The sequence below is a fragment of the Bacillus sp. 11C genome (assembly GCF_055486375.1).
The window spans coordinates 1-55389 of record NZ_JBUPVZ010000018.1 but is presented as its reverse complement, the minus strand read 5'-3'; the positions used below and the strand labels follow the sequence as shown (position 1 = coordinate 55389).

At 42.7% G+C, this 55389-nt stretch carries 59 protein-coding genes, 2 tRNA genes and 2 rRNA genes; 62 read left to right on the top strand and 1 reads right to left on the bottom strand.

Annotated elements, in window-relative coordinates:
* From rrf to rsmI, 14 genes are all read left to right on the top strand, one after another.
* Positions 1-86, top strand: a 5S ribosomal RNA gene (rrf, locus tag ACY3LV_RS18910); the annotation flags it as partial.
* A gap of 180 nt (positions 87-266) precedes the next feature.
* A complete protein-coding gene (gene csfB, locus ACY3LV_RS18905; protein WP_148964443.1) occupies positions 267-461 on the top strand; it encodes an anti-sigma-G factor in 195 nt (64 codons plus the stop codon).
* A 133-nt stretch (positions 462-594) separates the two neighbouring features.
* A complete protein-coding gene (locus tag ACY3LV_RS18900; RefSeq protein WP_148964444.1) occupies positions 595-1209 on the top strand; it encodes a 5-bromo-4-chloroindolyl phosphate hydrolysis family protein in 615 nt (204 codons plus the stop codon).
* An 18-nt stretch (positions 1210-1227) separates the two neighbouring features.
* Positions 1228-2376, top strand: coding sequence for a toxic anion resistance protein (locus tag ACY3LV_RS18895; RefSeq protein WP_464864300.1), 1149 nt, complete (start codon positions 1228-1230; stop codon positions 2374-2376).
* Between the two features lie 82 nt (positions 2377-2458).
* On the top strand, positions 2459-3898 hold the full coding sequence (locus tag ACY3LV_RS18890) for an aminotransferase class I/II-fold pyridoxal phosphate-dependent enzyme (protein WP_464864299.1): 1440 nt from the start codon (positions 2459-2461) through the stop codon (positions 3896-3898).
* Entirely contained in the window at positions 3895-4533 is a 639-nt protein-coding gene (gene tmk / locus ACY3LV_RS18885; RefSeq protein WP_148964447.1) for a dTMP kinase, read from the top strand. Before ACY3LV_RS18890 ends, tmk begins: the two co-directional genes overlap by 4 nt.
* 74 nt (positions 4534-4607) lie before the next feature.
* Positions 4608-4937, top strand: coding sequence for a cyclic di-AMP receptor DarA (darA, locus tag ACY3LV_RS18880; RefSeq protein WP_148964448.1), 330 nt, complete (start codon positions 4608-4610; stop codon positions 4935-4937).
* A 12-nt stretch (positions 4938-4949) separates the two neighbouring features.
* Complete coding sequence (locus ACY3LV_RS18875; protein ID WP_087993952.1) at positions 4950-5390, top strand: YaaR family protein; 441 nt, start codon at positions 4950-4952, stop codon at positions 5388-5390.
* Positions 5391-5401: 11 nt separating this feature from the next.
* A complete protein-coding gene (holB, locus tag ACY3LV_RS18870; protein WP_087993953.1) occupies positions 5402-6391 on the top strand; it encodes a DNA polymerase III subunit delta' in 990 nt (329 codons plus the stop codon).
* A 2-nt stretch (positions 6392-6393) separates the two neighbouring features.
* Positions 6394-7221 (top strand): competence/sporulation regulator complex protein RicT, encoded by an 828-nt coding sequence (gene ricT / locus ACY3LV_RS18865; RefSeq protein ID WP_060397760.1) that lies wholly within the window; start codon positions 6394-6396, stop codon positions 7219-7221.
* A gap of 14 nt (positions 7222-7235) precedes the next feature.
* Positions 7236-7595 (top strand): replication initiation-control protein YabA, encoded by a 360-nt coding sequence (gene yabA / locus ACY3LV_RS18860; RefSeq protein ID WP_087993954.1) that lies wholly within the window; start codon positions 7236-7238, stop codon positions 7593-7595.
* 58 nt (positions 7596-7653) lie between these two features.
* Positions 7654-8397 carry a tRNA1(Val) (adenine(37)-N6)-methyltransferase gene (locus ACY3LV_RS18855; RefSeq protein ID WP_333562283.1) on the top strand — a complete coding sequence of 248 codons (744 nt, stop codon included), beginning with the start codon at positions 7654-7656 and terminating at the stop codon, positions 8395-8397.
* Positions 8384-8683, top strand: coding sequence for a GIY-YIG nuclease family protein (locus tag ACY3LV_RS18850; RefSeq protein WP_148964450.1), 300 nt, complete (start codon positions 8384-8386; stop codon positions 8681-8683). Before ACY3LV_RS18855 ends, ACY3LV_RS18850 begins: the two co-directional genes overlap by 14 nt.
* The gene (gene rsmI / locus ACY3LV_RS18845; RefSeq protein WP_464864298.1) at positions 8658-9536 is read left to right on the top strand and encodes a 16S rRNA (cytidine(1402)-2'-O)-methyltransferase; all 879 of its coding nucleotides are present in this window, start codon (positions 8658-8660) and stop codon (positions 9534-9536) included. Before ACY3LV_RS18850 ends, rsmI begins: the two co-directional genes overlap by 26 nt.
* Positions 9537-9582: 46 nt before the next feature.
* Here the strand turns inward: rsmI and abrB are convergent, their stop codons facing one another.
* Positions 9583-9867: a transition state genes transcriptional regulator AbrB gene (gene abrB, locus ACY3LV_RS18840; protein WP_087993958.1), complete on the bottom strand. Its 285-nt coding sequence runs from the start codon at positions 9865-9867 to the stop codon at positions 9583-9585.
* Positions 9868-10367: 500 nt separating this feature from the next.
* Between abrB and metG the strand changes: the two genes are divergently transcribed.
* From metG to ACY3LV_RS18600, 48 genes are all read left to right on the top strand, one after another.
* Entirely contained in the window at positions 10368-12362 is a 1995-nt protein-coding gene (metG, locus tag ACY3LV_RS18835; protein WP_464864297.1) for a methionine--tRNA ligase, read from the top strand.
* A 78-nt stretch (positions 12363-12440) separates the two neighbouring features.
* Entirely contained in the window at positions 12441-13208 is a 768-nt protein-coding gene (locus tag ACY3LV_RS18830; RefSeq protein ID WP_148964453.1) for a TatD family hydrolase, read from the top strand.
* A 155-nt stretch (positions 13209-13363) separates the two neighbouring features.
* Positions 13364-14677: a ubiquitin-like domain-containing protein gene (locus ACY3LV_RS18825; protein ID WP_148964454.1), complete on the top strand. Its 1314-nt coding sequence runs from the start codon at positions 13364-13366 to the stop codon at positions 14675-14677.
* A 145-nt stretch (positions 14678-14822) separates the two neighbouring features.
* Positions 14823-15383, top strand: coding sequence for a ribonuclease M5 (rnmV, locus tag ACY3LV_RS18820; protein ID WP_148964455.1), 561 nt, complete (start codon positions 14823-14825; stop codon positions 15381-15383).
* Positions 15376-16254, top strand: coding sequence for a 16S rRNA (adenine(1518)-N(6)/adenine(1519)-N(6))-dimethyltransferase RsmA (gene rsmA, locus ACY3LV_RS18815; RefSeq protein WP_087991881.1), 879 nt, complete (start codon positions 15376-15378; stop codon positions 16252-16254). Before rnmV ends, rsmA begins: the two co-directional genes overlap by 8 nt.
* Positions 16255-16414: 160 nt before the next feature.
* Positions 16415-17287, top strand: a complete 873-nt coding sequence (gene prtG / locus ACY3LV_RS18810; protein ID WP_087991880.1) for a sporulation-specific protease PrtG — start codon at positions 16415-16417, stop codon at positions 17285-17287.
* 203 nt (positions 17288-17490) lie between these two features.
* Positions 17491-17751: a biofilm formation stimulator Veg gene (gene veg / locus ACY3LV_RS18805; protein ID WP_003218330.1), complete on the top strand. Its 261-nt coding sequence runs from the start codon at positions 17491-17493 to the stop codon at positions 17749-17751.
* A 161-nt stretch (positions 17752-17912) separates the two neighbouring features.
* Entirely contained in the window at positions 17913-18098 is a 186-nt protein-coding gene (locus ACY3LV_RS18800; RefSeq protein WP_003218333.1) for a small, acid-soluble spore protein, alpha/beta type, read from the top strand.
* A 146-nt stretch (positions 18099-18244) separates the two neighbouring features.
* A complete protein-coding gene (ispE, locus tag ACY3LV_RS18795) occupies positions 18245-19114 on the top strand; it encodes a 4-(cytidine 5'-diphospho)-2-C-methyl-D-erythritol kinase (protein ID WP_464864301.1) in 870 nt (289 codons plus the stop codon).
* Positions 19115-19169: 55 nt separating this feature from the next.
* The gene (purR, locus tag ACY3LV_RS18790; RefSeq protein ID WP_087991878.1) at positions 19170-20027 is read left to right on the top strand and encodes a pur operon repressor; all 858 of its coding nucleotides are present in this window, start codon (positions 19170-19172) and stop codon (positions 20025-20027) included.
* Positions 20024-20401, top strand: coding sequence for a 2-iminobutanoate/2-iminopropanoate deaminase (ridA, locus tag ACY3LV_RS18785; protein WP_003218344.1), 378 nt, complete (start codon positions 20024-20026; stop codon positions 20399-20401). The genes purR and ridA overlap by 4 nt, the downstream gene beginning before the upstream one ends.
* Before the next feature lie 198 nt (positions 20402-20599).
* A complete protein-coding gene (gene spoVG, locus ACY3LV_RS18780; RefSeq protein ID WP_087991877.1) occupies positions 20600-20893 on the top strand; it encodes a septation regulator SpoVG in 294 nt (97 codons plus the stop codon).
* Positions 20894-21084: 191 nt separating this feature from the next.
* Positions 21085-22455 carry a bifunctional UDP-N-acetylglucosamine diphosphorylase/glucosamine-1-phosphate N-acetyltransferase GlmU gene (gene glmU, locus ACY3LV_RS18775; protein ID WP_148964457.1) on the top strand — a complete coding sequence of 457 codons (1371 nt, stop codon included), beginning with the start codon at positions 21085-21087 and terminating at the stop codon, positions 22453-22455.
* A gap of 22 nt (positions 22456-22477) precedes the next feature.
* A complete protein-coding gene (locus ACY3LV_RS18770) occupies positions 22478-23431 on the top strand; it encodes a ribose-phosphate diphosphokinase (protein ID WP_064814082.1) in 954 nt (317 codons plus the stop codon).
* Between the two features lie 83 nt (positions 23432-23514).
* The gene (locus tag ACY3LV_RS18765; RefSeq protein ID WP_464864296.1) at positions 23515-24132 is read left to right on the top strand and encodes a 50S ribosomal protein L25/general stress protein Ctc; all 618 of its coding nucleotides are present in this window, start codon (positions 23515-23517) and stop codon (positions 24130-24132) included.
* A gap of 106 nt (positions 24133-24238) precedes the next feature.
* Positions 24239-24805, top strand: a complete 567-nt coding sequence (gene pth / locus ACY3LV_RS18760) for an aminoacyl-tRNA hydrolase (RefSeq protein WP_148964459.1) — start codon at positions 24239-24241, stop codon at positions 24803-24805.
* Between the two features lie 59 nt (positions 24806-24864).
* Positions 24865-25095 carry an anti-sigma-F factor Fin gene (gene fin / locus ACY3LV_RS18755; protein ID WP_087991873.1) on the top strand — a complete coding sequence of 77 codons (231 nt, stop codon included), beginning with the start codon at positions 24865-24867 and terminating at the stop codon, positions 25093-25095.
* Between the two features lie 69 nt (positions 25096-25164).
* A complete protein-coding gene (gene mfd, locus ACY3LV_RS18750; RefSeq protein ID WP_464864295.1) occupies positions 25165-28698 on the top strand; it encodes a transcription-repair coupling factor in 3534 nt (1177 codons plus the stop codon).
* 135 nt (positions 28699-28833) lie between these two features.
* Positions 28834-29370 (top strand): stage V sporulation protein T, encoded by a 537-nt coding sequence (gene spoVT / locus ACY3LV_RS18745; RefSeq protein WP_148964461.1) that lies wholly within the window; start codon positions 28834-28836, stop codon positions 29368-29370.
* A 188-nt stretch (positions 29371-29558) separates the two neighbouring features.
* On the top strand, positions 29559-31157 hold the full coding sequence (locus ACY3LV_RS18740) for a putative polysaccharide biosynthesis protein (RefSeq protein WP_464864294.1): 1599 nt from the start codon (positions 29559-29561) through the stop codon (positions 31155-31157).
* On the top strand, positions 31147-32616 hold the full coding sequence (gene yabN / locus ACY3LV_RS18735; RefSeq protein WP_464864293.1) for a bifunctional methyltransferase/pyrophosphohydrolase YabN: 1470 nt from the start codon (positions 31147-31149) through the stop codon (positions 32614-32616). The genes ACY3LV_RS18740 and yabN overlap by 11 nt, the downstream gene beginning before the upstream one ends.
* Before the next feature lie 2 nt (positions 32617-32618).
* A complete protein-coding gene (locus tag ACY3LV_RS18730; RefSeq protein WP_087991869.1) occupies positions 32619-32879 on the top strand; it encodes an RNA-binding S4 domain-containing protein in 261 nt (86 codons plus the stop codon).
* A 78-nt stretch (positions 32880-32957) separates the two neighbouring features.
* A complete protein-coding gene (gene yabP / locus ACY3LV_RS18725; protein ID WP_087991868.1) occupies positions 32958-33260 on the top strand; it encodes a sporulation protein YabP in 303 nt (100 codons plus the stop codon).
* Positions 33257-33892, top strand: coding sequence for a spore cortex biosynthesis protein YabQ (gene yabQ, locus ACY3LV_RS18720; RefSeq protein WP_464864292.1), 636 nt, complete (start codon positions 33257-33259; stop codon positions 33890-33892). Before yabP ends, yabQ begins: the two co-directional genes overlap by 4 nt.
* A gap of 17 nt (positions 33893-33909) precedes the next feature.
* Positions 33910-34287, top strand: a complete 378-nt coding sequence (gene divIC, locus ACY3LV_RS18715) for a cell division protein DivIC (protein WP_087991866.1) — start codon at positions 33910-33912, stop codon at positions 34285-34287.
* Positions 34288-34367: 80 nt separating this feature from the next.
* A complete protein-coding gene (locus ACY3LV_RS18710) occupies positions 34368-34754 on the top strand; it encodes a S1 domain-containing RNA-binding protein (protein ID WP_003218379.1) in 387 nt (128 codons plus the stop codon).
* Between the two features lie 167 nt (positions 34755-34921).
* Positions 34922-34998 (top strand) — tRNA-Met (locus tag ACY3LV_RS18705).
* A gap of 9 nt (positions 34999-35007) precedes the next feature.
* A tRNA-Glu gene (locus ACY3LV_RS18700) sits at positions 35008-35079 on the top strand.
* 200 nt (positions 35080-35279) lie between these two features.
* Positions 35280-37763 carry a stage II sporulation protein E gene (gene spoIIE, locus ACY3LV_RS18695; RefSeq protein WP_464864291.1) on the top strand — a complete coding sequence of 828 codons (2484 nt, stop codon included), beginning with the start codon at positions 35280-35282 and terminating at the stop codon, positions 37761-37763.
* 84 nt (positions 37764-37847) lie between these two features.
* A complete protein-coding gene (locus ACY3LV_RS18690) occupies positions 37848-38585 on the top strand; it encodes a VWA domain-containing protein (protein WP_333562272.1) in 738 nt (245 codons plus the stop codon).
* Positions 38551-39567, top strand: a complete 1017-nt coding sequence (gene prkT, locus ACY3LV_RS18685) for a serine/threonine protein kinase PrkT (RefSeq protein WP_148964467.1) — start codon at positions 38551-38553, stop codon at positions 39565-39567. Before ACY3LV_RS18690 ends, prkT begins: the two co-directional genes overlap by 35 nt.
* A 103-nt stretch (positions 39568-39670) precedes the next feature.
* Complete coding sequence (gene tilS / locus ACY3LV_RS18680) at positions 39671-41089, top strand: tRNA lysidine(34) synthetase TilS (RefSeq protein WP_464864290.1); 1419 nt, start codon at positions 39671-39673, stop codon at positions 41087-41089.
* Positions 41086-41628 (top strand): hypoxanthine phosphoribosyltransferase, encoded by a 543-nt coding sequence (hpt, locus tag ACY3LV_RS18675; RefSeq protein WP_464864289.1) that lies wholly within the window; start codon positions 41086-41088, stop codon positions 41626-41628. Before tilS ends, hpt begins: the two co-directional genes overlap by 4 nt.
* 97 nt (positions 41629-41725) lie before the next feature.
* Positions 41726-43639 (top strand): ATP-dependent zinc metalloprotease FtsH, encoded by a 1914-nt coding sequence (gene ftsH / locus ACY3LV_RS18670; RefSeq protein ID WP_148964469.1) that lies wholly within the window; start codon positions 41726-41728, stop codon positions 43637-43639.
* A gap of 190 nt (positions 43640-43829) precedes the next feature.
* A complete protein-coding gene (locus ACY3LV_RS18665) occupies positions 43830-44606 on the top strand; it encodes a type III pantothenate kinase (protein WP_148964470.1) in 777 nt (258 codons plus the stop codon).
* Between the two features lie 11 nt (positions 44607-44617).
* Complete coding sequence (gene hslO / locus ACY3LV_RS18660; protein ID WP_148964471.1) at positions 44618-45493, top strand: redox-regulated molecular chaperone HslO; 876 nt, start codon at positions 44618-44620, stop codon at positions 45491-45493.
* Between the two features lie 48 nt (positions 45494-45541).
* Positions 45542-46435 carry a peptidyl-prolyl cis-trans isomerase gene (locus ACY3LV_RS18655; protein WP_464864288.1) on the top strand — a complete coding sequence of 298 codons (894 nt, stop codon included), beginning with the start codon at positions 45542-45544 and terminating at the stop codon, positions 46433-46435.
* Between the two features lie 75 nt (positions 46436-46510).
* Positions 46511-47437 carry a cysteine synthase A gene (gene cysK, locus ACY3LV_RS18650; RefSeq protein ID WP_148964473.1) on the top strand — a complete coding sequence of 309 codons (927 nt, stop codon included), beginning with the start codon at positions 46511-46513 and terminating at the stop codon, positions 47435-47437.
* A gap of 163 nt (positions 47438-47600) precedes the next feature.
* A complete protein-coding gene (locus tag ACY3LV_RS18645) occupies positions 47601-49013 on the top strand; it encodes an anthranilate synthase component I family protein (RefSeq protein ID WP_464864287.1) in 1413 nt (470 codons plus the stop codon).
* Between the two features lie 13 nt (positions 49014-49026).
* Positions 49027-49611: an aminodeoxychorismate/anthranilate synthase component II gene (gene pabA, locus ACY3LV_RS18640; protein WP_148964475.1), complete on the top strand. Its 585-nt coding sequence runs from the start codon at positions 49027-49029 to the stop codon at positions 49609-49611.
* Entirely contained in the window at positions 49611-50492 is an 882-nt protein-coding gene (pabC, locus tag ACY3LV_RS18635) for an aminodeoxychorismate lyase (protein WP_148964482.1), read from the top strand. The genes pabA and pabC overlap by 1 nt, the downstream gene beginning before the upstream one ends.
* Positions 50474-51331, top strand: a complete 858-nt coding sequence (folP, locus tag ACY3LV_RS18630; RefSeq protein WP_464864286.1) for a dihydropteroate synthase — start codon at positions 50474-50476, stop codon at positions 51329-51331. Before pabC ends, folP begins: the two co-directional genes overlap by 19 nt.
* A complete protein-coding gene (gene folB / locus ACY3LV_RS18625; protein WP_148964477.1) occupies positions 51324-51686 on the top strand; it encodes a dihydroneopterin aldolase in 363 nt (120 codons plus the stop codon). The genes folP and folB overlap by 8 nt, the downstream gene beginning before the upstream one ends.
* Positions 51683-52186: a 2-amino-4-hydroxy-6-hydroxymethyldihydropteridine diphosphokinase gene (gene folK, locus ACY3LV_RS18620; protein WP_148964478.1), complete on the top strand. Its 504-nt coding sequence runs from the start codon at positions 51683-51685 to the stop codon at positions 52184-52186. Before folB ends, folK begins: the two co-directional genes overlap by 4 nt.
* Entirely contained in the window at positions 52138-52356 is a 219-nt protein-coding gene (locus ACY3LV_RS18615; protein WP_014112324.1) for a helix-turn-helix domain-containing protein, read from the top strand. Before folK ends, ACY3LV_RS18615 begins: the two co-directional genes overlap by 49 nt.
* A gap of 13 nt (positions 52357-52369) precedes the next feature.
* Entirely contained in the window at positions 52370-53371 is a 1002-nt protein-coding gene (gene dusB / locus ACY3LV_RS18610; RefSeq protein WP_464864285.1) for a tRNA dihydrouridine synthase DusB, read from the top strand.
* A gap of 91 nt (positions 53372-53462) precedes the next feature.
* Entirely contained in the window at positions 53463-54962 is a 1500-nt protein-coding gene (gene lysS / locus ACY3LV_RS18605) for a lysine--tRNA ligase (RefSeq protein ID WP_333519487.1), read from the top strand.
* A gap of 368 nt (positions 54963-55330) precedes the next feature.
* Positions 55331-55389, top strand: a 16S ribosomal RNA gene (locus ACY3LV_RS18600); the annotation flags it as partial.

The window sequence follows — 55389 nt, the reverse complement described above, 5'->3', positions numbered from 1 at the left end:
GTTCCCATGCCGAACACGGAAGTTAAGCTCTTCAGCGCCGATGGTAGTCGGGGGTTTCCCCCTGTGAGAGTAGGACGTCGCCAAGCAAGGTAAAACCCAGCTCATTGAGCTGGGTTTTTTTGTTTATTTAAGAGTGATAAAATCAAACAAATACAAACACCGACAGCTTATATAGCCCATATACTGATTTCAAGTTTCAAAAAGATCTAAATAGTGTATACAATATACGATTTAAGGGAAGGCTAATTGTACGGAGGTGGGAACGATTGGACGAAACACGTAAACCTAATCATACATGTGTGATTTGTGATCAAGAGAAGAATAGAGGCATTCATCTTTATACGAAATTCATATGCTTAGATTGTGAGAGAAAAGTAATTTCTACTTCAACTTCCGATCCTGACTATGCCTTTTATGTAAAAAAACTAAAGAGCATTCATACACCGCCATTATATTCTTAAGACCTGAAAAGGTCTTTTTTTATACTCTTTCATAAAGATATTGGTAATAAAGAGAAGATGAAACTTGTTTAGGGATTGAACGTAGTAGATAATAATATTAAAACTGAGAATATACACAGGAGTCGATGATCTCATGCAGAGATTTTTTCACTTTTTAATATGGAGTTTAACGAGCAGTGCGACTTTTGTTTTCATAGGGATATTGAGCTTTTTCGGTTTAAATCAGCCGCTTTTTTTATCTTTTGTTTATGGGTTCGCTTCAGGAGCAGTCGTATATACAGCTGGCATTTGGAATTCGAGACGGTTGTTTCTTAAAAAGCATGCGCTGACAGGAAGAGAATATGCCTATATTAAGAAAAACCTAGAGGAAGCAAGGCAGAAAATCATACGCCTTCGAAAAGCTTTATTTCAAGCAAAAAGCATTCAAATGTTTAAACAAAATGCAGAAATACTGAGGCTTGTCAGAAGGATTTATATCCTCACCAACAAAGAGCCGAAGCGGTTTTATCAGGCTGAGCGATTTTTTTACCAAACGCTCGATTCAGTTGTTGAACTGACAGAGAAGTATGCCTTTTTATCATCTCATCCCAAAAAAAGCAAAGAGCTGTCGATGTCACTGAGTGAGGCGCGTATCACACTTGCTGAATTGACAAAGCGTTTAGAGGAAGATTTAACTCAATTAATGGGTGATGATATTGACGAACTGCAATTTGAATTAGATGCGGCGAAACATTCATTAAAGAAATAATGGAAGAGGGTAAGAGCGATGAACAGAGATCAGAGCGACCTTCATATCGATGAGTTGTTGGCGGACCCTTTTGGAGAAATAGAGGCGGAGCCTGTAAAAGCAGAGAAGCAGCAAGTACGCCTTGTTGATGTTCTACCTGAGGAAAACAAAGAAAAAGCAATTCAGCTCGCTGAACAGATTGATCATAAAAATATGCAGAGCATTGTCTTATACGGTTCACAAGCTCAGTCGAAACTGCTAAATTTTTCTCACACTATGATTGATCATGTTCAAAAGAAGGATGTCGGGGAGATTGGCGAAATACTTGGAGAGCTGATGAAAAAGCTGGAGCAAGTAAATCCTGATGATCTTCAGTCTAGGAAAAAGGGTTTTTTGGCGCGTGTGTTTGGAAGAGTATCGAATTCTCTTCAGGAGGTGCTTTCTAAATATCAAAAGACCAGCGTACAGATAGACAGAATCAGTTTGAAGCTGGAACACTCTAAAAATGCTTTAATCAGTGACAATAAGCTGTTAGAGCAGCTATACGAAAAAAATAAAGAGTATTTCACCGCGCTGAATGTTTATATTGCTGCAGGGGAACTGAAGCTGGAGAAATTAAAAACAAAAACAATCCCTGAACTGAAGCAACAGGCTGAATCAGAGGAGCACAATCAAATGGCTGTTCAAGAAGTAAACGATTTGGTTCAATTTGCTGACCGTTTAGATAAAAGGGTGCACGATTTGCTGCTGAGCAGGCAAATTACAATTCAAAGTGCTCCGCAAATCAGGCTAATTCAGAATACAAACCAAGCGTTAGCTGAAAAAATCCAGTCATCCATTGTGACAGCAATTCCGCTTTGGAAAAACCAAGTTGCGATTGCGCTGACGCTTTTAAGGCAGCGCAATGCAGTGGATGCCCAACAGAAAGTATCTGATACAACCAACGAGCTTTTACTGAAAAATGCGGAGCTTTTGAAGACCAATACAATTGAAACTGTGCGGGCGAATGAACGAGGCCTAGTTGATATCGATACTTTAAAAAAGGTGCAGGAAAGTTTAATCAGCACGCTTGAAGAAACGCTGACCATACAAGAAGAAGGACGAGACAAACGCCGTCAAGCAGAAGAAGAACTCATGGTGATGGAAGACGATCTGAAGCACAAGCTGCTTACGATGAAGGAAAGGTAGTTACCAGCAAGTCTTATCTTTAAGTTCTGTCAGAGGAACGATATAATAAAGTGTAAGAAAACATATTCAAAGGATTGTTTTAATGAACACACCTTTATATACAGCATTGATTCAGCACGCGAGAAGAAATTCTCATTCATTTCATGTTCCGGGACATCACAATGGAGATGTCTTTTTTGATGACGCTAAGTCGATATTCAATCCGCTGCTCACTATTGATGTAACTGAACTGACAGGGCTGGATGACCTCCATCATCCTTCTGGGGTGATTAAGGAAGCACAAGAACTTGTCAGTCAATTATATGGATCGGCGGAAAGTTTTTTCTTGGTGAATGGAACAACTGTCGGAAACTTAGCGATGATTTTATCTGTTTGTGAACCGGGTGATATAATTCTGATTCAAAGAAACTGCCATAAATCTGTCTTTCATGCTGTTGATATGGCTGGTGCTGAATCGGTTTATCTCGCACCTGACATTGATGCAGCGATGCATGTGCCTACGCATGTTCCGCTAAATACAATTAAAGAAGCCTTGGCAGCGTATCCAGATGCGAAAGGCTTGGTGCTGACCAATCCGACATATTACGGGCATAGTGCTGATTTGACCGAAGTCATTTCAGAAGCTCATCATTACGGGATTCCTGTTTTAGTGGATGAAGCCCATGGCGCACATTTTGTTTTAGGGGAGCCTTTTCCGCCCTCAGCTTTAAAAATGGGGGCAGATATCGTTGTTCAGTCGGCTCATAAAACGCTGCCTGCCATGACGATGGGCTCTTATTTGCACCTTAACAGCAGCAGAGTTGACCGGAATCGGGTGGCAGAGTATTTAAATCGATTACAAAGCAGCAGTCCGTCTTATCCGATCATGGCTTCATTAGACATTGCCCGCGCTTATGTACAGCGTATGATAGAAGAACATAAGCTTTCTGACATTCTGCAACGCATACAATCACTTAAACAAACGTTTGATTCACTTAGAAATGCAGAAGCTGTCAAACCGGCAGATCCACGTACGATAACGGATCCGCTGAAACTCACAATTCGTTCAAAGCGGGGGCATTCTGGGTATACGCTGCAAAACATATTAGAGCGTGCTAACATATTCACTGAGCTTGCGGATGAAAATCAAGTCTTGCTCGTTCTTCCATTGGGAGGAAATCGCAGAATAAACGCTGAAATAATGAAAACCATTGATGCAGAGGTTGAAAACACGCCTCCAGATCAGAGGTTTGCCTCTGCAGAATGGGGATTGCGGCCTGTTACTGTCTTGCCTTATCAAAAAAAGGTCTTACAAACGTTTACGAAAGAATATGTGGACTTTAATGAAGCGGCAGGCCGGCTGAACGCTGAGGATATCATACCTTATCCTCCGGGTATACCGATGATCATGGCGGGAGAAAGAATAACGAAAGAAAGTGTGCAAAAGCTCAGACGCTTGATCAGCATGAAAACGCATGTTCAAGGGAATACGAAAATCAAAGAGAAACAACTACTTGTTTATATAGAAGAGGAGAAATCATGAGCGGTTTATTTATTACATTCGAAGGTCCTGAAGGTGCGGGGAAAACGACTGTTCTGCAGGAAATCAAAAACATACTGACAGCAGAAGGCCTTCAAGTTACAGCAACTCGAGAGCCGGGCGGTATAGATATTGCAGAACAAATTCGAGAGGTTATTCTGAATGAGAACAACACATTAATGGACCCAAAAACAGAAGCTCTCTTATATGCGGCTGCAAGACGCCAGCATTTAGTTGAAAAAGTAAAACCAGCATTAGAACAAGGGCAGGTTGTTCTTTGTGACAGATTCATAGACAGTTCGCTCGCGTACCAAGGATACGCAAGAGGACTTGGGATTGATGAGGTCCTGTCAATTAATGAGTTTGCCATCGGCGATATGATGCCCCATGTAACGGTTTATTTTTCAATTGATCCGGAAGAAGGGCTGAAGCGCATTCATGCAAACGGCTTGCGGGAGAAAAACAGGCTTGATTTAGAAAAATTAAGCTTCCATACAAAGGTACAGGAAGGTTATCAAGAGCTGATGAAGCGATTCTCGGAAAGATTTTACTCAGTTGATGCCAGCCAATCCAAAGACCTCGTTGTTCAGGACGTCATGAAGGTAATCAATGAAGCGTTGAAAAAAATTCAATTGTGACCTGTTTCCCGATAGTTGATATAATAATGTAAACGAGATCATTGTTGTTTCCAATCTAAAGGAGGCCTTCACAGATGAAATTGATAGTGGCAGTTGTACAAGATCAGGATAGCAACCGGCTTTTGAAAACCTTAACGGATCACAACTTTAGAGTTACAAAGCTTGCAACGACGGGAGGATTTCTTAAATCAGGCAATACAACGTTTATGATTGGTGTCGAGGATATACGCGTCGATAAAGCATTGAGTCTCATTAAGGAAAACGGACAGAAACGTGATCAGATGATTGCCCCTGTATCTCCGATGGGCGGGAATGCTGATTCATATGTCCCTTATCCAGTCGAAGTTGAAGTTGGCGGAGCGACAGTATTTGTCCTTCCAGTCGATGAATTTTATCAATTTTAAGGATTTGAAACTGTGAAAATTAATAAAGATATACGTACATTTATAGATAATAAGCAGCTTCCTTCTGTGAAAACATCTGAGATCACAGCGTCGTTTAAAACATCAATGGAAAATCAAAGCAGCAAATTGAAATTTGATCAGCTCACCAGGCTGTTATCGGATATAGAGGCGTTTGGAAAAAGGCTGACAAAATCCCGGAATTTTAAAGACTTAGCGAGATTCAAAGGACTTGTGAAACGTTTTGTCAAAGAAGCCGTAGACAGCGGTCTTTCACATGAAACGTCGCAAAGTTTTGACCTGTACGGAAACAGCAGAACGCTGGGACTTGTAAAAGAAATAGATGACAAATTGATACAGCTTACGGAAGAGATGATGGATCAGGAAAAACCGGCAATTGATTTGCTGGAGCGTATTGGCGAAATAAAAGGTTTATTGATTAACCTTTACACATAGAGAGTGATACAATGGCAATATCTTGGAACGAAATGAACGAGCTTCAGCCCAGAGTGATGAAGCTTTTATATAATAGTATTGAGAAGGACAGACTATCACACGCTTATTTGTTTGAGGGAAAAAAAGGAACAGGAAAGCTTGATGCCGCGCTGCTTCTTGCGAAAAGCTTTTTTTGCCTGGAGGACGGCGCGGAGCCTTGTGAGAGCTGCCGAAATTGTAAACGGATAGAGTCAGGGAACCACCCTGATCTCCATCTTGTTCAGCCTGATGGTTTATCGATCAAAAAGGCACAAATTCAAGCGTTGCAAGAAGAGTTTTCTAAGACAGGGCTTGAATCGCATAAAAAGCTTTATATTATTTCGCACGCAGATCAAATGACAGCGAATGCGGCGAACAGTCTGCTGAAATTTTTAGAAGAACCGAATAAAGATACAATGGCCATCCTCATCACTGAGCAGCCCCAAAGGTTATTGGATACCATCATCTCAAGATGCCAAACCCTTCCTTTTCAGCCTTTGCAGCCCAAAGCAATTGAAGATAGACTAATCGAACAGGAAGTCTCGCCTCATATGGCAAGGCTTCTCGCCAACATGACCAACAATGTAGCAGAAGCAGTCGAATTAAGTCGAAATGATGAGTTTGCAGAGTCTAGAGCGAAAGTGATAAAATTGTATGAAGTCCTACACCAGCGGAAAGGACATGCTTTTTTCTTTATTCAAGATCAATGGATGCCCTTTTTCAAAGAAAAAACCCATCAAGAAATGGGTCTTGATATGCTCTTATTGATATATCGCGATGTGTTGTCCATCCAAATAGGAAATGAAGATAAATTGATTTATCAAGACTTATTCCAATCAATAAAACAGCATGCGCTACAATCAACACAACAAAGCGTTACGAATCAGATTCTTGCTGTTTTAGAAGCAAAGAAACGGCTTCATTCCAATGTGAATGTACAAGGATTAATGGAGCACTTGGTGTTAATGTTGCAGGAGGGATAAGCTTGTACAATGTAATTGGAGTCCGCTTTAAGAAAGCGGGTAAAATATATTATTTTGATCCGAATGGATTTCATATAGAACATGACAGCTGCGTAATTGTAGAAACTGTCAGAGGCGTTGAGTACGGCCAGGTCGTGATTGCAAATAAACAGGTGGATGAGCATGATGTCGTGCTGCCCCTTCGAAAAGTGATACGTGTGGCTGACGAGCGCGACCTTCTCATCGTAGAAGAAAATAAACAGGAAGCTTTATCAGCATTTGACATCTGCCAAAAGAAAGTGGTTGAACATGGCTTGGATATGAAGCTGGTTGATGTTGAATTCACGTTTGATCGCAATAAAGTCATTTTTTACTTCACTGCTGACGGCCGAGTAGATTTTAGAGAGCTTGTAAAAGATTTGGCTTCTATCTTTAAAACAAGAATTGAGCTGCGCCAAATCGGAGTAAGGGATGAGGCGAAAATGCTTGGAGGAATCGGTCCTTGCGGAAGAATGCTTTGCTGTTCAACGTTCCTTGGAGATTTTGAACCTGTTTCCATTAAAATGGCCAAGGATCAGAACTTATCTTTAAATCCTACGAAGATTTCAGGTCTTTGCGGACGCTTGATGTGCTGTCTAAAATACGAGAATGATGAATATGAGACGGCAAAAGAGCAGCTTCCTGATATAGGAGAAATGATTACGACAGCAAACGGCCCTGCGAAGGTCGTCGGACTTAATATTCTGGAACGGGTGCTTCAGGTGGAACTGATAAACCGTGAAAAAGTGATAGAATATACTTGGGAAGAGCTCTTGGAAGAGGGCGTCGTATCCGCACAAACCACAGATTAACGAGGTGTGGAACCTTGGATAAAAAAGAGTTATTTGATACCGTCATTAACTTAGAAGAACAAATTGGCTCACTGTACCGACAGCTGGGGGATTTAAAGCAGCATATTGGTGAGATGATTGAAGAGAATCATCATTTGCAGCTTGAAAATAAGCATTTGCGCAAACGGCTGGACGATACGACGCAGCAGATTGAAAAGTTCAAAGCTGATAAAAAAGAATCAAAAACACAGAAGACAGAGCAATCTGATATAGGCGAAGGGTATGATAATCTGGCACGTCTATATCAAGAAGGGTTTCATATCTGCAATGTCCACTATGGAAGTGTTCGAAAAGAAGATTGTCTGTTCTGTCTGTCATTCTTAAATAAAAAATAAGGAAAAGGCTTCCGCATAAGACGGGAGCCTTTTTCAAAGGTACTGAAAGGATAAGAAGATGGTTTCATTACGTGATGATGAAAGATTAGATTATTTGCTGGCAGAGGACATGAAAATCATACAAAGTCCAACAGTTTTTGCCTTTTCATTGGACGCTGTGCTTCTCTCCAAATTCGCATACGTTCCGATTCAGAAAGGAAAAATCGTTGATTTATGCACGGGGAATGGCATTGTGCCACTTCTGCTCAGCACAAGATCAAAAGCAGACATTATTGGAGTTGAAATTCAAGAAAGACTTCATGATATGGCTGTTCGCAGTGTGGAATACAATAAGCTTCAGGAACAAATTCAGATGATACATGATGATCTGAAAAACATGCCGGAGAAGCTGGGACATAATCGATATGATGTTGTCACCTGCAATCCGCCGTATTTTAAAACACCGAAACAAACTGAACAAAACATGAATGAGCATCTCCGGATCGCAAGACATGAAATCCACTGCACACTGGAGGATGTTATTTCAGTCAGCAGCAAGTTGCTTAAGCAAGGAGGAAAGGCAGCCCTTGTTCATCGGCCGGGCAGGCTTTTAGAGATTTTTGAGCTGATGAAGGCTTACCAAATCGAGCCGAAGCGTGTGCAATTTGTCTACCCGAAACAAGGGAAAGAAGCAAATACCATTTTGGTTGAAGGAACCAAAGGCGGGCGTCCGGATTTAAAAATTCTTCCCCCTTTGTTCGTTTATGACGAACAAAATGAATATACAAAAGAAATCGGGACCATTTTATATGGAGACAAATAACCATTTTTTCTACGTCGTGAAATGTAGAGACAATAGCTGGTATGCCGGGTATACCAACAATCTGCAGAAACGGGTAAACACACATAATGATGGAAAGGGCGCAAAGTATACAAAAGTAAGACGTCCGGTTGAATTGATTTTTGCCGAAGCTTTCACAACGAAGCGGGAAGCCATGCAGGCGGAATATTATTTCAAAAAACTGACTCGAAAGAAAAAAGAGCTTTATATAGAAGAAAAGCGGAACAGCAAGGAGGCTGTATATGTTAAGGCGCCAAATGAGCTTTAATGGAAAGTCAGACATGGGAATTCTTTATTTGGTCCCAACACCAATTGGAAATTTAGAGGATATGACATTCCGGGCGATCGACACGCTGAAATCAGTGGATGCGATTGCTGCGGAAGATACGAGACAAACGAAAAAGCTTTGCCATGTATACGAAATTGAAACACAGCTTGTCAGTTATCATGAACATAATAAAGAAAGCAGCGGCCACAAAATCATTGAATGGCTGAAATCCGGAAAAAACATTGCCCTTGTCAGTGACGCTGGGCTGCCGACGATTTCTGATCCGGGAGCGGAAATCGTGAAGGATTTTAGCGAGATAGGCGGTTATGTTGTTCCGCTGCCGGGAGCGAATGCTGCATTAACGGCTCTAATCGCTTCAGGTATTGTACCGCAGCCTTTCTTCTTTTACGGTTTTCTGAACAGGCAGAAAAAAGAAAAGAAGAAGGAGCTTGAAAGTCTTAAAAAACGGCAGGAAACGATCATCTTTTATGAAGCGCCCCACAGACTTAAGGAAACCTTGTCGGCGATGGCCGAGATTTTGGGAGATCGGGAAATTGCTGTTACGCGTGAGCTTACTAAGAAATATGAAGAGTTTATCAGAGGCACGATATCTGAGGTCATCGAATGGGCAAACGAGGATCAGATACGCGGTGAGTTTTGTCTTGTAGTAGAAGGCAATAAAAATGAAGAATCAGATGAGGAAGCACAATGGTGGGAAACCCTCACGCCTAAAGAACATGTCGAGCATTACATTGCGCAAGGTGGTACTTCTAAAGAAGCCATTAAAAAAGCTGCAGTCGATCGCAATATTCCAAAGCGTGAAGTGTACGATGCTTACCATATTCAGCAATAAAAAAAACGTTCTTGTGTCATAACAAGAACGTTTTTTGTAAAAAGAATTATTTTTGGTTTTGAAGCTGCTTTTGGATTTCGCTGATGATTTGCTCAGCGCCTTCTTGGCTTAGAACCAATTTACCGCCAGCAAGTTTAAGGTTATCATCAGAAACTTCACCAGTTACTTGGCAAGTCATGTTTGGTTTATATTTTTTAAGGATGATTTTTTCATCATCAACATAAATTTCAAGAGCATCTTTTTCTGCGATTCCAAGAGTACGACGCAATTCGATAGGAATAACTACACGTCCTAATTCATCAACTTTACGCACAATACCAGTAGATTTCATAAACTTTCTCCTCCCAAGAGATGATTATTTGTTTAAATTATATTTTTCTTCGTCATTATTCGACAAAATACTTACCTTCATAGCATAACAAGGTTTCCAATAATCGTCAATCATTTTGTTTACTATTGATTGTAAGAATTAGTTCTTATAGTCAGTAATGTATCAGAAACTACTGAAATAACAGCTTTTTATAAATTTATAATAAAGCTATTATCCTACTAAAAATCCTTTTAAATCAAGACTTTTGAACCAAGGTTTTTTGTTTCATTTGATTATATACGACAAAATTCGACATGAACAGACTTTTTTTATTTTCATTAAAGATTTTTAATTTTAATTATTCTTTTTCAAGGCATACGTATATATTCTTGATCTTAAAGGCTAAGATGGTATCATAGATAAAGGATAAATATAAATAATAATCATTTTTGATTTGCACTTATCGCCGCTCTCGTCCTTTGGGCGGGAGCTTTTTGACATTCTGATTGGGAGGTTTCAAGATGCCGCAAGAAAACAATACATTTTATATTACAACACCGATTTATTATCCGAGCGGAAAATTACATATCGGCCATGCATATACGACAGTCGCAGGAGATGCAATGGCACGTTACAAAAGATTAAAAGGGTTCGATGTTCGCTATTTAACGGGAACGGACGAGCATGGACAAAAGATCCAGCAAAAAGCTGAGCAGGAAAACATTACACCTCAGGAGTATGTGGATCGCGCAGCGGCAGATATTCAGAAACTATGGAAACAGCTTGAAATCTCAAACGACGACTTTATCCGTACAACAGAAAAACGGCATAAAGTTGTGATTGAAAAGGTATTTCAAAAGCTTCTTGATAACGGGGACATCTATCTTGATGAGTATGAAGGCTGGTACAGTATCCCTGATGAAACATTCTACACGGAAACTCAGTTAGATGATATCGAGCGGAATGAAAAGGGAGAGGTCATCGGCGGAAAAAGTCCTGACAGCGGACACCCAGTTGAATTAATCAAAGAGGAATCTTATTTCTTCCGTATGGGGAAATATGCGGATCGTCTTCTGAAATATTATGAAGAAAACCCGACATTCATCCAGCCGGAATCACGCAAAAACGAAATGATTAACAACTTTATCAAGCCTGGACTTGAGGATTTAGCTGTATCACGTACCACTTTTGATTGGGGCGTGAAGGTGCCGGAAAATCCAAAACACGTTGTATATGTTTGGATCGACGCGCTATTTAACTATTTAACAGCACTCGGCTATGATACAGAAAATGATGAGCTTTATCAAAAATATTGGCCTGCCGATGTTCATTTAGTCGGTAAAGAGATTGTGCGATTCCACACCATTTATTGGCCAATTATGCTGATGGCACTCGATCTGCCGCTGCCGAAGCAAGTATTTGCGCATGGCTGGCTTTTGATGAAAGATGGAAAAATGTCGAAATCAAAAGGGAACGTTGTAGATCCGGTTACATTAATTGAACGCTATGGTTTAGATGAGCTTCGTTATTACCTGCTTCGCGAAGTACCGTTCGGGTCTGACGGTGTCTTTACACCGGAAGGCTTTGTTGAGCGGATTAACTATGATTTGGCGAATGATTTAGGAAATCTATTGAATCGTACAGTTGCGATGATCAATAAGTATTTCGAAGGACAAATCGGTTCTTACAAAGGTGCTGTAACGGAATTTGACGAAACGCTTGCTTCAGTCGCTAATGAAACAGTGAAGTCTTACGAGAAAGCAATGGAAAACATGGAGTTCTCAGTAGCTCTTTCAACATTATGGCAGCTAATCAGCCGTACTAACAAATATATTGATGAGACAGCTCCATGGGTGCTTGCGAAGGATCCGGAAAAAGAAGAAGAACTGAAGTCGGTTATGTACCATCTGGCTGAGTCATTGCGTATTTCAGCCGTGCTGCTTCAGCCGTTCCTAACAAAAACACCGGAAAAAATGTTTGAGCAGCTAGGCATTACTGATAAAACTTTGAAATCTTGGGATAGCATTACAGATTTCGGCCAACTGCAAGATGCAGAAGTACAAAAAGGTGAGCCGTTGTTCCCTCGTTTAGAGGCAGAAGAAGAAATTGCTTATATCAAAGGCAAGATGCAGGGCTCAGTGCCAGCTAAAGAAGAAACAAAAGAAGAGGAGCCGCAAGAGGTTGATCGCTTACCCGAAATTACGATTGATCAATTCATGGATGTAGAACTTCGTGTGGCAGAGGTCATTAAGGCTGAGCCGGTAAAAAAAGCAGACCGTTTATTGAAGCTGCAGCTGGATCTTGGTTTTGAAAAACGCCAAGTTGTATCCGGTATTGCGAAGCATTATACGCCTGAAGAGCTTGTTGGGAAAAAACTCGTATGTGTAACAAATCTAAAGCCGGTTAAGCTGAGAGGAGAGCTTTCAGAAGGTATGATCCTTGCGGGGGAAGCAGACGGCGTATTAAAAGTCGTATCTATCGATCAGTCGTTACCGAAAGGCACAAGAATTAAATAATGACAAACAAAAGGTGTTTCACGTGTAACAATTCGTCGAACACCTTTTGTGTTTCGACAAGAAAGGAGTTTTTTACTTATGTTATTTGACACACACGCGCATTTAAATGCAGAACAATATGATACTGATCTAGAAGAGGTTATTGAACGGGCAAAAGCTGAACAAGTGAATCGAATTGTCGTAGTGGGTTTTGACCGTCCGACCATCACACGTGCGATGGAAATGATTGAGGCATATGATTTTATTTATGCAGCCATCGGCTGGCACCCTGTTGATGCAATCGACATGACTGAGGAAGATTTAGCGTGGATAAAAGAGCTTTCTGTTCATGAAAAAGTGGTGGCGATAGGTGAAATGGGGTTGGATTATCATTGGGACAAATCTCCTAAAGAGATCCAAAAAGAGGTATTCAGAAAACAAATCGCCTTAGCGAAAGAGGTCAATCTGCCTATTATCATTCATAACCGTGATGCAACGGAGGATGTCGTGACCATTTTGAAGGAGGAAGGCGCAGAAGCTGTGGGCGGAATCATGCACTGCTTTACAGGAAGTGCGGAAGTGGCGAGAGAGTGCATGAAAATGAATTTTTATTTATCATTTGGGGGACCGGTGACTTTCAAAAATGCGAAGAAGCCTAAGGAAGTCGTGAAGGAAATTCCGAATGACCGTTTGCTGATTGAAACTGATTGCCCGTTTCTCACACCTCATCCTTTTCGCGGAAAAAGAAATGAGCCGAGCTATGTAAAATATGTGGCAGAGCAAATTGCTGAATTAAAAGGAATGACTTTCGAAGAGGTTGCTTCAATTACGACTGAAAATGCAAAAAGACTTTTCCGTATAAACTGACAAAAAACGCTAGCGGGTTTTGTAAGAGCTTGTCCTTTTCAGCGCTTATTCATAAAAGTTCTACATGCTTTCTTCTCCTCATAGGATAGGGTTGTCGACAAGTCTTTCTTCCGTTTCTCAGTGTATTTCAGGATAATGAAGAAGACACTGGGCTTTTGGGAGAAAGAGAGAGGAGGGTTGACAGCCTTTTAGATACTCTATATAATCTCTCCGAGGAGAAGGAGGCGTTTTTCATCACACAAAAAATGAAAAAGCTGTTTTCCGTAAAGCTTAGCAAAAGCAAAGTCATTCTGGTTGCTGCTTGTTTGCTTTTGGCGGGAAGCGGGACTGCGTACGCGGCTCATGAGCTGACGAAACAATCAGTCTCAGTTTCTATCAATGGCAAAAAGAAACATATACGCACACACGCAAAAACGGTCGGTGATCTTTTAGATACGCTTGATATAAAGACAAGAGACGAAGACAAGATCACACCTGCTAAACAGACAAACATAACAGCAGATATGGCCGTTGTGTATGAGGCTGCAAAACCTGTCAAGCTTACAATAAACGGGGAAGAAAAGACATTATGGTCAACAGCAAAAACGGTCGGTGCATTACTGGACGAACAAGATGTTGATGTGAAAAAACACGATCAAATTGATCCCGCAATAGATACAGATATTTCGAAAGACATGAAGATTAACATAGAACCCGCATTCCAGGTTACTGTAAATGATGCAGGAAAACAAAAGAAGATCTGGACGACTTCGACTACCGTCGCTGACTTTTTAAAACAGCAAAAGATGAACATAAAAGACGAAGATAAAATCAAGCCTGCGTTAGATGCAAAGCTGACGAAAGCAAAGGCTGATATTACAATTACTCGTATCGAAAAGGTCACCGATGTAGTTGAAGAGAAAATCGCGTTCGATGTGAAAAAACAAGAAGACGCTTCTCTTGACAAAGGGAAAGAAAAGGTTGTCCAAAAAGGAAAAGAAGGCAAGCTTAAAAAACACTTCGAAGTCGTTAAAGAAAACGGCAAAGAAGTCTCCAGAGAGCTTGTGAAAGAAGAAACGGCTGAACAAAGCAAAGATAAAGTGATTGCTGTCGGCACAAAGCAAAGCAGTCCAAAGGTTGAAAAGGTCAATGCTTCCGGCGATTCAAAAACGGTTGTGTCCCGTAGCAATGAGTCAACAGGCAAAGTGATGACTGTATCATCTACGGCTTATACGGCAAGCTGCAGCGGTTGTTCAGGACATACAGCTACAGGCGTTAACTTAAAAAATAATCCGAATGCGAAAGTCATCGCTGTAGATCCAAATGTCATTCCGCTAGGCTCCAAAGTTCACGTTGAAGGCTATGGATATGCCATTGCTGCAGATACTGGTTCAGCGATTAAAGGGAGCAAAATAGACGTCTTTTTCCCGGAGAAATCATCGGCGTACCGATGGGGAAATAAAACAGTCAAAATTAAAATCTTAAATTAATATATACTTATGTATTCAGAGGGTTTTGCGCCCTCTGTTTTTTTCGTTATAATAGACAAAGTGTATTTTCTGCTTTATTAGACGCTCGACACAAGAAAAAGTTTCATGAATATACAAAAGTTTTTAATTTGTCTTGGAGGAAATAATGAAAATTAAAGAGATCATTGTGGTCGAGGGGCGTGACGATACGGCCCGCATCAAATTGGCTGTTGATGCAGACACAATTGAAACAAATGGTTCAGCCATCGATGATCATGTGATTGACCAAATCCGTTTGGCCCAGAAGACCAGAGGTGTCATTATTTTAACAGATCCGGATTTCCCGGGTGAGAAGATCCGCAAAACCATTTCAGAAGCTGTATCCGGCTGCAAGCATGCATTTTTGCCAAAACATCTTGCCAAACCTAAAAACAAGCGGGGAATCGGTGTGGAGCACGCATCGATTGAAAGCATTAGGGCATGTTTAGAAAACGTGCACGAAGAGATGGAAGCGCAGCCGAGTGACATTTCAGCTGAGGATTTGATTCATGCCGGGCTGATTGGCGGATCTGCGGCCAAACGCCGCCGCGAACGACTGGGTGATCTATTGAAAATCGGCTATACAAATGGAAAACAGCTTCAAAAACGGCTGCAAATGTTTCAAATTAAAAAAAGTGATTTTATGAGTGCGCTCGATACCGTTATGCGGGAGGAACAGAATGAATAAAGATATTGCGACACCGATAAGAACGAAAGAGATACTGAAAAAATACGGTTTTTCTTTTAAAAAGAGCTTAGGACAGAATTTCTTAATTGATACGAACATTTTAGACAGAATTGTCGATCACGCGGAAGTGACGGAGAAAACGGGTGTCATTGAAATCGGCCCGGGAATCGGGGCTTTGACCGAGCAGCTCGCCAAGCGGGCGAAAAAGGTCGCGGCATTTGAGATTGACCAGCGATTATTGCCGATTCTAAAGGACACGCTGTCTCCTTACGACAATGTCACTGTCATTCATCAGGACGTATTAAAGGCTGACGTCAAATCCGTCATTGAAGAACAATTTCAAGATTGTGATGAAATCATGGTTGTAGCCAACCTTCCTTATTACGTGACAACGCCGATTATCATGAAACTGCTTGAAGAACATCTCCCGCTGAAAGGGATTGTGGTCATGCTGCAAAAAGAAGTAGCTGAGCGCATGGCGGCAGACCCTTCATCTAAGGAATACGGTTCACTTTCAATCGCGGTCCAATTTTATACAGAAGCCAAAACGGTGATGACCGTTCCAAAAACCGTGTTTGTTCCTCAGCCTAATGTAGATTCCGCAGTCATTCGGCTGATCCTCCGCGATGGCCCGGCAGTGGACGTGGAAAACGAAGCCTTTTTCTTTCAGTTGATCAAGGCCAGTTTTGCTCAGCGCCGTAAAACGCTGCTCAATAACTTAGTCAACAATCTGCCTGATGGAAAAGCACAAAAATCAAAGATTGAGCAAGTGTTGGAAGAGACAAATATTGACGGCAAGCGCCGTGGTGAATCTCTGTCTATAGAGGAGTTTGCAGCGCTGTCTAACGGATTGTATAAAGCCCTTTTTTAAAAGGGCTTTTTGTTTTGCGCACCACTTGGACTGCCGCTACATAGGCTAGAGAAGGACCTTAAATTCAATGAGAAGAAAAACTTGGACTCAGCGAAAAAAGGCGCTTTCTCAAGGCTCTTTCTTTCATGATGAGGCTTAGTCTATGTGTGGAGTGAGGAACGTGCAATTTCAAATAGGAGATATGGTAGCCAGAAAATCCTATCAAATGGATGTTTTGTTTCGCATTATAGGAATAGAGCAAACAAGCAAAGGGAATTCAATCGCTATTTTGCATGGTGATGAAGTCAGGCTGATTGCTGATGCGGATATTTCTGATCTTGTAGCAGTAAAAAAAGATGAGCAAATGATGCGGAAAAAGAAAGATGAGAGCAGAATGAATGAATCGCTCGAATTGCTCCGCCAAGATTATAAGCTGCTCAGAGAAAAGCAGGAGTACTATGCGACAAGCCAGTATCAGCATCAGGAGCATTATTTCCATATGCCGGGCAAGGTGCTTCATTTGGACGGCGATGAAGCATATCTGAAAAAATGCCTGAATGTCTATAAAAAAATTGGAGTGCCCGTCTATGGCATCCATTGCCATGAAAAGAAAATGTCTGCTTCTATTGAAGAATTACTCGACAAATATCGACCTGACATCTTGGTGATAACAGGGCATGATGCGTACTCAAAGCAAAAGGGCGAGATTGATGATTTGAACGCGTACAGACATTCAAAGCATTTTGTTGAAACGGTTCAAAACGCCCGAAAAAAGATCCCTCACTTAGATCAGCTTGTTATTTTTGCGGGGGCTTGCCAATCCCACTTTGAATCGCTCATAAGAGCGGGGGCAAATTTCGCGAGTTCACCGTCAAGAGTAAACATTCATGCGCTTGATCCGGTGTATATCGTCGCGAAAATCAGCTTTACGCCGTTTATGGAACGAATTAATGTATGGGAAGTGCTCCGTAATACGCTGACAAGAGAGAAAGGGCTTGGAGGTATAGAAACAAGAGGAGTACTGAGAATTGGAATGCCATATAAGTCCAATTAACAGATGAAAACCTGCATCTATGCGGGTTTTTTATTTTACATAATGATACATAATTTACCGAAACTTGCGGAAAATAATTGAGGAATCATAGAATTTTGTCAAAATAATTTTGTTGACAACGTCTTATCAACGTTGATATAATTTAAATTTTATTTGACAAAAATGGGCTCATGTTGTACAATAAGTATAGTGAGGTGGATGCAATGGCGAAGACGTTGTCCGACATTAAAAGATCGCTTGATGGGAATTTAGGTAAAAGGCTGACGTTAAAGGCAAACGGTGGCCGCCGAAAAACAATTGAGCGCTCGGGCATTTTAGCTGAGACGTACCCTTCTGTTTTTGTGATACAACTAGATCAAGACGAGAACTCGTTTGAAAGAGTTTCATACAGTTACGCTGATATTTTGACTGAGACTGTTGAGCTGACTTTTAATGATGACGCCGCAAGCTCAGTGGCATTTTAACGGGCAGTGAACCTTTTGTTTACTGCTTTTTGTTTTGCCCTTTTTTTGTTTCCATTAATTTTAACGAAAGTTTCATCTGTTATTAACAAAAGATAAAAACGGTCACATATTATCGTCACGTGCACGAATGGCTATCACTTCTAAAAAAGGGGTTGTTTCGTTTGGGCAGACGTCGTGGAGTTATGTCAGATGAGTTTAAATATGAGCTGGCTAAAGACCTTGGTTTTTATGACACAGTGAAAAATGGCGGCTGGGGCGAAATTCGCGCCCGCGATGCCGGTAACATGGTAAAGCGCGCCATTGAAATCGCTGAACAGCAAATGGCTCAGAATCAGAATAACCGATAAGGATGTGACCCGGGGGACGTGCTGTTCCCCGGTTTTTATTTTGGATATAAATACATAATAGGCTGCAATATGGATATGTTCATCCTGTACTTCAAATGTGATACAATGTTCATACTTATGTTTAGATGGAGAAGTAGGTGAAAGCTATGCGTATTTTAGAAAAAGCGCCAGCGAAGATCAATCTGTCACTTGATGTCACCCGAAAACGCCCGGATGGCTATCATGAAGTCGAAATGATCATGACGACGATTGATTTAGCGGATCGGATTGAATTGACGGAGCTGGCAGAGGATGAAGTGAGAGTCTCCTCCCACAACCGTTTTGTGCCTGATGATCAAAGAAACTTAGCTTATCAGGCTGCCAAACTGATCAAGGACAGATACAACGTAAAAAAGGGAGTTTCCATCATGATTACGAAGATGATTCCGGTGGCTGCTGGTCTTGCCGGCGGAAGCAGTGATGCGGCGGCGACGCTCAGAGGGCTGAACAAACTGTGGAATTTAAATCTCTCTGCAGAAACGCTTGCCGAGCTTGGAGCGGAAATTGGCTCCGACGTTTCATTTTGTGTCTATGGCGGAACTGCACTGGCAACTGGACGCGGCGAGAAAATTAAACACATCAGCACGCCTCCGCACTGCTGGGTCATTTTAGCGAAACCGACAATCGGTGTTTCAACTGCTGAAGTGTACAGACAGCTGAAGCTGGATGATGTTGAGCATCCCGATGTACATGGCATGATTGAAGCTATAGAGGAAAAGAGTTTTCAAAAGATGTGCAGCCGTTTAGGTAATGTGCTCGAATCTGTTACGCTTGATATACATCCTGAAGTTGCGATGATCAAAAACCAGATGAAACGCTTTGGCGCAGACGCCGTGTTAATGAGCGGGAGCGGACCGACTGTGTTTGGACTGGTTCAGTATGAGTCGAAGGTGCAGAGAATTTATAACGGGTTAAGAGGCTTCTGCGATCAGGTTTATGCGGTGAGAATGATCGGCGAACAGAACGCTCTTGATTAAATCCGTATGTTAAGTTATATTGATCTTAAAATATTCGGATTTTGGGGGTAAGTTCATGAAGTTTCGTCGCAGCGGCAGATTGGTGGACTTAACAAATTACTTGTTAACCCATCCGCACGAGTTAATACCGCTAACCTTTTTTTCTGAGCGGTATGAATCTGCAAAATCATCGATCAGTGAAGATTTAACAATTATTAAGCAAACCTTTGAGCAGCAGGGGATTGGTACTTTGCTTACTGTTCCCGGAGCTGCCGGAGGCGTCAAATATATTCCGAAAATGAAACAGGCTGAAGCTGAAGAGTTTGTGCAGACACTTGGACAGTCGCTGGCAAATCCTGAACGTATCCTTCCGGGCGGTTATGTATATTTAACGGATATCTTAGGAAAGCCATCTGTACTCTCCAAGGTAGGGAAGCTGTTTGCTTCTGTGTTTGCAGAGCGCAAAATTGATGTTGTCATGACCGTTGCCACTAAAGGCATCCCTCTGGCGTACGCAGCTGCAAGCTATCTGAATGTGCCTGTCGTCATTGTTCGCAAAGATAACAAGGTAACAGAAGGCTCTACAGTCAGCATTAACTACGTCTCAGGCTCATCAAACCGCATTCAAACGATGTCACTTGCGAAAAGAAGTATGAAAACGGGTTCAAACGTACTCATTATTGATGACTTTATGAAAGCAGGCGGCACAATTAATGGTATGATTAACCTGTTAGATGAGTTTAACGCAAATGTGGCGGGGATCGGCGTCTTGGTTGAAGCCGAAGGAGTAGATGAACGTCTTGTTGATGAATATATGTCACTTCTTACTCTTTCAACCATCAACATGAAAGAGAAGTCCATTGAAATTCAGAATGGCAATTTTCTGCGTTTTTTTAAAGACAATCTTTTAAAGAATGGAGAGACAGAATCATGACAAAAGCAGTCCACACAAAACATGCCCCAGCGGCAATCGGGCCTTACTCACAAGGGATTATCGTAAATAATATGTTTTACAGCTCAGGCCAAATTCCTTTGACTCCTTCAGGTGAAATGGTGAACGGTGATATTAAAGAGCAGACTCATCAAGTATTCAGCAACTTAAAAGCGGTGCTGGAAGAAGCAGGCGCTTCTTTAGAAACAGTTGTAAAAGCAACTGTATTTATTGCGGATATGGAACAGTTTGCAGAAGTAAACGAAGTGTACGGGCAATATTTTGACACTCACAAACCGGCGAGATCTTGTGTTGAAGTCGCGAGACTGCCGAAGGACGCCCTAGTCGAAATCGAAGTTATTGCATTGGTAAAATAATAATAAAAAAAGTGATTCTGGGTGACCCTCGGAATCACTTTTTTATTTACCTTATGTCCGAAATAAAAGCGTTATGACCTAATTGTGTAACTATATCCTATTTTTTCAAAAAATATTTTAAAAACGAGCAGGATTTCAGAAAAAATCGTGGAATTGATACACTAATGCTTTTATATAGGGAAAAGGTGGTGAACTACTGTGGAAGTTACTGACGTAAGATTACGCCGCGTGAATACCGATGGTCGCATGAGAGCGATTGCATCCATCACGCTGGATCACGAATTTGTTGTTCATGATATTCGTGTGATTGATGGAAACAATGGTCTTTTCGTTGCGATGCCGAGTAAACGCACCCCTGATGGAGAGTTCCGAGATATTGCTCATCCTATTAATTCAAGCACGCGAGGAAAGATTCAAGATGCCGTGTTAAATGAGTATCATCGTATGGGTGACACTGAAGCATTAGAATTCGAAGAAGCTGGAGCTTCTTAAAAAATAACCAAAAAGCAAGGACTGCTGAAAGGGCTGACAAAAGCCTTTGCCGGCAGTCCTTTTTTAATTCTGATTTTTCAAACTTAATTTCACTCAATAGAAAATTCTTGCACTTCATGAAGTCTCCTTGAAATCAGAAGATATTTAGGATATATTTTTCTATGGATAAAAGGGATATTGGAGGCCAATAAATGGATAAGCGGTTTGCAGTTGTTTTAGCGGCTGGACAAGGAACAAGAATGAAATCGAAGCTTTATAAAGTCCTTCATCCAGTTTGCGGTAAGCCTATGGCAGAGCACGTCGTGGATGAAGCCTTAAAGTTATCTTTATCGAAGCTTGTCACGATTGTCGGACATGGTGCGGAAGAAGTGAAAAAGCAGCTTGGTGATAAAAGCGAGTATGCGCTTCAAGCAGAACAGCTTGGCACTGCTCATGCTGTAAAACAGGCACAGCCATTTCTTGCTGACGAAAAAGGCGTCACAATTGTCATTTGCGGAGATACGCCGCTTTTAACAGCTGAGACAATGGAACAGATGCTGAAAGAACATACACAAAGAGAAGCGAAAGCTACGATTTTAACTGCGGTTGCAGAAGATCCAACCGGATACGGACGTATTATTCGCAGTGAAAACGGAGCGGTTCAAAAAATTGTTGAGCATAAGGACGCCTCTGAAGAAGAACGTCTTGTAACTGAGATTAATACCGGTACGTATTGTTTTGACAATGAAGCGCTATTCCGGGCCATTGATCAGGTGTCTAATGATAATGCTCAAGGTGAGTATTATTTGCCGGATGTCATAGAGATTCTTAAAAACGAAGGCGAAACTGTTGCCGCTTACCAGACTGGTAATTTCCAAGAAACACTCGGAGTTAATGATAGAGTCGCTCTTTCTCAGGCAGAACAATTTATGAAAGAGCGTATTAATAAACGGCATATGCAAAATGGCGTAACGCTGATTGACCCGATGAACACGTATATTTCTCCTGACGCTGTTATCGGAAGCGATACTGTGATTTATCCTGGAACAGTGATTAAAGGTGAGGTGCAAATCGGAGAAGATACGATTATCGGACCTCATACGGAGATTATGAATAGTTCAATTGGCAGCCGTACGGTGATTAAACAATCGGTAGTCAATCACAGTCAAGTGGGGAATGATGTAAACATAGGACCTTTTGCTCACATCAGACCTGATTCTGTCATCGGGAATGAAGTGAAGATCGGAAATTTTGTTGAAATCAAAAAGACTCAATTCGGAGACCGAAGCAAGGCTTCTCATTTAAGCTATGTCGGTGATGCTGAGGTAGGCACAGATGTAAACTTGGGCTGCGGTTCAATAACTGTCAATTATGATGGAAAGAATAAATATTTGACGAAAATTGAAGACGGCGCGTTTATCGGCTGCAATTCCAACTTGGTTGCCCCTGTCACAGTCGGAGAAGGCGCTTATGTTGCTGCGGGTTCAACTGTTACGGAAGATGTACCTGGAAAAGCGCTTGCTATTGCCAGAGCGAGACAAGTAAATAAAGACGATTATGTGAAAAATATTCATAAAAAATAATCCTAAATTCGGAGGTTTATCCATGTCTAATCAATACGGAGATAAGAATTTAAAGATTTTTTCTTTGAATTCGAATCCAGAGCTTGCAAAAGAAATCGCAGATATAGTTGGAGTTCAATTAGGAAAATGTTCTGTCACAAGATTTAGTGACGGGGAAGTCCAAATTAATATCGAAGAAAGTATTCGCGGATGTGACTGCTATATCATCCAGTCTACAAGTGCCCCCGTTAACGAGCATATTATGGAACTGTTAATTATGGTAGATGCGTTAAAACGCGCTTCTGCAAAAACGATTAACATTGTTATTCCTTATTATGGTTATGCGCGTCAAGACAGAAAAGCAAGATCCCGTGAGCCAATCACAGCAAAACTTTTCGCAAACCTGCTTGAAACAGCCGGTGCTACTCGCGTAATTGCACTTGACCTGCATGCGCCGCAAATTCAGGGATTCTTTGATATACCGATTGACCACTTAATGGGTGTTCCGATTTTAGGAGAATATTTTGAAGGCAAAAACCTTGAAGATATCGTCATTGTTTCACCAGACCACGGCGGTGTGACACGCGCCCGCAAACTGGCTGACCGACTAAAAGCGCCGATTGCGATAATCGATAAACGCCGTCCGCGTCCAAACGTGGCGGAAGTCATGAATATTGTAGGTAATATCGAAGGGAAGACCGCTATCCTTATCGATGACATTATCGATACTGCAGGTACCATTACACTTGCTGCTAATGCGCTCGTTGAAAACGGAGCGAAAGAAGTATATGCATGCTGCACACACCCTGTACTATCAGGTCCTGCTGTTGAACGTATTAATAATTCAACAATCAAAGAGCTTGTTGTGACAAACAGCATCAAGCTTCCTGAAGAAAAGAAAATTGAACGGTTTAAGCAGCTTTCAGTCGGACCGCTTTTGGCCGAAGCCATTATTCGTGTTCATGAGCAGCAATCAGTCAGCTATCTGTTCAGCTAAACCGACTTTTGAGGTTTAAATCCTTATCGTTATGGGTATTGTTTGTAGTAGGACAATAAAACGATTATAGGATGGTGCTGAATATGGCAACTTTAACGGCAAAAGAAAGAACGGATTTTACTCGTTCGTCTCTTCGGAATATCCGTACTTCAGGACATGTTCCAGGTATCATATATGGGAAAGACACGGGAAACAAACCTGTATCATTAGACAGTGTGGAGCTGATCAAAACGCTGAGGGACGAAGGTAAAAATACAGTTATCACGCTTGACGTCAGCGGAGAAAAACATTCTGTCATGGTGACAGACCTGCAAACGGACCCGCTGAAAAATGAAGTCACTCATGCTGACTTTCAAGTGGTCAATATGGGTGAAGACATTGAGGTGGAAGTTCCGATTCATTTGACCGGAGAAGCCATCGGAGTGAAAAACGGAGGCGTATTGCAGCAGCCGCTGCATGCACTTACTGTAAAGGCAAAGCCAAAAGCCATTCCGCAAACGATTGAGGCTGATATTTCAAACCTTGATGTAAATGAGGTACTCACTATTGCGGATCTGGCTGCTGACGGTGACTACGCCTTTAATCAAGAATCAGATGAGGTTGTAGCTTCTATCCTTCCTCCGCAGCAGCAGGAAGCAGCTGAGATAGATGAAGAGGAATCTGCCGATGCTCAGCCTGAAGGTGAAAACAAAGAACAATAATAGCTTAAGGCGTAACCCTCCCGCGGTTACGTCTTTTGTGCTAGAATGAGAAGAATTATAGCCCGCTATGCAGACGGGAGTTTATGTGACTAAGGGAGGATTCGCCATGCTTGTGATTGCCGGTCTCGGAAACCCGGGGAAAAACTATGAAAACACACGGCATAATGTCGGATTTATGGTGATAGATCAGCTTGCGAAGGAATGGAATATTGAGCTGAATCAAAATAAATTTAATGGATTATACGGAACCGGATTTGTTTCCGGCAAAAAGGTTCTACTTGTTAAACCGCTTACATATATGAATTTATCAGGAGAATGTTTGCGGCCTTTAATGGACTATTATGATGTTGAAAACGAAGATTTAACAGTCGTTTACGACGATCTTGATCTTCCGGCTGGCAAAATCCGTTTAAGAACAAAAGGAAGCGCCGGAGGACACAATGGCATCAAATCATTGATCCAGCATCTTGGAACATCCGAGTTTGATCGCATCCGCATCGGAATCGGCCGGCCTGTAAACGGCATGAAGGTCGTTGACTATGTGTTAGGCTCCTTCACCAAGGAGGAGGCACCAGATATTGGTGAAGCGATCGAAAAATCTGTGAAGGCTTGTGAAGCTTCTCTGAGCAAGCCGTTTTTAGAAGTCATGAACGAATTTAACGCAAAGGTATAAAATGAATCAACAAAGCCCATACTACACCAAAATAACTTTTTCATCAGGAGGTCCCTTGTATGGCTTTGCATTATTATTGCCGTCATTGCGGAGTGAAAGTAGGCAGTCTCGAATCTTCCATGGTATCGACTGACTCACTCGGTTTTCAGCACTTAACAAACGAAGAAAGAAACGATATGATTTCTTATAAAGAAAATGGAGATGTTCAAGTTTTGACCATATGTGAAGATTGCCAAGAGGCGCTTGACCGAAATCCGCATTACCACGAACATCACACATTTATTCAATAAAAAGCTTTGGTGTAGATACTAGACCAAAGCGTTTTTCTGTTCTCACAGGAAACAGAGAGGAGGGGCCATATGGACAACATTCAAACCTTTATAAAAGAAAGCGATGACTTTAAATCCATCATCAACGGTTTACACGAGGGGCTGAAGGAACAGCTGCTCGCGGGTCTGTCGGGTTCCGCGCGTTCTGTTTTTACTTCTGCCTTGGCTAATGAAACGAATAAGCCTATCTTTCTAATCACCCATAATTTATATCAAGCCCAGAAAGTAACGGATGATCTGACTGTACTCCTAGGGGACCGATCTGTCCTTTTGTACCCCGTTAATGAACTCATTTCATCAGAAATAGCAGTCGCAAGCCCCGAATTACGGGCGCAGCGATTAGATGTCATTAATAGATTAACGAATGGAGAAGCGCCAATTGTCGTTGCTCCTGTAGCTGCAATCAGAAGAATGCTGCCGCCTGTAGAGGTGTGGAAAAACAGTCAAATGCTCATTCAAGTTGGCCATGATATCGAACCTGATCAGCTCGCATCACGGCTGGTAGAGGTAGGATATGAGCGGTCTGATATGGTGTCTGCACCCGGGGAATTCAGCATTCGCGGAGGAATCATTGACATATACCCGCTGACTTCAGAGCATCCGGTGAGAATTGAACTTTTTGACACCGAAGTGGATTCAATCCGCAGCTTTAACTCAGATGATCAGCGGTCAATTGAGACCCTTACCTCTATCAATGTTGGTCCTGCTAAGGAACTGATTATCAGATCTGAAGAAAAAGTTCGGGCGATGGAGAAAATTGATAAAGGCCTTGCCGCAAGCCTAAAAAAATTAAAGAACGACAAGCAAAAAGAAATTCTTCATACGAATATTTCTCATGACAAAGAACGCTTGTCTGAAGGTCAGACAGATCAGGAACTGGTGAAGTATCTCTCATACTTCTATGAAAAGCCTGCTAGTTTACTAGATTATACACCTGATAACACACTTCTGATTTTAGATGAAGTCAGCCGGATTCATGAGATGGAAGAGCAGCTTCAAAAAGAAGAAGCGGAGTTCATAACAAACCTTCTTGAGGAAGGGAAGATTTTGCATGACATCAGTTTGTCATTCAACTTCCAAAAAATAGCATATGAGCAAAAACGGTCTCTGCTGTACTATTCTTTATTTTTGCGGCATGTACAGCATACGAGCCCGCAAAATATCGTCAATGTGTCAAGCAGACAAATGCAGAGTTTTCATGGCCAAATGAACGTGCTCGCGGGTGAAATGGAACGCTTTAAAAAATCAAACTTCACCGTTGTATTCTTAGGTGCAGACAAGGAACGTACACAGAGGTTATCTTCCGTTCTGTCTGATTATGAAATCGAAGCCGCCGTGACGGACAGCAAAAAAGCGCTTGTGCAGGGACAGGTCTATATCATGGAAGGTGAGCTGCAATCGGGATTTGAGCTGCCATTAATGAAGCTTGCTGTTATTACAGAAGAAGAACTGTTCAAAAACCGTGTGAAAAAGAAGCCTCGTAAACAGAAGCTTACAAATGCAGAGCGCATCAAGAGCTATTCCGAGCTTCAAATCGGTGATTATGTCGTTCATATTAATCACGGGATCGGAAAGTATTTGGGGATTGAAACCCTTGAAATCAATGGGATCCACAAAGACTATTTAAACATTCATTATCAGGGAAGCGACAAGCTATACGTACCTGTCGAGCAAATTGACCAAGTGCAAAAGTATGTTGGCTCCGAAGGAAAAGAGCCGAAGCTGTATAAATTAGGCGGAAGCGAATGGAAGCGGGTCAAGAAAAAAGTAGAGACATCGGTTCAGGATATTGCTGACGACTTAATTAAGCTTTATGCCGAAAGGGAGGCGAGCAAAGGCTACGCGTTTACTCCTGATCATGAGATGCAGCGGGAATTTGAATCGTCGTTCCCTTATCAAGAGACTGAGGATCAGCTCCGTTCCATTCACGAAATCAAAAAGGACATGGAACGAGAACGTCCGATGGACCGCTTGCTATGTGGAGATGTGGGCTATGGAAAAACAGAGGTTGCTATACGTGCTGCATTTAAGGCGATAGGTGACGGAAAGCAGGTAGCGCTGCTTGTTCCGACAACAATTTTGGCACAGCAGCACTATGAAACCATTACTGAGCGCTTTCAGGACTATCCGATTAATATCGGCCTGCTCAGCAGATTCAGAACGAGGAAAGAAGCGAACGAAACGCTCAAAGGATTGAAAAACGGTACTGTTGATATCGTCATCGGAACGCACCGGCTGCTATCCAAAGATGTCGTTTATAAAGACTTAGGGCTCCTTATCATTGATGAAGAGCAGCGTTTCGGTGTAACCCATAAAGAAAAGATCAAGCAGATCAAAGCCAATGTGGATGTATTAACATTAACCGCGACGCCTATTCCACGTACGCTGCATATGTCTATGCTTGGCGTAAGGGATCTTTCAGTCATTGAGACTCCGCCGGAAAACCGCTTCCCCGTACAGACGTATGTTGTGGAATACAACGGCGCCCTTGTCAGAGAGGCGATTGAACGTGAGCTTGCGCGCGGAGGCCAGGTCTATTTCTTGTACAACCGGGTTGAGGATATTGAACGGAAAGCGGATGAGATCTCTATGCTGGTCCCTGACGCGAAGGTAGCGTATGCGCATGGGAAAATGACAGAAAACGAACTAGAAACCGTTATGCTAAGTTTTCTTGAAGGAGAATCAGACGTTCTCGTTAGCACAACCATTATTGAAACCGGCGTAGACATCCCGAACGTCAATACGCTGATTGTATTTGACGCCGACAAAATGGGACTTTCTCAGCTTTATCAGCTGCGGGGGCGTGTCGGCCGTTCTAATCGTGTGGCGTATGCGTACTTTACGTACCGCCGCGATAAAGTACTGACAGAAGTTGCTGAAAAAAGGCTGCAGGCCATTAAAGAATTCACAGAGCTTGGTTCCGGTTTTAAAATCGCAATGCGTGACTTAACGATACGCGGAGCCGGGAATCTTCTCGGCGCCCAGCAGCACGGCTTCATCGACTCGGTCGGATTTGACCTCTATTCACAAATGCTGAAGGAAGCCATTGAAGAGCGTAAAGGAGACACAGCGAAAACGGAGAAGTTTGAAACAGAAATTGATGTCGAGCTTGATGCCTATATTCCTGAAACTTATATTCAAGACGGAAAACAGAAAATTGATATGTATAAACGCTTCAGGTCTGTGGCTACAATCGAAGAAAAGAATGAACTTCAAGACGAAATGATCGACCGATTTGGAAACTATCCAAAAGAAGTTGAATACTTGTTTACTGTTGCAGAAATGAAGGTTCATGCGAAACATGAACGTGTTGAGCTGATTAAGCAGGATAAAGATGCTGTCAGATTGACGATTTCTGAAGAAGCAAGTGCTGAAATTGACGGACAGAAGCTGTTTGAGCTCGGCAATAAATATGGCAGACAAATCGGACTGGGAATGGAAGGAAAAAAACTCAAAATTTCTATACAGACGAAAGGCCGTAGTGCCGATGAATGGCTCGAAACCGTGCTGGGCATGCTGAAAGGCTTAAAAAATGTGAAAAAGCAAACCATTTCTTCAACGTAAATTTTGTTACTCTCTGGTGTATATTACATTTGATGTGACGGATACTAATTTCAAGCGAGGCGGAAGGTACATAAAGTAACTGCTTTAGGTCTTTCCCACATGTATATACCATCAAATGAAAGAGAGGCACCAGAGATGAAAGCAACCGGTATCGTACGTCGTATTGATGACTTAGGTCGGGTCGTGATCCCTAAAGAAATTCGCAGAACTCTGAGAATCAGGGAAGGCGATCCGCTTGAGATTTTTGTAGATCGTGACGGAGAAGTCATTTTGAAAAAGTACTCTCCGATCAGTGAGCTTGGAGACTTTGCAAAGGAGTATGCAGACGCGCTTTATGACAGTCTCGGACATTCAGTACTGATTTGTGACCGTGATGTCTATATTGCCGTGTCCGGCAGCTCGAAAAAAGACTACTTAAACAAGCCGATCAGTGAAATGCTGGAAAAAACAATGGATCAGCGCAGTTCCGTGCTTGAGAGTGATGCGAAATCAGTACAGCTCGTTAATGGCATAGATGAGGACATGAATTCTTACACTGTCTGCCCGATTGTGGCAAATGGTGATCCGATAGGCGCAGTGATTATTTTTTCAAAGGATCAGACAATGGGCGAAGTAGAGCATAAAGCCGTTGAGACAGCAGCAGGATTTTTGGCGCGACAAATGGAACAGTAGGTCTTATTCCTTTTATCGAAAATAGGTATGAAAAGAACAGCTCTCCTGGGGACGCTGTTCTTTTTTCGTGCATGCCCAGAAAGGATTCCGAGGGTTGGGATGTGGTATAATAACCTCGTTTTTATTTGTGTCGCGGCAATACGTGAACCGTATTCGTATTGTCCCTGACGTTGGGAAGGAGCTTTTGGATGGACGATTCAATAGGCGGCAAACGGCATTGGATTTGGCAGGGGGCTGTTGTTTTAATTCTGGCAGGCGTCATCACAAAAATATTAAGCGCCGTTTACAGAGTCCCGTTTCAAAACATTGTCGGCGATGTTGGATTTTATATATATCAGCAGGTATATCCCTTTCTTGGTATTGCGGTCATGCTGTCAACATCAGGATTTCCGGTCATTATTTCGAAACTGATGAATGATTATAGTGAAAAAAGCCATCACACCATATTAAAAATATCAGCGGTGTTTTTATCTTTAATCGGTATTTTATTATTTCTTTGCTTATATATGGGTGCTGCTCCAATCGCACTTTTTATGGGAGATTCACATCTCGCCGTGTTAATTCAAGTGACTGCGTTTTCATTTTTGCTGTTCCCGTTTGTCGCGTTGCTTAGAGGCGGTTTTCAAGGGCGGCATGACATGCTCCCTTCGGCCTTATCGCAGATGACAGAGCAGTTACTGCGGGTTGCGGTGCTTCTGGGCTTATCATTTTGGCTCGTCAAAAAGGGAGCCTCGCTTTATACTGTCGGAGCGGCAGCCGCTTCCGGGTCTCTTGCCGGAAGTTTAGTTGCATTGATCATACTTGGATTTTTTTGGTTCAAAACGAAAAGAGACAAACAAACGGGTAGCCAAAATGAAAATGTCATAACAACAAAAGAATTGGTAAAAAAACTGCTTTTATATTCTATTACCATTTGTATAAGCAGTTTGCTCCTTTTGTTGATCCAGCTTGTCGATGCGTTGAATTTATATGCTTTGCTTTCGGGTGGTGAGGCAAGCGAAGAAGCAAAACGCCTAAAGGGGATTTATGATCGGGGGCAGCCTTTGCTGCAGCTCGGTTCCGTTTTCGCGGTGAGCATAGCGACATCAATCGTTCCGTATATTTCCAAGGCCGTAAAGAACAAAGAGCTTAAGATCATGAAAGAAAAAGCCGCGTCATCTTTAAAGTTGTGTCTTGTGCTGGGTACAGGCGCGTCGGCTGGATTGATTTGCATTCTTGAGCCGGTCAACATCATGCTGTTTCAAAATGGTGAAGGGACAGCTGCGTTACAAGTATTTAGCTGCTCCATTTTGTTTGCATCCTTGGCGGTCACGGCAGCCGCAGTTTTGCAAGGCGCGGGATACACAGTTTTTCCTGCGATAGCGGTGGGCGCAGGTGTGGCAGTGAAATGGGTGTTAAATACTCTTTTAGTTCCGCGCTATGGGATTGAAGGTGCATCACTTGCTACAGCGGCTTCCTTTGCGGCTGTCGCCGCTCTTAACTTGTATCTGCTTCGGCAAAAGGAATGGCTCGGTAAGCTCAGAGGCGTTATGATTCCGATCATTGGATCCGCCCTTTTGATGTCGGCTGTCTTGCTTGTATATATGCGTCTCTGGACTTTCTTGATTCCTGCAGCAGGAAGAGGAGCGGCTGCGATTGAAAGTCTGTCTGCTGTCGCCATTGGTGGCGCGGTGTTTATTTGTTGTATGATGAAGTTGGGAATATTTACAGATGAAGAGCTGAACAGTGTGCCTTTTGGCAGTAAGTTAAGCAAAATCAGGAGAAGGAGAGAACAAAATGGCGGGTAATATTACAGTTGTCGGACTTGGTGCCGGAGACATGGACCAATTGACAATTGGCATACATAAGCTGCTGACGAAGGCAGATACGCTGTATGTCAGAACCAAGGATCATCCCTTAATTCAGGAGCTTGAAAAAGATACGAAGAACATCCTTTTTTTTGACGATATATATGAGAAACACGACCAATTCGATGCCGTATATGAAGAAATTGCTGATATCCTCTTTGAAGCGGCGCAGGAAGAGGACGTGGTTTATGCTGTGCCGGGACACCCTTTTGTTGCGGAAAAAACAGTACAGCTGCTGACGGTTCGGCAGGAAGAGAAAAACGTGCAAGTAAAAGTCGCAGGAGGACAAAGTTTTCTTGATGCCACATTTAATGCCCTGCAAATTGACCCGATTGAAGGCTTTCAATTTGTGGATGCCGGCACATTGTCTGCGGATGAGCTTGAGCTCAGACATCATCTGATCATTTGTCAGGTTTACGACCAAATGACGGCTTCTGAAGTCAAGCTGACATTGATGGAGAAGCTGCCTGATGATTATGAGGTTGTGATTGTGACTGCAGCAGGAAGCCGTGACGAGGAGATCCAGACAGTGCCTTTATTTGAGCTGGACCGCAATGTCGCCTTGAATAACTTAACAAGTGTGTATATTCCGCCGATTAAAGAAGAGAAGCTGCTTTATCACGAATTTTCCGCGTTCCGAAGCATCATTAGAGAGCTTCGCGGGCCTAATGGATGTCCGTGGGATAAAAAGCAGACTCATCAGTCATTAAAACAGTACATGATTGAAGAGTGTTATGAACTTCTCGAAGCAATTGACGAAGAAGACACAGACCATATGATCGAAGAGCTTGGCGACGTTTTGCTTCAGGTCTTACTTCACGCGCAAATCGGTGAAGACGAAGGTTATTTCACAATTGATGATGTCATAAAAGGAATCAGTGAAAAAATGGTCCGAAGACATCCCCATGTGTTTAAAGATGTTAAGGTTCAGGATGAAAACGATGTTTTGGCAAATTGGGAAGACATAAAAAAAGCCGAAAAAAATACATCGGAAGCATCCTTATTAGACAGCGTGCCGAAGACCCTTCCAGCTCTTTCGAAAGCCGCTAAACTGCAGAAAAAAGCAGCAAAAGTAGGTTTTGACTGGGAAGACGTCAGCGATATTTGGGAAAAGGTAAACGAGGAAATGAAGGAATTTTCTGCTGAGATTTCTGAAGATCCTCATGAACACAATCTCAAGGCCGAGTTTGGCGACGTGTTGTTCGCACTGGTGAATGCAGCCCGCTTCTACAAAATAGAACCGGAGGAAGCACTGGCGATGACCAATGACAAATTCAGGAGACGGTTCTCGTATATTGAGAAAACAGCGAAGGAACAAGAAATCGAGCTGGCCGATATGTCTCTTGAGGACATGGATAAACTGTGGAATGAAGCAAAAGAAACTGAGAGGAGATCATAAATATGAGATTAGATAAATTTTTGAAAGTATCACGGCTGATTAAGCGACGTACACTAGCAAAGGAAGTAGCTGACCAAGGACGAATCTCTATTAACGGAAACCAGGCAAAAGCAAGCTCTGACGTGAAAGCCGGAGATGAACTAAAGGTCCGCTTCGGCCAAAAGCTTGTAACGGTTCAAGTAAATGAGTTGAAGGACACGACGAAAAAAGAAGAAGCTGCAAACATGTATACGATTCTAAAAGAAGAAAAACTCGGCGAATAGGCTTGTTCTAAAAATATCCCCCGCCTCATACAATGCAGTAATAATGCTAAAAGTATCGAGGATATGGGGGCTGAATAGATGAATTCATATTATGATCAAAACGGTTCTTCGTCTGTTCCGGAACAGCACGATGTGACAATGAAAGGCCGGAAGCATTTAGATATTTCAGGGGTTAAGCATGTGGAGAGCTTTGACAATGAAGAGTTCCTGCTGGAAACGGTGATGGGAATGCTCTCAGTCAGAGGCCAAAACCTGCAGATGAAAAATTTAGATGTGGAAAAAGGGATTGTATCTATTAAAGGCAGGGTATTTGATTTAGTGTACTTAGACGAACAACAAGGGGATAAAGCTAAAGGGTTTTTTAGCAAGTTGTTTAAATGACGCTGACGACACAATTCTATACAATGCTGGCGATGTCCGGTATGGGTCTCTGGCTTGGCGCGTCGCTTGATACATACCGGCTCTTTGTCATTCGTGCCAAAACTGCCAGATGGCTATTATTTATTCATGATATTCTTTTCTGGATTGTGCAGGGGCTGCTTTTCTTTTATGTCTTGCTTAGTGTAAATGAGGGAGAATTCAGGCTGTATATCTTTTTAGCGGTTCTGCTGGGCATTGCGACGTATCAGAGCCTTTGCAAGCGAATCTATATAAAAACACTGAAATTCGTCATTTACCTTGCAGTTTCTGTTTATCAATTCTTCAAAAAACTTATTCAGCACGTGTTATTTCGTCCTATTTTGTGGACATGCGGAGCGATTATTTGGCTAGCGGCGTTTTTATTAAATAAAACATACCGCCTGATCGTTTTTCTCTTGTTGTGTCTATATAAAATATTTATGGTTCTGTGTTTTCCGATCCGTTTTATCGCAAAACAATGTTTGAAACTTCTTCCTGAAAAAATACGTCTAACTATGAGACGTTATTTAGAAAAAGGTGCAGGATTTCTCAAAAAGAAGAAGAAACTATTGATAACCATAGGAACGACCATTACACGTTTTTTGAAGAGATGAAAGGAGGACCGTCTGGTTTGAATTTTTCCAGGGAACGAACGATAACTGAAATACAAAATGACTATAAAGAACAGGTAGAGCGGCAAAATCAGCTGAAGAAAAGAAGACGCAAAGGGCTGTACAGGCGGTTGACTGTATTCGGCGCCCTAGTATTTCTGACGGCAATAGTGCTGGCGAGCTCTGTATGGTCCCAAACATCTTCCCTTAGCGCAAAAGAAGAAAAGAAAGAACAGCTTGAAAAAGAACTAAAAAGTTTAAAGACAAAACAAGAGGATTTAAAAGAAGAAATATCCAAATTGAAGGATGAGGATTACGTCACAGAGCTTGCCAGACGGGACTTATTCATGTCCGGAGACGGAGAAATTATCTTCAATGTGGAGAAGAAGAGCAAGTAGCCTTGTTGACACTTAAATTTTTATTTAGGTATAATTAAGCAAACGATCTTTTTATAAGCCTAAGGAGGAGCACTTTTTTTATGTCGATTGAAGTTGGCAGCAAGTTGCAAGGGAAAATTACAGGTATTACAAATTTTGGAGCATTTGTTGAATTGCCTGGAGGCTCAACCGGTCTCGTTCACATCAGTGAGGTAGCTGATAACTATGTCAAAGACATTAACGATCACTTAAAAGTCGGCGACCAAGTTGAAGTGAAAGTCATCAACGTTGAAAAAGACGGGAAAATTGGTTTATCTATTAAAAAAGCTAAAGACCGTCCGCAAGCCAGACCTAGAAATGATTTCCGTCCGAAAGAATCTTTTGAACAGAAAATGAATAAGTTTTTAAAAGACAGCGAAGATCGCTTGTCATCTTTAAAACGCAATACGGAATCAAAACGTGGAGGGCGCGGAGCAAGAAGAGGATAACTTGCTGCTTTCTATAAATAAATGAAGCATCCGTTCATCCCGACGGATGCTTTTTTATAATTCGCCCCTGCTTTAAAAATCAGAAAATTATAACATTAAAGTTTCTGTTGACGAAAAGGACAAACCTTTGTATTATATAACTTGTGCTTAGAAGCATAAAACAATATGGCGGTGTAGCTCAGCTGGCTAGAGCGTACGGTTCATACCCGTGAGGTCGGGGGTTCGATCCCCTCCGCCGCTACCATATTTGTTTGGCCCGTTGGTCAAGCGGTTAAGACACCGCCCTTTCACGGCGGTAACACGGGTTCGAATCCCGTACGGGTCATCCTAAGGAAATCGGTTTCTGATACAGAAACCGGTTTTTTTCATTTTTAGACAACATTCCGGATATTCTTTTGATAAACGAATATCTAGGCAGAAACCGTCGAAGACTTCTTTGGTCTTGTTCCCTTCTTTTGACAAAATCCTATCTGTGCTTTCGCTATAATGACAGGCAACGAATATAACAGGTGGGAGATGAGAGGAATGGAAAAAGCAGAAAGAAGAGTGAACGGGCCAATGGCGGGACAAGCTTTGGAAAAACTCCAATCGTTTTTTAACAGGAGCGCGAAGCTAGTGACTCATCATTTGCATTCACTGTTTTTCTATAAAGGGTTCATTTATGTCGTCATTGGATTTTTGCTTGGACGTGCTTTCATATTATCCGAGGTGCTTCCTTTCGCACTTCCTTTCTTTGGAGCGATGCTTCTTATCAGAAGAGACAAGGCGCTTTATGCGGTGCTGGCTGTGCTTGCGGGTGCGCTGACCATTTCTCCGAAGCACTCATTGCTCATACTAGCGGCTTTGCTGGCATTCTTCGTATGTTCTAAAGTGGCCGCCTTCATCACCGACGATCGCGTGAAAGCACTCCCGATTGTCGTGTTTTTCTCCATGGCTGCAGCAAGAGCCGGATTTGTGTACGCTCAAAATGGCGTGTTTACAACCTATGATTATGTAATGGCTGTGGTTGAAGCTGGACTATCCTTTATTTTGACGCTGATTTTCCTTCAGAGCCTTCCGATTTTTACCATGAAAAAAGTGAAACAATCATTGAAAATAGAAGAAATTATTTGCTTTATGATCCTAATTGCTTCCGTTCTGACGGGGCTTGCCGGCTTGTCCTACCAAGGTATGCAGGCAGAACATATATTGGCACGTTATGTTGTGTTGAGTTTTTCCTTTATTGGCGGTGCAAGCATTGGCTGTACGGTTGGTGTCGTGACCGGTCTGATTCTTGGATTGGCGAATATCGGAAATCTCTATCAAATGAGTCTGCTCGCTTTTTCCGGTTTATTAGGCGGTTTGCTGAAGGAAGGGAAAAAAGCGGGCGCAGCAATCGGGCTGATCGTTGGATCACTTCTTATTTCTTTATATGGTGAAGGCTCTGCCGGTCTGATGACAACACTCTATGAGTCATTAATCGCAGTCGGCCTGTTTTTGCTTACACCTCAATCAATTACAAAGAAAGTGGCGAGATATATTCCGGGAACTGTAGAGCATCTTCAGGAGCAGCAGCAATATGCAAGGAAAATCAGAGATGTCACTGCTCAAAAGGTAGACCAGTTCTCCAATGTATTCCATGCGCTGTCTGAAAGCTTTGCCACCTTTTATCAAGCATCAGACGAACCGGAAGATGACAGCGAAGTTGATCTGTTTTTAAGCAAAATCACAGAGCATTCCTGCCAGACGTGTTACAAGAAAAACAGGTGCTGGGTACAGAACTTTGATAAAACATATGACTTAATGAAACAAGTTATGCTTGAAACAGAAGAAAAAGAATATGCATCAAACCGAAGGCTGAAAAAAGAGTTTCATCAGTATTGTTCTAAATCAAAGCAGGTTGAAGAGCTGATTGAGGACGAACTCGCACATCACCATGCCCATTTGACACTCAAGAAAAAAGTGCAGGACAGCAGACGTTTAGTTGCTGAACAGCTTTTAGGTGTTTCAGAAGTCATGGCAGACTTTTCTCGGGAAATAAAAAGAGAGCGAGAACAGCACTTTCTGCAGGAAGAACAAATCATAGAGGCTCTTCAGCATTTCGGAATCGAGATTCAGCATGTGGAGATCTATAGTCTTGAACAAGGAAACATCGATATTGAAATGACCATTCCGTTCAGCGGACATGGAGAAAGTGAAAAAATTATTGCCCCTATGCTTTCTGATATTTTGGAAGAACAAATTCTTGTGAAAGCCGAACAGCACTCCCCGCATCCGAATGGGTACAGTCATGTCGCCTTTGGATCAACAAAATCATACAGGGTATCTACAGGTGCTGCTCACGCTGCGAAGGGCGGCGGCCTTGTCTCCGGCGACAGCTACAGCATGATAGAGCTTGGAGCCAGAAAATATGCTGCGGCAATTAGTGATGGTATGGGCAATGGTGCAAGGGCGCACTTCGAAAGCAATGAAACGATCAAGCTTCTTGAGAAAATCCTTGAATCCGGCATTGATGAAAAAATAGCAATTAAAACGATCAACAGCATACTGTCCCTAAGGACAACTGACGAGATATACTCCACGCTTGACCTATCTATTATCGATCTTCAAGATGCCAGCTGTAAATTTTTGAAGGTCGGTTCGACGCCTAGCTTTATCAAACGGGGCGACCAGGTAATGAAAGTTCAAGCGAGCAATCTGCCAATCGGTATTATTAATGAATTCGATGTGGAGGTTGTGAGTGAGCAGCTGAAAGCGGGCGACCTCTTGATTATGATGAGTGACGGCATTTTTGAGGGCCCTAAGCATGTGGAAAATCATGATTTATGGATGAAACGCAAAATGAAGGGATTAAAAACAGATGACCCGCAGGAGATTGCCGATTTGCTCATGGAGGAAGTCATTCGCACGAGATCCGGCCAAATTGAGGATGATATGACAGTTGTTGTCGTCCGGATTGACCACAATACACCGAAGTGGGCATCTATTCCTGTTCCGGCCATTTTTCAAAACAAACAAGAAATTTCATAACGCTTTCGTATAAATCAAATTTCTTCTGGCGAAGATGGGAATATATGAATCTGAGAATCCTCGTATTCTCCAGGAGGAATGAATGTGAATAACGGACATTTAAATCAAATTTTGCTGATAACGGATGGCTGCTCGAATCATGGGGAAGACCCGCTTGCAATGGCTGCTTATGCTAAAGAACAGGGGATTACGGTAAACGTCATTGGTATAATGGAAGAAAACCAAATTGATCCTGAAGCGATGAAGGAAGTCGAAGGGATTGCGCTTGCCGGAGGCGGCGTGCATCAAGTCGTTTATGCATCTCAGCTTTCACAAACCGTGCAAATGGTAACAAAAAAAGCGATGACGCAAACCTTACAAGGTGTAGTCAATCAAGAGCTGAAACAAATCCTCGGAAAGAATGTGGAGATGGAGGAGCTTTCACCCGAAAAACGCGGTGAAGTCATGGAAGTGGTAGACGAGCTTGGAGAAACGGTTCATCTTCAGGTTTTGGTTCTTGTTGATATAAGTGCAAGTATGGCGCCTAAGCTTCCAACTGTAAAAGAGGCGTTGATTGATTTGTCTGTCAGCCTCAATTCTCGAATCGGGAATAACGAATTTGCGATGTGTATATTTCCCGGGAAAAAACAAGAGGTTGAGCTTGTGCTGAACTGGACACCGAAGCTGCAATCTCTTTCCACGCTCTTTGCAAAGCTGTCTACAGGGGGCATCACCCCAACAGGTCCGGCGATACGCGAAGCGACACTGCAGTTTGAAAAAATCCGCTCAAGAAGGAGCATGCTGGCAGATGATGAACGACGCTTTGACGAGTTTGGCATGTAGCCTTAAGCCGGGTATGACAATCAAAGGCAAGTGGAACGGAAACGCTTATACATTGCGTAAACAGCTTGGAAAAGGGGCCAATGGAATTGTGTATTTGGCAGAAGCATCAGATGGACATGTTGCCTTAAAGGTGAGTGATGACAGCTTGTCTATTACTTCTGAAGTGAATGTCTTGAAATCTTTCTCAAAGGCCCAGTCCGTTACGATGGGGCCTTCTTTTTTTGATACAGATGATGCCTATATTCCCACAACCAATACGAAGGTTTCATTTTACGCAATGGAATACATAAAAGGGCCGCTGCTTTTAAATTATATCAGTGATAAAGGAGCAGAATGGATACCGGTATTGATGATTCAGCTGTTATCCAGCTTATCGGTGCTTCACCAGCAAGGATGGATATTCGGCGATCTTAAACCTGATAATCTGATCGTAACCGGTCCGCCCGCAAGAATCCGATGCATTGATGTAGGCGGCACAACAAAGGAAGGCCGGGCGATAAAAGAGTATACCGAGTTTTACGACAGGGGCTATTGGGGGTATGGAACAAGAAAAGCTGAGCCCTCCTACGATCTGTTCGCAGTTGCCATGATTATGATCAACAGCGTGCATAAAAAAGAATTCAAGAAAACAAACCAGCCTAAGGAACAGCTTAGGTCTCTAATCGAAGGAAACACATTGCTGCAAAAGTACAAAAAAGTGCTTTTTTCAGCATTGAACGGAGATTACCAATCCGCAGAAGAAATGAAGAAGGATATGCTCGATGCAGGGCAAAAGGCAGTACAGGGAAAACAGGCTGCAAAAGCACCGCCGCAGCCTGTCACAAGACAAAGACAGCAAAAACCGCGTCAAGGGAAAGTAACGAAGACGCGATATACCCCTAAACAGAAAGCGGCTAAGTCGGGAGGGTTATTTGAAACAACGCTTATCGTGATCAGCGTTTTAGCGTTTTATTTCGCCTACATTATCTTTTTCTTAATCTGAATGGCACAATCTGCAAAGCCTATGCTTCTTCTTTGCTTGGAAGGATTGAAAGTGATAGGATATGAATATCTTTAAAATACCTGCTCATTGCGAGGAGGACATTGTGAAAAGTGTCAAAGATTTTTTTAACAAACACAATCTTGCGTTAAAAGGGGCGACAATCATTGTAGGCGTTTCTGGCGGTCCGGACTCAATGGCTCTTCTTCACGCGCTGCATACGTTATACGGCCGTTCAGTGAATATGATTGCGGCCCACGTTGACCATCGGTTCAGGGGCGCTGAATCCGAGGAGGACATGCGTTTTGTCCAAGCTTATTGCAAGGCTGAACAGCTCGCGTGCGAAACAGCCCAAATCAATGTAACTGCCTATGCACAGGAAAAAGCTCTTAATAAGCAGGCTGCAGCACGTGATTGCCGCTATCAGTTTTTTGAGGACATCATGTCGAAGCATCGAGCGGACTATCTGGCGCTTGCGCATCATGGTGATGACCAGGTTGAAACGATGCTTATGAGACTGGCTAAGGGCACGCTTGGAGCGGGACTTGCGGGAATGCAGCCGGTCAGACGTTTTGGTACGGGGCGGATCATCAGGCCGTTCTTAACCATTACAAAGGAAGAGATCCTTCAATATTGCCGTGAAAACGGCTTGAGGTACCGGACGGATGAAAGCAACGCCAAAGATGACTACACAAGAAACAGATTTAGAAAAACAGTGCTCCCGTTTTTGAAACAGGAGTCCCCGGATGTGCATAAAAGATTTCAGAAAGTAAGCGAGGCACTGACGGAAGATGAGCATTTCTTACAGTCATTAACGAAAGACGAAATGAATAAAGTAATCACAAGCCAGTCTAATACATCAGTTGAAATCAATACCTCTCTATTGCTTGCCCTCCCGATGCCTTTACAAAGAAGAGGAGTTCAACTAATATTAAACTATCTTTATGAAAACGTTCCATCATCCTTTTCAGCTCATCACATTCAGCAATTTCTCGATTGGGCGGAAAAGGGCAGTCCTTCAGGAGTATTGGATTTTCCGAAAGGATTGAGGGTGGTCAAATCATATCAGACATGTTTGTTTACATTTGAACAATGGCAGTGCAAAAATGTTCCCTTTGAATACCAAATAAGCGGAGCTGCTGATGAAACGGCAGTGCTCCCCAATGGATTTCTGATAGAGGCAAAGCGTCATGCGGAATCGCCTGAAGAACATGGGAATGCTGTTTTTATTACAAGTGAAAAAAAGGTGCGATTTCCCTTAACGATTCGGACAAGAAAAGCTGGAGACCGGATCAAACTAAAAGGGATGAACGGCTCAAAAAAGGTAAAGGATATATTTATTGATAAGAAATTGCCTCTCCGAGAAAGAGACAACTGGCCGATTGTGACAGATGCAAGCGGTGAAATTATCTGGATACCGGGCTTGAAAAAATCAATTTTTGAAGATCTTGTGATTCCAAACAGCAACCGCATTGTATTACAATATAGACAGCATGAAAAGTGTAGGGGGCAAGCAAAATCATGATGAAACATGATATCGAGAAAGTACTGATCTCAGAGGAAGAGATACAAGAGAAAGTAAAAGAGTTAGGCGCAGACTTAACGAGTGAGTATCAAGATACATTTCCGCTGGCAATCGGTGTGTTAAAAGGAGCGCTTCCTTTTATGGCGGATCTTATCAAGCATATTGATACATATTTGGAAATGGATTTCATGGATGTATCAAGCTACGGAAATTCCACGGTTTCTTCTGGAGAAGTAAAAATCATCAAAGATTTGGATACATCTGTAGAGGGCCGGGACATCTTAATTATTGAAGATATCATCGACAGTGGGTTAACCTTAAGTTATCTAGTAGAGCTCTTCCGATACCGTAAAGCAAAATCAATTAAGATTGTTACCCTTTTGGATAAACCGAGCGGAAGAAAAGCGGACATTAAAGCAGACTTTGTAGGCTTTGAAGTCCCTGAAGCGTTTGTAGTGGGTTACGGACTTGATTATGCTGAGCGCTATCGCAATCTGCCTTATATCGGAGTGTTAAAACCGGCAGTTTATGAAAGCTGATCGGCATCCTGCTTCCGAGGTGGTTATTGTTTGTATTGGAATGTTTTTCTATGGTACTATTGAACATAGTTGTGCTTACTGTGGGAGGAGGTAAGGAATGAATCGGGTCTTCCGTAATACCATTTTTTATTTACTTATTTTATTAGTAGTAATCGGGGTTGTGAGCTACTTCCAGACCTCAAATCCGAAAACAGAAAATATGTCGTACAGTACGTTTATCAAAAATCTGGATGACGGGAAAGTTGATAGCGTATCGGTTCAGCCTGTCAGAGGTGTTTATGAGGTAAAAGGACAGCTGAAAAACTACGACAAAGATCAATACTTCTTGAGTCATGTTCCTGAAGGAAAGGGAGCAGACCAGATATTTAATGCTTTGAAAAAGACAGACGTAAAGGTTGAGCCCGCTCAAGAAACAAGCGGATGGGTGACGTTCCTGACGACCATCATCCCGTTTGTCATTATCTTTATTCTGTTTTTCTTCCTGCTCAATCAGGCTCAAGGCGGCGGCAGCCGTGTAATGAACTTTGGAAAGAGCAAGGCGAAGCTGTATACAGAGGAAAAGAAACGCGTCAAATTTAAAGACGTTGCAGGGGCGGACGAGGAAAAACAAGAACTCGTTGAAGTTGTTGATTTTCTGAAAGATCCCCGCAAGTTTGCCGAGGTTGGCGCAAGAATACCAAAAGGCGTGCTTTTAGTCGGACCTCCGGGCACCGGTAAAACATTGCTTGCCAAAGCTTGTGCAGGTGAAGCTGGCGTACCTTTCTTCAGCATCAGCGGATCTGATTTCGTTGAAATGTTTGTAGGTGTCGGTGCTTCCCGTGTGCGTGACTTGTTTGAAAATGCGAAAAAGAATGCGCCTTGTTTGATCTTCATTGATGAAATCGACGCAGTTGGACGCCAGCGTGGAGCGGGTCTCGGCGGCGGACACGATGAACGTGAACAGACGCTAAACCAATTGCTTGTTGAAATGGACGGATTCAGCGCCAATGAAGGCATTATCATCATTGCTGCGACGAACCGTGCGGACATCTTGGACCCAGCCTTACTTCGTCCGGGACGTTTTGACCGTCAAATCACAGTGGACCGCCCAGATGTCATTGGCCGTGAGGCTGTATTGAAAGTCCATGCGAGAAACAAACCGCTGGATGAAACGGTTAACCTGAAGTCAATTGCCATGAGAACACCTGGCTTCTCAGGCGCTGACTTGGAAAATCTCTTGAATGAAGCTGCTCTTGTGGCGGCTCGTCAAAACAAGAAAAAAATCGATGCGCGTGATATTGACGAAGCGACGGACCGTGTGATTGCCGGACCTGCTAAGAAAAGCCGCGTTATCTCCAAGAAAGAACGCAACATCGTGGCTTATCACGAAGGCGGACACACCGTTATCGGACTCGTTTTAGATGAGGCTGATATGGTTCATAAAGTAACGATTGTTCCCCGCGGCCAGGCTGGCGGTTATGCGGTTATGCTTCCAAGAGAAGACCGTTACTTCCAGACAAAGCCGGAGCTGCTTGATAAAATTGTCGGCCTCTTGGGCGGACGTGTAGCTGAAGAAATTATCTTCGGTGAAGTCAGCACAGGAGCGCACAATGACTTCCAGCGTGCGACGAATATTGCTAGAAAAATGGTTACAGAATTCGGTATGTCAGAAAAACTGGGTCCGTTGCAATTTGGACAGTCTCAGGGTGGTCAGGTATTCTTAGGCCGTGATTTCAACAACGAACAAAACTATAGTGATCAAATCGCTTACGAAATTGATCAGGAAATTCAGCGCATTATCAAAGAATGTTATGAGCGTGCGAAACAAATCCTGACTGAAAATCGTGACAAGCTTGAATTGATTGCTCAAACGCTTCTGAAAGTTGAAACACTCGATGCTGAACAAATCAAACACCTTGTCGATCATGGATCATTGCCTGAACGCAATTTCTCTGATGATGAGAAGAACGATGACGTGAAAGTAAACATTCTGACAAAAACAGACGAAAAGAAAGACGATACAAAAGAGTAATTCGCTTTCTTTCTAAAAACTGCCGGCTGACGCTGGCAGTTTTTTTATGTAAATCCCGCCTCAGCAGCTGCTTTTACAATCATCCAATTCTGGTTTCGATTTGTTTACAAATGAGCCGCTGATCGTGTAAGGTATTGTAGAATGTTTGTAAAAGTAATGCAGAGAAACTATTCAAAAGTGGTGATAGAGGTTGTTACTGGTTATTGATGTGGGGAACACCAATACTGTACTTGGTGTATACCATAATGGAGAATTAGAATATCACTGGCGTATAGAAACAAGCAGGCATAAAACAGAAGATGAGTTTGGGATGATTTTGCGCTCCTTATTCGAGCATTCCGGGCTCATGTTTGAACAGATAGATGGCATTATTATTTCATCAGTAGTGCCGCCGATCATGTTTGCATTAGAAAGAATGTGCACAAAATACTTTCATATCGAACCGCAAATTGTCGGTCCGGGTATGAAGACAGGTTTAAATATAAAATATGACAATCCGAAAGAAGTGGGAGCAGACAGAATCGTAAATGCTGTCGCTGCGATACACTTATACGGCAATCCGTTAATTATTGTTGATTTTGGAACTGCCACAACGTATTGCTATATTGATGAAAACAAACAATACATGGGCGGGGCGATTGCTCCTGGGATTACGATTTCAACAGAGGCGCTTTACTCGCGTGCGGCAAAGCTTCCACGTATCGAAATCACCCGGCCTGACAATATTATCGGAAAAAACACTGTTAGCGCGATGCAATCTGGAATTTTATTTGGCTATGTCGGTCAAGTGGAAGGAATCGTCAAGCGAATGAAATGGCAGGCAAAACAGGAACCAAAGGTCATTGCGACAGGAGGCCTTGCGTCGCTCATTGCAAATGAATCAGATTGCATAGATATCGTTGATCCATTCCTAACCCTAAAAGGGCTGGAATTGATTTATGAACGAAACCGCGTAGGAAGTGTATAGGAGGTTTTGTAATGGATTATTTAATAAAAGCACTTGCGTATGACGGAAAAGTGCGCGCTTATGCAGCGAGAACAACTGATATGGTAAACGAGGGACAAAGACGACATGGCACGTGGCCGACAGCATCCGCTGCACTGGGCCGTACAATGACAGCTTCTCTTATGCTCGGGGCTATGCTGAAGGGCGATGATAAACTGACTGTGAAAGTCGAGGGCGGAGGTCCAATCGGAGCAATTGTGGCTGATGCCAATGCAAAAGGGGAAGTCAGAGCATATGTCTCTAACCCGCAAGTTCATTTTGATTTAAATGAACAAGGCAAGCTTGATGTTAGACGTGCTGTTGGAACAAGCGGAACGTTAAGTGTCGTAAAAGATTTAGGGTTGCGTGAGTTCTTCACAGGACAAGTAGAAATTGTTTCAGGCGAATTGGGAGATGATTTCACCTACTATCTTGTGTCTTCGGAGCAGGTTCCTTCATCTGTGGGTGTCGGTGTGCTCGTGAATCCTGACAACACCATTCTTGCGGCAGGCGGCTTTATTATTCAGCTTATGCCGGGAACCGATGATGAAACCATCACAAAAATCGAACAGCGTCTATCCCAAGTAGAGCCGATTTCTAAGCTCATCCAAAAAGGCCTTACACCAGAAGAAATATTAGAAGAAGTCCTAGGTGAGAAGCCTGAGATTTTGGAAACGATGCCTGTTAGATTCCATTGTCCTTGTTCAAAAGAACGTTTCGAAACAGCCATTTTAGGACTAGGCAAAAAAGAAATACAAGATATGATAGAAGAAGATGGACAAGCCGAAGCAGTATGCCATTTTTGTAATGAAAAGTACTTATTTACAAAAGAAGAGCTGGAAGGGCTTCGTGACCAAACTACCCGCTAAGCTCTTTAGCGGGTTTTTTGAATTTGAGAAAAGGGGCTGAAAGCAGGTTTGAAATCAAGAACAATCTGGACCATTATTTTAGGGTCGCTGTTGGCTTGTTGTATTGCCGTTGCATATACGCTGACAAAATCCCAAGCCGGTGCATCGCCATCCGATGAGTCTATTGCGACTGTCGGAGGCAAAAGTGTGACAAGACAAGAATGGCTGAAAGAAATGGAAGATCAATATGGGAAATCGACACTTGAAGATATGATCAATGTCCGAGTCGTTGAGCAGCTCGCCAAAAAGAACAATCTCAAAGTGTCTAAAAGTGAAATTGATGGGGAGTTTTTGCTGATTAAAGCGGTCAACAATTCCTTTTACGAAGACGAACGTACAACAGAGAAAGAGTGGAAAGACCAAATTCGTTATAATATCCTCCTTGAAGACTTGTTAACAAAGGATATTGATATCTCAAACAAAGAAATGAAATCATTCTATAATAAAAATAAAGAACTGTATCAGTTTGATGATTCGTATCGAATTCGGCACATTGTTGTAAAAGATGAAGAAGAAGCGAAAGAAGTCCTGAAGGAACTGAAAGGCGGCTCAAGCTTTGAAGCTGTTGCGGCGGAAAGGTCTACAGACAGATACACATCACCATACGGCGGAGATTTAGGTTTTGTCACAGAAGCATCAGACAACATTCCGTCAGCATACATTGAAGAAGCAAAAACACTCAAAGAGGATGAATGGTCTGACGAACCGATAAAGGTCAGTAACGGATATGCCGTTATTCAGCTGAAAGAAAAACTAAAGGCGAGAACTTTCTCATATGATGAAGTGAAGGATCAGATCAGACGGCAAATCGCAATGGATCAGTTAGGTGATAAAGCTACAGTCAAAACGCTTTGGAAAGAAGCCGATGTATCTTGGTTTTATGGGGAAAAAAGTACTAAATGATTGACAAAAAATTTTGAAATTGATAGATTATATACATAATACCAATACAAATAGTCGGAAATTGAGGTGTCGAGAATGGTACGTGTAGCAAACTCCATTACTGAATTAATCGGGAATACGCCAATCGTTAAATTAAATCGCCTTGCAGATGAAAACAGTGCAGATGTATATCTTAAGCTTGAATACATGAACCCTGGAAGCAGTGTAAAAGACCGTATCGGTTTAGCTATGATTGAAGCTGCTGAAAAAGAAGGGAAATTAAAAGCCGGTGACACAATCATTGAACCGACAAGCGGAAATACTGGAATCGGGCTTGCGATGGTTGCTGCGGCTAAAGGATTAAAAGCCATTTTGGTTATGCCTGATACAATGAGCATGGAGCGCCGCAACCTTCTTCGCGCATACGGTGCTGAGCTTGTGCTGACTCCTGGCGCGGAAGGCATGAAAGGCGCGATTAAGAAAGCTGAAGAGCTTGCTGAAAAGCACGGATACTTTGTGCCGCAACAGTTTAATAATCCTTCTAACCCAGAAATTCACCGCCAAACAACGGGTAAAGAAATCGTTGAGCAATTTGGTGATGATCAGCTTGATGCATTTGTAGCCGGTATCGGTACAGGCGGAACGATTACAGGAGCGGGCGAAGTTCTGAAGGAAGCATACCCTTCCGTCAAAATTTACGCTGTTGAACCGTCAGACTCTCCCGTGCTTTCAGGAGGAAAACCAGGCCCTCATAAAATTCAGGGAATCGGAGCTGGATTTGTGCCTGACATCTTAAATACAGAAGTATACGATGAAATCTTCCCTGTGAAGAATGAAGAAGCATTCGAATATGCGCGCAGAGCTGCACGTGAAGAAGGAATTCTCGGAGGCATCTCATCAGGCGCGGCAATTTATGCTGCTCTTCAAGTAGCAAAAAAACTCGGAAAAGGCAAAAAAGTATTGGCCGTCATTCCAAGTAACGGTGAACGTTATCTGAGCACGCCGCTGTATCAATTCGATTAAAAAAGTCAAACTCCCGGTCCGCCGGGAGTTTTTTTATATTCGTGCATCAAATATGCCGTGTCTGTGACGAATGTTATTCTTGGAAGAGAAATTCACTTTTTTCACTAACAAGATTGCTTTACAATAAAAAACAAGCAAAAAAGAAAATAGAGGAATGATATAAATGGCACAACGCAGACCGGCAGGCAAAAAAGTACCTTTTCAAAAAGATTCATTCTTACAACAATTTGAGAAACTTGCGCGATCCAAAAAACAGCATGTGCTGCTTGAAAGTGCAAGAGGCGGCAGATACAGTATAGCCGGTCTTGATCCAATTGCGACAGTAAAAGGAAAAGACGGGATTACCACGATTAAGCATGGAGATGAAATACTGTTTAAAGAAGGTGATCCATTACGCGCGTTCCATAGCTGGTTTAAAACGCTGGAAACAGAAACAAATCACGAGCTTCCAGATTTTCAAGGCGGGGCAATCGGGTTTCTCAGCTATGATTACGCACGTTACATTGAAAACTTTAAAATGCTCTCACTAGATGACTTGGAAACGCCAGATATTTATTTTCTTGTTTTTGATGATATAGCAGTTTATGACCATCAAGAAGAGTCTCTGTGGCTGATTACTCATGTTAATGGTTCTGATCACGAATCTGCGGACGTAAAGTTATCTGAGCTGGAGCGAATGTGGCTGGCTGAGCTTCCGGTTGTCCCTTCGCGAGAGATGAAGCATGAAACAGACGGTTCCTTCGCGGCGCCATTTACCGAGGATGGATTCTCGCAAGCTGTAGAGAAAATTAAACAATACATTGCCAGCGGAGATGTGTTTCAAGTCAATCTATCAATTAGGCAGTCACAGTCAATGTCTGCCCACCCATATCAAATTTACAAAGCCCTGAGAGAAGTAAATCCTTCTCCTTATATGTCATATTTGGAAACACCTGATTTCCAAATCATTTGCGGATCACCTGAACTGCTTGTCAGCAAAAAGGGCAAATTATTAGAGACGAGACCGATTGCAGGCACTCGTTCCAGAGGGAAAACCGATGAAGAAGACAAGGCACTCGTAAACGAATTGATCCACAATGAAAAAGAACGCGCTGAACATGTCATGCTTGTCGATCTTGAGCGAAATGACTTGGGGAGAGTATCACGGTACGGGTCCGTGCGCGTAAATGAATTCATGGCCATTGAAAAATACTCGCATGTAATGCACATTGTGTCTAACGTCCAAGGTGAACTGCAGGATGGATATGATGCTGTGGATATTATTCATGCTGTATTTCCCGGGGGGACCATAACAGGTGCTCCCAAAGTAAGAACGATGGAAATTATAGAAGAGCTTGAGCCGACACGCCGCGGGCTTTATACTGGATCTATAGGGTGGTTTGGATATAACAACGATCTGCAGTTTAATATCGTCATTCGAACCATTTATGCAACCGGAGGGCAGGCATTCATGCAGTCCGGCGCAGGAGTTGTGATTGATTCTGTTCCAAAGCACGAATACAGAGAATCATTCAAAAAAGCTTTTGCGATGCAAAAGGCGTTAGAGCTGAGCAAAGCAGAGACAAAAATCAGATGAGGTGAGCGGAGAAATGATTTTAATGATTGATAACTACGATTCATTCACGTACAACTTGGTGCAGTATTTGGGCGAGCTTGGGGAAGAACTGATTGTGAAACGCAATGACGACATCACGATCGAAGAAATTGACGAACTGTCTCCGGATTTTCTGATGATTTCACCGGGACCGTGCAGCCCCGATGAGGCAGGAATCAGTCTTGAAGCAATTAAGCATTTTGCAGGGGAAATTCCCATTTTCGGTGTATGCCTCGGACATCAGTCCATCGCACAAGTGTTTGGTGGTGACGTGGTGAGGGCAGAGCGGCTTATGCACGGAAAAACCTCTGATATCGAGCATGACGGCAAGACAATCTTTGGAGGTTTGAAAAATCCCCTTGTCGCGACTCGTTATCACTCGCTGATCGTAAAACCTGAGACGCTGCCAAGCTGTTTTACAGTAACAGCCCAAACGAAAGAAGGAGAAATCATGGCGATTCGCCACAATGACCTCCCGATAGAGGGCGTGCAATTTCACCCGGAGTCTATTATGACCTCCTTTGGGAAAGAAATGCTCAGAAATTTCATTGAGACATACCGCAAGGAAGTTATTGCGTGATGATATATGTTAACGGCCGGTATATAGAGGAGAAAGATGCAGTTCTTTCTCCTTTTGACCATGGATTTTTATATGGGATCGGTGTTTTTGAAACCTTCAGGCTCTACGAAGGCTGCCCATTTTTGTTTGATTGGCATATAGAAAGGCTTGAGCGTGCGCTTCAGGATCTGCAAATCGAATATACTGTTTCAAAGCATGAGATTCTTGAGATGCTGGACAAGCTGCTTTGGCTGAATGATATCAGGGATGGCAATGCCCGCGTCAGATTGAACATATCAGCCGGAATCAGCGATAAAGGCTTTGTTGCCCAGACTTACGATAACCCAACCGTTTTATGCATTGTGAACCAGCTGAAACCAGAAAGCCTTCCATTCCAAAAAGAAGGTAAGGTTTTATCGATACGCAGAAACACACCAGAAGGGCCGTTCCGGTTAAAATCTCATCATTATTTAAATAATATGTATGCGAAAAGGGAAATCGGAAATGATCCGCGTGTCGAAGGGATTTTCTTAACGGAGGATGGAGCTGTCGCGGAGGGCATCATATCGAATGTTTTCTGGAGAAAAGGGAGCTGCATCTACACTCCGTCAATTAACACAGGTATTCTGGACGGCGTCACGAGACGTTTTGTCATTGAAAATGCAAAGAAAATAGGACTAGAACTTAAAACGGGCCGATACGAGCTGGAAACTCTTTTGACAGCTGACGAAGCGTGGATGACAAATTCGATTCTGGAAATCATCCCGTTTACTAAAATAGAAGAAGTAAACTATGCGGGTCAAAGCGGAGAAGCAGCCTCTGCTCTTCAAACGCTTTACAAAAAAGAAATAAAGAACATGATTCATGAAAAGGGAGGAAGAGAATGGCGCGGCAAACGATAGACCAAACACAAGTAATCCACACTAAGCCCAGCGCTTTATCATATAAAGAGAAGACACTGGTAATGGGTATTTTAAACGTAACGCCTGACTCTTTCTCAGACGGCGGAAAATATGACAGCTTGGACAAGGCATTGCTGCACGCGAAAGAGATGATCGAGGACGGTGCCCATATCATTGATATCGGAGGAGAATCCACAAGGCCCGGCGCCGAGTATGTCTCAGAGGATGAGGAGATGTCCAGAGTGATTCCTGTGATTGAGCGGATCACAAAAGAACTGGGCGTGCCGATTTCTGTAGATACGTACAAGGCTTCTGTCGCAGATGAAGCTGTTAAAGCCGGCGCTTGCATCATCAATGATATTTGGGGAGCGAAACATGATCCGAAGATGGCTTCTGTTGCAGCTGAACACAATGTTCCAATTGTTCTCATGCATAACCGACCAGAGAGAAATTACAATGACTTATTACCGGATATGCTATCGGACTTATTGGAGAGTGTGAAAATCGCTGTTGAGGCCGGTGTGGAGGAGAAGAACATCATTCTTGATCCGGGAATCGGTTTCGCGAAAACCTATCACGATAATTTGGCAGTGATGAACAAACTCGAGATTTTCAGCGGACTGGGGTATCCGGTGCTTTTGGCAACCTCCCGAAAAAGATTCATCGGACGTGTTCTGGATCTTCCGCCTGAGGAGCGGACTGAGGGCACAGGTGCGACTGTGTGTCTCGGCATTCAAAAAGGTTGTGACATTGTCAGGGTGCATGACGTAAAACAAATTGCCAGAATGGCGAAAATGATGGACGCGATGCTGAATAAGGGAGGGGAGCACCATGGATAAGGTCTATGTGGAAGGCATGGAGTTTTATGGATATCACGGTGTGTTCGAAGAAGAAAATAAGCTTGGTCAGCGGTTTAAAGTTGATTTAACCGCTGAGCTGGATTTAAGCAAAGCAGGACAAACAGACGACCTTGAACAAACGATCAACTATGCTGAGCTCTATCACGTATGTAAAGATATCGTAGAAGGGGAGCCTGTCAAATTGGTGGAAACGCTGGCGGAACGTATTGCTGAAACTGTCCTTGAGAAATTTCAGCCGGTGCAGCAATGTACTGTGAAAGTCATTAAGCCCGATCCGCCAATTCCCGGACACTATAAATCAGTAGCGGTTGAAATCACGAGAAAAAAATCATGAACAACATAGCTTATATTGCGCTTGGGTCTAATATTGGAGATAGAGAAACGTATTTAAGGCAAGCGGTGGCATTGCTGCACCAGCATGATGCGGTGACAGTGACTAAAGTATCCTCTATTTACGAAACTGACCCGGTCGGATACGAAGATCAAGATGAATTTTTGAATATGGCTGTTGAAATCAAGACGTCGCTGAACCCTTTTGAACTTCTTGAACTGACGCAGTATATAGAAAATGAGTTAGGCAGAACAAGGGAAGTAAGATGGGGACCGCGGACGGCAGACCTTGACATTTTGCTGTTTAATCGTGAAAATATTGAAACAGAGCAACTAATTGTTCCGCACCCGAGAATGTATGAGCGTTTGTTTGTCCTTGCTCCGCTTGCGGAAATTTGCCCGCAGGTTGAAAAAGAGGCAACAAGCGCGGAAACAGACCAAGAAGGTGTAAGAGTATGGAAGCAGAAATCTGGGGTAGACGAATTCGTGCATTCAGAAAGCTGAAAGGTTATACTCAAGAAGGATTTGCAAAAGCGTTAGGTATATCAGTTTCTATTCTCGGCGAAATTGAACGCGGAAACCGATTGCCGTCAGCTGCCATCATTCAAGGTGCAGCAGATGTTTTAAATATAAGCGCGGACGAATTAGCGCCGCCAGAAAAAGATAACAAATGAAGGGAGGTTAAAAATGTTTAAAATCGGTGATATTGAATTGAAAAACCGTGTTGTGCTTGCCCCGATGGCTGGTGTCTGCAACTCGGCATTCAGATTGACTGTAAAGGAATTCGGTGCTGGATTGGTATGCGCTGAAATGGTCAGTGACAAAGCGATCCTTTACAACAATGCAAGAACCATGGGTATGCTTTACATTGATGAACGTGAAAAACCGCTCAGCCTTCAAATTTTCGGAGGAAAAAAGGAAAACCTTGTGGAAGCGGCAAAGTTTGTAGACCAAAACACAACTGCTGATATTATTGATATTAATATGGGATGTCCTGTACCAAAGATTACAAAATGTGATGCGGGAGCGAAATGGCTTCTCGATCCTGATAAGATTTACGAAATGGTTTCTGCAGTAGTGGATGCGGTTGATAAACCAGTTACAGTGAAAATGAGAATGGGCTGGGATGAAGACCACATTTACGCAATAAAAAACGCACAAGCTATAGAACGTGCGGGCGGGAAAGCAGTTTCGCTCCACGGCCGTACAAGAGTTCAGATGTACGAAGGAACGGCAAACTGGGACATCATCAAAGAAGTAAAACAATCAGTATCGATTCCGGTTATCGGAAACGGAGATGTCAAAACGCCGCAAGATGCTAAGCGTATGCTTGAGGAAACAGGAGTAGACGGTGTCATGATTGGACGCGCCGCACTGGGCAATCCGTGGATGATTTACCGTACGGTTCAATACCTTGAAACAGGCGAATTAAAAGAAGAGCCGCAAGTACGCGAAAAAATGGCGGTATGCAAACTACACCTTGACCGCCTGATTAACTTAAAAGGTGAAAACGTAGCGGTAAGAGAAATGAGAAAACACGCTGCTTGGTATCTGAAAGGTGTAAAAGGCAATGCAAAGGTTCGTAATGAAATCAATCATTGCGAGACAAGAGAAGAGCTTGTACAGCTTTTAGATGCATTTACTGTTGAAGTTGAGGCAAAAGAGCTTCAAGACGCAAAAGTAGGATAATACTCACCTCTATTTGCTGCTCACTGCCAGTTTTGTGCTGGCAGTTTTTCTGCTTCTTTCATGAAACAATATCTGTAATGGAGTGATAACAATGAGTCAAGAAGAGCAAAACCATGAAGAATTGAACGACCAGCTGCAAGTCAGACGCGATAAAATGAATCAGCTGAGAGATAACGGCATTGATCCGTTCGGCGAACGTTTTGAGAGAACTCATCAGTCTCAGGAAGTTATTTCGGCATATCAAGATCTAACTAAAGAAGAGTTGGAAGAAAAAGCGATTGAAGTTACAATCGCAGGCCGTATGATGACAAAACGCGGCAAAGGAAAAGCCGGCTTTGCGCATCTTCAGGACTTAGAAGGCCAAATCCAAATCTACGTAAGAAAAGACAGTGTTGGTGACGAGCAATACGAAGTCTTCAAGTCTTCTGACCTCGGTGATCTTATCGGCGTAACCGGAAAAGTCTTCAAAACAAATGTAGGCGAATTGTCTGTTAAAGCAACTTCTTTTGAATTGCTGACAAAAGCGCTTCGTCCGCTTCCTGACAAATACCATGGTTTGAAAGATGTTGAGCAGCGCTATCGTCAGCGCTACCTGGACCTTATCGTAAATCCAGACAGCAAACATACGTTCATCGCACGAAGCAAGATCATCCAAGCTATGAGAAGATACCTTGATGATCACGGATACTTAGAAGTAGAAACACCAACAATGCACAGCATTCCTGGGGGCGCTTCTGCACGTCCGTTTATCACCCATCACAATGCGTTAGATATTCCGCTCTATATGCGCATCGCAATCGAATTGCACCTAAAACGTCTGATTGTCGGCGGATTAGAAAAAGTATATGAAATCGGCCGTGTTTTCCGTAATGAAGGTGTCTCTACACGTCATAACCCTGAATTCACGATGATTGAGTTATATGAAGCATATGCGGACTATAAAGATATCATGAGCTTAACTGAAAACCTCGTTGCTCATATCGCCCAAGAAGTGCTTGGAACAACTACGATCCAATACGGGGAAGAACAAATCGACCTTAAACCGGAATGGAAAAGAATCCACATGGTTGATGCGGTCAAAGAAGCGACTGGCGTTGATTTCTGGGAAGAGGTTTCTGTTGAACAAGCGCGTGAATACGCAAATGAACATGGCGTAGAGATTAAAGATTCTATGACAGTAGGCCATATCATTAACGAGTTCTTCGAACAAAAAATTGAAGAAACTCTTATTCAGCCAACGTTTATCTACGGACACCCTGTAGAAATCTCTCCTCTTGCTAAGAAAAATCCTGAGGACCCGCGTTTCACAGACCGTTTTGAACTGTTTATCGTTGGCCGTGAACATGCAAACGCGTTTACTGAGCTGAACGATCCTATTGATCAAAGAGAGCGCTTTGAAGCGCAATTAAAAGAACGTGAAGCCGGTAACGATGAAGCTCATTTAATGGATGAAGACTTTGTTGAAGCTCTGGAATACGGTATGCCGCCAACAGGAGGTTTAGGCATCGGTATTGACCGTCTGGTTATGCTGCTGACCAATGCACCTTCTATTCGCGATGTGCTGTTATTCCCGCAAATGAGACAGCGTTAATAAAGAAGAGCGGCATCTCTATTTAAGGGATGCCGCTCTTTTTAAATTCTTAAGTATTTCTTCAAAAAAACTATTGCACTATTATTTACAAGGTGGTATATTATTATTCGTTGCCGCTAAACAAGGCGATAACGAAAAAAACTTTGAAAAAAATTATTGACTTCACTGAGTTAACGAGATATAATAATAAAGTCGCTTAAACGAAGTGAGCAAAATGATCTTTGAAAACTAAACAAGACAAAACGTACCTGTTAATTCATTTTTTAAAAATCGCACAGTGATGTGCGTAGTCAGTCAAACTAGGCCTGCACGACGCAGGTCACACAGGTGTCACCGCAGGATGCGGTGGACTTAACCTGTGATCCATTTTATCGGAGAGTTTGATCCTGGCTCAGGACGAACGCTGGCGGCGTGCCTAATACATGCA

Coding starts and splice junctions, on each gene's coding strand:
- ACY3LV_RS18900 (WP_148964444.1), top strand. CDS start 595: ATGCAGAGATTTTTTCACTTTTTAATATGGAGTTTAACGAGCAGTGCG.
- ACY3LV_RS18895 (WP_464864300.1), top strand. CDS start 1,228: ATGAACAGAGATCAGAGCGACCTTCATATCGATGAGTTGTTGGCGGAC.
- ACY3LV_RS18890 (WP_464864299.1), top strand. CDS start 2,459: ATGAACACACCTTTATATACAGCATTGATTCAGCACGCGAGAAGAAAT.
- tmk (WP_148964447.1), top strand. CDS start 3,895: ATGAGCGGTTTATTTATTACATTCGAAGGTCCTGAAGGTGCGGGGAAA.
- darA (WP_148964448.1), top strand. CDS start 4,608: ATGAAATTGATAGTGGCAGTTGTACAAGATCAGGATAGCAACCGGCTT.
- holB (WP_087993953.1), top strand. CDS start 5,402: ATGGCAATATCTTGGAACGAAATGAACGAGCTTCAGCCCAGAGTGATG.
- ACY3LV_RS18855 (WP_333562283.1), top strand. CDS start 7,654: ATGGTTTCATTACGTGATGATGAAAGATTAGATTATTTGCTGGCAGAG.
- ACY3LV_RS18850 (WP_148964450.1), top strand. CDS start 8,384: ATGGAGACAAATAACCATTTTTTCTACGTCGTGAAATGTAGAGACAAT.
- rsmI (WP_464864298.1), top strand. CDS start 8,658: ATGTTAAGGCGCCAAATGAGCTTTAATGGAAAGTCAGACATGGGAATT.
- abrB (WP_087993958.1), bottom strand. CDS start 9,867: ATGAAATCTACTGGTATTGTGCGTAAAGTTGATGAATTAGGACGTGTA.
- metG (WP_464864297.1), top strand. CDS start 10,368: ATGCCGCAAGAAAACAATACATTTTATATTACAACACCGATTTATTAT.
- ACY3LV_RS18830 (WP_148964453.1), top strand. CDS start 12,441: ATGTTATTTGACACACACGCGCATTTAAATGCAGAACAATATGATACT.
- rnmV (WP_148964455.1), top strand. CDS start 14,823: ATGAAAATTAAAGAGATCATTGTGGTCGAGGGGCGTGACGATACGGCC.
- rsmA (WP_087991881.1), top strand. CDS start 15,376: ATGAATAAAGATATTGCGACACCGATAAGAACGAAAGAGATACTGAAA.
- veg (WP_003218330.1), top strand. CDS start 17,491: ATGGCGAAGACGTTGTCCGACATTAAAAGATCGCTTGATGGGAATTTA.
- ispE (WP_464864301.1), top strand. CDS start 18,245: ATGCGTATTTTAGAAAAAGCGCCAGCGAAGATCAATCTGTCACTTGAT.
- purR (WP_087991878.1), top strand. CDS start 19,170: ATGAAGTTTCGTCGCAGCGGCAGATTGGTGGACTTAACAAATTACTTG.
- ridA (WP_003218344.1), top strand. CDS start 20,024: ATGACAAAAGCAGTCCACACAAAACATGCCCCAGCGGCAATCGGGCCT.
- glmU (WP_148964457.1), top strand. CDS start 21,085: ATGGATAAGCGGTTTGCAGTTGTTTTAGCGGCTGGACAAGGAACAAGA.
- ACY3LV_RS18770 (WP_064814082.1), top strand. CDS start 22,478: ATGTCTAATCAATACGGAGATAAGAATTTAAAGATTTTTTCTTTGAAT.
- ACY3LV_RS18765 (WP_464864296.1), top strand. CDS start 23,515: ATGGCAACTTTAACGGCAAAAGAAAGAACGGATTTTACTCGTTCGTCT.
- pth (WP_148964459.1), top strand. CDS start 24,239: ATGCTTGTGATTGCCGGTCTCGGAAACCCGGGGAAAAACTATGAAAAC.
- fin (WP_087991873.1), top strand. CDS start 24,865: ATGGCTTTGCATTATTATTGCCGTCATTGCGGAGTGAAAGTAGGCAGT.
- mfd (WP_464864295.1), top strand. CDS start 25,165: ATGGACAACATTCAAACCTTTATAAAAGAAAGCGATGACTTTAAATCC.
- spoVT (WP_148964461.1), top strand. CDS start 28,834: ATGAAAGCAACCGGTATCGTACGTCGTATTGATGACTTAGGTCGGGTC.
- ACY3LV_RS18740 (WP_464864294.1), top strand. CDS start 29,559: ATGGACGATTCAATAGGCGGCAAACGGCATTGGATTTGGCAGGGGGCT.
- yabN (WP_464864293.1), top strand. CDS start 31,147: ATGGCGGGTAATATTACAGTTGTCGGACTTGGTGCCGGAGACATGGAC.
- ACY3LV_RS18730 (WP_087991869.1), top strand. CDS start 32,619: ATGAGATTAGATAAATTTTTGAAAGTATCACGGCTGATTAAGCGACGT.
- yabP (WP_087991868.1), top strand. CDS start 32,958: ATGAATTCATATTATGATCAAAACGGTTCTTCGTCTGTTCCGGAACAG.
- yabQ (WP_464864292.1), top strand. CDS start 33,257: ATGACGCTGACGACACAATTCTATACAATGCTGGCGATGTCCGGTATG.
- ACY3LV_RS18710 (WP_003218379.1), top strand. CDS start 34,368: ATGTCGATTGAAGTTGGCAGCAAGTTGCAAGGGAAAATTACAGGTATT.
- spoIIE (WP_464864291.1), top strand. CDS start 35,280: ATGGAAAAAGCAGAAAGAAGAGTGAACGGGCCAATGGCGGGACAAGCT.
- prkT (WP_148964467.1), top strand. CDS start 38,551: ATGATGAACGACGCTTTGACGAGTTTGGCATGTAGCCTTAAGCCGGGT.
- hpt (WP_464864289.1), top strand. CDS start 41,086: ATGATGAAACATGATATCGAGAAAGTACTGATCTCAGAGGAAGAGATA.
- ftsH (WP_148964469.1), top strand. CDS start 41,726: ATGAATCGGGTCTTCCGTAATACCATTTTTTATTTACTTATTTTATTA.
- hslO (WP_148964471.1), top strand. CDS start 44,618: ATGGATTATTTAATAAAAGCACTTGCGTATGACGGAAAAGTGCGCGCT.
- cysK (WP_148964473.1), top strand. CDS start 46,511: ATGGTACGTGTAGCAAACTCCATTACTGAATTAATCGGGAATACGCCA.
- ACY3LV_RS18645 (WP_464864287.1), top strand. CDS start 47,601: ATGGCACAACGCAGACCGGCAGGCAAAAAAGTACCTTTTCAAAAAGAT.
- pabA (WP_148964475.1), top strand. CDS start 49,027: ATGATTTTAATGATTGATAACTACGATTCATTCACGTACAACTTGGTG.
- pabC (WP_148964482.1), top strand. CDS start 49,611: ATGATATATGTTAACGGCCGGTATATAGAGGAGAAAGATGCAGTTCTT.
- folP (WP_464864286.1), top strand. CDS start 50,474: ATGGCGCGGCAAACGATAGACCAAACACAAGTAATCCACACTAAGCCC.
- folB (WP_148964477.1), top strand. CDS start 51,324: ATGGATAAGGTCTATGTGGAAGGCATGGAGTTTTATGGATATCACGGT.
- folK (WP_148964478.1), top strand. CDS start 51,683: ATGAACAACATAGCTTATATTGCGCTTGGGTCTAATATTGGAGATAGA.
- ACY3LV_RS18615 (WP_014112324.1), top strand. CDS start 52,138: ATGGAAGCAGAAATCTGGGGTAGACGAATTCGTGCATTCAGAAAGCTG.
- dusB (WP_464864285.1), top strand. CDS start 52,370: ATGTTTAAAATCGGTGATATTGAATTGAAAAACCGTGTTGTGCTTGCC.
- lysS (WP_333519487.1), top strand. CDS start 53,463: ATGAGTCAAGAAGAGCAAAACCATGAAGAATTGAACGACCAGCTGCAA.